Source organism: Geobacter sp. PheSNFMC, from assembly GCF_059620965.1.
Genome location: NZ_JCAMRN010000014.1, coordinates 1 through 46,914, shown reverse-complemented (window position 1 = coordinate 46,914; position 46,914 = coordinate 1). Strand labels below are relative to the sequence as shown.

The 46,914-nt window shown below is 60.2% G+C and carries 48 protein-coding genes and 1 other RNA gene; 41 read left to right on the top strand and 8 right to left on the bottom strand.

The window, feature by feature from the left end; all coding sequences use genetic code 11:
• Positions 1 to 145, top strand: a transfer-messenger RNA (tmRNA) gene (ssrA, locus tag AC6CDK_RS04845); the annotation flags it as partial.
• Positions 146 to 563: 418 nt separating this feature from the next.
• On the opposite strand, the gene AC6CDK_RS04840 is transcribed toward ssrA, so the two are convergent.
• The 4 genes from AC6CDK_RS04840 to AC6CDK_RS04825 are packed head-to-tail and all read right to left on the bottom strand — an operon-like array spanning position 564 to position 3,363.
• On the bottom strand, positions 564 to 986 hold the full coding sequence (locus tag AC6CDK_RS04840; protein WP_192905227.1) for a hypothetical protein: 423 nt from the start codon (positions 984 to 986) through the stop codon (positions 564 to 566).
• On the bottom strand, positions 983 to 2,569 hold the full coding sequence (locus AC6CDK_RS04835; protein ID WP_192905226.1) for a recombinase family protein: 1,587 nt from the start codon (positions 2,567 to 2,569) through the stop codon (positions 983 to 985). Before AC6CDK_RS04835 ends, AC6CDK_RS04840 begins: the two co-directional genes overlap by 4 nt.
• Entirely contained in the window at positions 2,562 to 3,086 is a 525-nt protein-coding gene (locus tag AC6CDK_RS04830; RefSeq protein ID WP_192623653.1) for a DUF2924 domain-containing protein, read from the bottom strand. The genes AC6CDK_RS04835 and AC6CDK_RS04830 overlap by 8 nt, the downstream gene beginning before the upstream one ends.
• A gap of 34 nt (positions 3,087 to 3,120) precedes the next feature.
• Entirely contained in the window at positions 3,121 to 3,363 is a 243-nt protein-coding gene (locus tag AC6CDK_RS04825) for a hypothetical protein (protein WP_192623654.1), read from the bottom strand.
• 301 nt (positions 3,364 to 3,664) lie between these two features.
• Between AC6CDK_RS04825 and lexA the strand changes: the two genes are divergently transcribed.
• The 15 genes from lexA (at position 3,665) to AC6CDK_RS04750 (ending at position 18,625) form a co-directional block, all read left to right on the top strand.
• Positions 3,665 to 4,297 (top strand): transcriptional repressor LexA, encoded by a 633-nt coding sequence (lexA, locus tag AC6CDK_RS04820; protein ID WP_192905225.1) that lies wholly within the window; start codon positions 3,665 to 3,667, stop codon positions 4,295 to 4,297.
• A 5-nt stretch (positions 4,298 to 4,302) separates the two neighbouring features.
• Entirely contained in the window at positions 4,303 to 5,430 is a 1,128-nt protein-coding gene (locus AC6CDK_RS04815; protein ID WP_192623656.1) for a hypothetical protein, read from the top strand.
• A complete protein-coding gene (locus AC6CDK_RS04810; protein ID WP_192623657.1) occupies positions 5,423 to 6,490 on the top strand; it encodes a hypothetical protein in 1,068 nt (355 codons plus the stop codon). The genes AC6CDK_RS04815 and AC6CDK_RS04810 overlap by 8 nt, the downstream gene beginning before the upstream one ends.
• Positions 6,491 to 6,682: 192 nt before the next feature.
• Positions 6,683 to 7,000 carry a hypothetical protein gene (locus AC6CDK_RS04805; protein ID WP_192623658.1) on the top strand — a complete coding sequence of 106 codons (318 nt, stop codon included), beginning with the start codon at positions 6,683 to 6,685 and terminating at the stop codon, positions 6,998 to 7,000.
• 195 nt (positions 7,001 to 7,195) lie between these two features.
• On the top strand, positions 7,196 to 7,780 hold the full coding sequence (locus AC6CDK_RS04800; RefSeq protein WP_192623659.1) for a sigma-70 family RNA polymerase sigma factor: 585 nt from the start codon (positions 7,196 to 7,198) through the stop codon (positions 7,778 to 7,780).
• 104 nt (positions 7,781 to 7,884) lie between these two features.
• Positions 7,885 to 8,223 carry a hypothetical protein gene (locus AC6CDK_RS04795; RefSeq protein ID WP_029895089.1) on the top strand — a complete coding sequence of 113 codons (339 nt, stop codon included), beginning with the start codon at positions 7,885 to 7,887 and terminating at the stop codon, positions 8,221 to 8,223.
• Positions 8,220 to 9,236 (top strand): PD-(D/E)XK nuclease family protein, encoded by a 1,017-nt coding sequence (locus AC6CDK_RS04790; protein WP_144234526.1) that lies wholly within the window; start codon positions 8,220 to 8,222, stop codon positions 9,234 to 9,236. Before AC6CDK_RS04795 ends, AC6CDK_RS04790 begins: the two co-directional genes overlap by 4 nt.
• A 26-nt stretch (positions 9,237 to 9,262) precedes the next feature.
• On the top strand, positions 9,263 to 10,033 hold the full coding sequence (locus tag AC6CDK_RS04785; RefSeq protein ID WP_192905224.1) for an ATP-binding protein: 771 nt from the start codon (positions 9,263 to 9,265) through the stop codon (positions 10,031 to 10,033).
• Positions 10,034 to 10,045: 12 nt separating this feature from the next.
• Complete coding sequence (locus tag AC6CDK_RS04780; RefSeq protein WP_192905223.1) at positions 10,046 to 10,519, top strand: DUF669 domain-containing protein; 474 nt, start codon at positions 10,046 to 10,048, stop codon at positions 10,517 to 10,519.
• The gene (locus tag AC6CDK_RS04775) at positions 10,519 to 11,001 is read left to right on the top strand and encodes an ERCC4 domain-containing protein (RefSeq protein WP_013258639.1); all 483 of its coding nucleotides are present in this window, start codon (positions 10,519 to 10,521) and stop codon (positions 10,999 to 11,001) included. Before AC6CDK_RS04780 ends, AC6CDK_RS04775 begins: the two co-directional genes overlap by 1 nt.
• Positions 10,953 to 13,181 (top strand): SF1B family DNA helicase RecD2, encoded by a 2,229-nt coding sequence (gene recD2 / locus AC6CDK_RS04770; RefSeq protein ID WP_192905222.1) that lies wholly within the window; start codon positions 10,953 to 10,955, stop codon positions 13,179 to 13,181. Before AC6CDK_RS04775 ends, recD2 begins: the two co-directional genes overlap by 49 nt.
• Before the next feature lie 2 nt (positions 13,182 to 13,183).
• Entirely contained in the window at positions 13,184 to 16,492 is a 3,309-nt protein-coding gene (locus AC6CDK_RS04765) for a CHC2 zinc finger domain-containing protein (RefSeq protein WP_226048251.1), read from the top strand.
• A 488-nt stretch (positions 16,493 to 16,980) separates the two neighbouring features.
• Positions 16,981 to 17,751, top strand: coding sequence for a hypothetical protein (locus AC6CDK_RS04760; RefSeq protein ID WP_192905220.1), 771 nt, complete (start codon positions 16,981 to 16,983; stop codon positions 17,749 to 17,751).
• 3 nt (positions 17,752 to 17,754) lie between these two features.
• Positions 17,755 to 18,033 (top strand): hypothetical protein, encoded by a 279-nt coding sequence (locus AC6CDK_RS04755; RefSeq protein WP_155314816.1) that lies wholly within the window; start codon positions 17,755 to 17,757, stop codon positions 18,031 to 18,033.
• Positions 18,034 to 18,124: 91 nt separating this feature from the next.
• The gene (locus AC6CDK_RS04750; protein ID WP_013258634.1) at positions 18,125 to 18,625 is read left to right on the top strand and encodes a hypothetical protein; all 501 of its coding nucleotides are present in this window, start codon (positions 18,125 to 18,127) and stop codon (positions 18,623 to 18,625) included.
• A gap of 600 nt (positions 18,626 to 19,225) precedes the next feature.
• On the opposite strand, the gene AC6CDK_RS04745 is transcribed toward AC6CDK_RS04750, so the two are convergent.
• The 3 genes from AC6CDK_RS04745 to AC6CDK_RS04735 are packed head-to-tail and all read right to left on the bottom strand — an operon-like array spanning position 19,226 to position 20,723.
• A complete protein-coding gene (locus AC6CDK_RS04745) occupies positions 19,226 to 20,140 on the bottom strand; it encodes a tyrosine-type recombinase/integrase (protein WP_011367835.1) in 915 nt (304 codons plus the stop codon).
• Positions 20,121 to 20,495, bottom strand: a complete 375-nt coding sequence (locus AC6CDK_RS04740; RefSeq protein ID WP_011367834.1) for a hypothetical protein — start codon at positions 20,493 to 20,495, stop codon at positions 20,121 to 20,123. Before AC6CDK_RS04740 ends, AC6CDK_RS04745 begins: the two co-directional genes overlap by 20 nt.
• Positions 20,496 to 20,528: 33 nt before the next feature.
• On the bottom strand, positions 20,529 to 20,723 hold the full coding sequence (locus tag AC6CDK_RS04735; protein WP_011367833.1) for a hypothetical protein: 195 nt from the start codon (positions 20,721 to 20,723) through the stop codon (positions 20,529 to 20,531).
• 139 nt (positions 20,724 to 20,862) lie between these two features.
• Here AC6CDK_RS04735 and AC6CDK_RS04730 point away from each other — a divergent pair, with 139 nt between their 5' ends.
• From AC6CDK_RS04730 to AC6CDK_RS04620, 23 genes are all read left to right on the top strand, one after another.
• Positions 20,863 to 21,135: a hypothetical protein gene (locus AC6CDK_RS04730; protein ID WP_011367832.1), complete on the top strand. Its 273-nt coding sequence runs from the start codon at positions 20,863 to 20,865 to the stop codon at positions 21,133 to 21,135.
• A complete protein-coding gene (locus tag AC6CDK_RS04725) occupies positions 21,132 to 21,410 on the top strand; it encodes a hypothetical protein (protein WP_192905219.1) in 279 nt (92 codons plus the stop codon). Before AC6CDK_RS04730 ends, AC6CDK_RS04725 begins: the two co-directional genes overlap by 4 nt.
• Positions 21,410 to 22,933: a terminase large subunit domain-containing protein gene (locus AC6CDK_RS04720; protein ID WP_192905218.1), complete on the top strand. Its 1,524-nt coding sequence runs from the start codon at positions 21,410 to 21,412 to the stop codon at positions 22,931 to 22,933. The genes AC6CDK_RS04725 and AC6CDK_RS04720 overlap by 1 nt, the downstream gene beginning before the upstream one ends.
• 114 nt (positions 22,934 to 23,047) lie before the next feature.
• Positions 23,048 to 24,556 (top strand): phage portal protein family protein, encoded by a 1,509-nt coding sequence (locus tag AC6CDK_RS04715; protein WP_013514539.1) that lies wholly within the window; start codon positions 23,048 to 23,050, stop codon positions 24,554 to 24,556.
• Positions 24,556 to 29,145, top strand: coding sequence for a minor capsid protein (locus AC6CDK_RS04710; protein ID WP_192905217.1), 4,590 nt, complete (start codon positions 24,556 to 24,558; stop codon positions 29,143 to 29,145). Before AC6CDK_RS04715 ends, AC6CDK_RS04710 begins: the two co-directional genes overlap by 1 nt.
• Positions 29,142 to 29,654: a hypothetical protein gene (locus AC6CDK_RS04705; protein ID WP_155314808.1), complete on the top strand. Its 513-nt coding sequence runs from the start codon at positions 29,142 to 29,144 to the stop codon at positions 29,652 to 29,654. The genes AC6CDK_RS04710 and AC6CDK_RS04705 overlap by 4 nt, the downstream gene beginning before the upstream one ends.
• Positions 29,651 to 30,004, top strand: coding sequence for a hypothetical protein (locus AC6CDK_RS04700; RefSeq protein ID WP_192905216.1), 354 nt, complete (start codon positions 29,651 to 29,653; stop codon positions 30,002 to 30,004). The genes AC6CDK_RS04705 and AC6CDK_RS04700 overlap by 4 nt, the downstream gene beginning before the upstream one ends.
• 103 nt (positions 30,005 to 30,107) lie before the next feature.
• Positions 30,108 to 32,504 carry a DNA adenine methylase gene (locus AC6CDK_RS04695; RefSeq protein WP_192905215.1) on the top strand — a complete coding sequence of 799 codons (2,397 nt, stop codon included), beginning with the start codon at positions 30,108 to 30,110 and terminating at the stop codon, positions 32,502 to 32,504.
• A gap of 12 nt (positions 32,505 to 32,516) precedes the next feature.
• Positions 32,517 to 32,879, top strand: coding sequence for a hypothetical protein (locus AC6CDK_RS04690; RefSeq protein ID WP_192905214.1), 363 nt, complete (start codon positions 32,517 to 32,519; stop codon positions 32,877 to 32,879).
• 18 nt (positions 32,880 to 32,897) lie between these two features.
• Complete coding sequence (locus AC6CDK_RS04685; protein WP_011366969.1) at positions 32,898 to 33,761, top strand: HK97-fold major capsid protein; 864 nt, start codon at positions 32,898 to 32,900, stop codon at positions 33,759 to 33,761.
• A 19-nt stretch (positions 33,762 to 33,780) separates the two neighbouring features.
• Positions 33,781 to 34,140, top strand: coding sequence for a hypothetical protein (locus AC6CDK_RS04680; RefSeq protein WP_192905213.1), 360 nt, complete (start codon positions 33,781 to 33,783; stop codon positions 34,138 to 34,140).
• A complete protein-coding gene (locus tag AC6CDK_RS04675; protein WP_192905212.1) occupies positions 34,127 to 34,591 on the top strand; it encodes a hypothetical protein in 465 nt (154 codons plus the stop codon). Before AC6CDK_RS04680 ends, AC6CDK_RS04675 begins: the two co-directional genes overlap by 14 nt.
• Entirely contained in the window at positions 34,578 to 34,937 is a 360-nt protein-coding gene (locus AC6CDK_RS04670) for a hypothetical protein (protein WP_192905211.1), read from the top strand. Before AC6CDK_RS04675 ends, AC6CDK_RS04670 begins: the two co-directional genes overlap by 14 nt.
• On the top strand, positions 34,927 to 35,412 hold the full coding sequence (locus tag AC6CDK_RS04665; protein WP_192905210.1) for a phage virion morphogenesis protein: 486 nt from the start codon (positions 34,927 to 34,929) through the stop codon (positions 35,410 to 35,412). Before AC6CDK_RS04670 ends, AC6CDK_RS04665 begins: the two co-directional genes overlap by 11 nt.
• 59 nt (positions 35,413 to 35,471) lie before the next feature.
• Positions 35,472 to 36,020, top strand: a complete 549-nt coding sequence (locus AC6CDK_RS04660; RefSeq protein WP_192905209.1) for a hypothetical protein — start codon at positions 35,472 to 35,474, stop codon at positions 36,018 to 36,020.
• Positions 36,021 to 36,032: 12 nt separating this feature from the next.
• The gene (locus tag AC6CDK_RS04655) at positions 36,033 to 36,290 is read left to right on the top strand and encodes a hypothetical protein (RefSeq protein ID WP_028577512.1); all 258 of its coding nucleotides are present in this window, start codon (positions 36,033 to 36,035) and stop codon (positions 36,288 to 36,290) included.
• A 2-nt stretch (positions 36,291 to 36,292) separates the two neighbouring features.
• Positions 36,293 to 37,822 carry a phage tail sheath C-terminal domain-containing protein gene (locus AC6CDK_RS04650; protein ID WP_028577511.1) on the top strand — a complete coding sequence of 510 codons (1,530 nt, stop codon included), beginning with the start codon at positions 36,293 to 36,295 and terminating at the stop codon, positions 37,820 to 37,822.
• A 15-nt stretch (positions 37,823 to 37,837) separates the two neighbouring features.
• Positions 37,838 to 38,299, top strand: a complete 462-nt coding sequence (locus AC6CDK_RS04645; protein WP_011366977.1) for a phage tail protein — start codon at positions 37,838 to 37,840, stop codon at positions 38,297 to 38,299.
• A 15-nt stretch (positions 38,300 to 38,314) separates the two neighbouring features.
• Positions 38,315 to 38,992: a T4 family baseplate hub assembly chaperone gene (locus tag AC6CDK_RS04640; RefSeq protein WP_192905208.1), complete on the top strand. Its 678-nt coding sequence runs from the start codon at positions 38,315 to 38,317 to the stop codon at positions 38,990 to 38,992.
• Between the two features lie 143 nt (positions 38,993 to 39,135).
• Positions 39,136 to 42,771 carry a phage tail tape measure protein gene (locus AC6CDK_RS04635; RefSeq protein ID WP_192905207.1) on the top strand — a complete coding sequence of 1,212 codons (3,636 nt, stop codon included), beginning with the start codon at positions 39,136 to 39,138 and terminating at the stop codon, positions 42,769 to 42,771.
• Positions 42,772 to 42,779: 8 nt separating this feature from the next.
• Complete coding sequence (locus AC6CDK_RS04630; RefSeq protein WP_192905206.1) at positions 42,780 to 43,091, top strand: DUF7768 domain-containing protein; 312 nt, start codon at positions 42,780 to 42,782, stop codon at positions 43,089 to 43,091.
• Between the two features lie 3 nt (positions 43,092 to 43,094).
• On the top strand, positions 43,095 to 43,565 hold the full coding sequence (locus AC6CDK_RS04625) for a CIS tube protein (protein WP_011366981.1): 471 nt from the start codon (positions 43,095 to 43,097) through the stop codon (positions 43,563 to 43,565).
• Positions 43,562 to 43,852: a LysM peptidoglycan-binding domain-containing protein gene (locus AC6CDK_RS04620; protein ID WP_022661714.1), complete on the top strand. Its 291-nt coding sequence runs from the start codon at positions 43,562 to 43,564 to the stop codon at positions 43,850 to 43,852. Before AC6CDK_RS04625 ends, AC6CDK_RS04620 begins: the two co-directional genes overlap by 4 nt.
• Positions 43,853 to 43,857: 5 nt before the next feature.
• On the opposite strand, the gene AC6CDK_RS04615 is transcribed toward AC6CDK_RS04620, so the two are convergent.
• Positions 43,858 to 45,162 carry an integron integrase gene (locus AC6CDK_RS04615; protein WP_192905205.1) on the bottom strand — a complete coding sequence of 435 codons (1,305 nt, stop codon included), beginning with the start codon at positions 45,160 to 45,162 and terminating at the stop codon, positions 43,858 to 43,860.
• Positions 45,163 to 45,386: 224 nt separating this feature from the next.
• Between AC6CDK_RS04615 and blaOXA the strand changes: the two genes are divergently transcribed.
• Both blaOXA and AC6CDK_RS04605 read left to right on the top strand, forming a co-directional pair.
• Positions 45,387 to 46,205: a class D beta-lactamase gene (gene blaOXA, locus AC6CDK_RS04610; protein ID WP_413229611.1), complete on the top strand. Its 819-nt coding sequence runs from the start codon at positions 45,387 to 45,389 to the stop codon at positions 46,203 to 46,205.
• Between the two features lie 13 nt (positions 46,206 to 46,218).
• Positions 46,219 to 46,914: AadA family aminoglycoside 3''-O-nucleotidyltransferase (locus AC6CDK_RS04605; protein ID WP_024434961.1), on the top strand; the 696-nt coding region annotated here is incomplete at its 3' end.

Here is a 46,914-nt window from a genome sequence, read left to right as displayed (position 1 = left end):
CCCAAGGCGAAACCTTAGTGGAATCGCTTCCCGGAAATCCCTGCCAGGGGAGAGTCGGGCGGCTAAATTAAATCCTGGCATAAGCATGTAGACGCCTTCAGTGTATGATCTTCGGACGCGGGTTCGATTCCCGCCACCTCCACCATTTAGAAAAGACAAACCCGTCTCTCTGGGGTCATTCTCCGGGGTGACGGGTTTTCTTTTTCCCCTTGTTTCTAAAGGGTTTGCGCCTGTTTCACATCTTTCCGAAGCACCTCTCCGCACCATCGATTCTCCCCATCCTCGAGCCTTTCTTTCTCTGTTTGGCCCCTGATTCTCTGTTTTCTCCGGACCAAGTCCGAAGCTCGTCCGGAATGCTACATCCTTGATTGATATGGGTTTGCGGATGGTTGCCGTTTTTGGCGGTTGTCTTAGGTCATCGTTCGACGCCGCAACCGGACGTTTTTTTCGAAATCACCTGCATCGGCCGTGAAAAGAAGTGTGGTCAACTCCGGTTTCCTGACCCCAAAGTAGAAAAGCCGACGCTGATGGTCGGCTCTCTGGGGTGGTCTCCGGTCCGGTCGTCAGTCGGTGGTGAAGCCGAACTGGCGGCGCTGCTCGGCCCAGTCCTCGGGAAAGGTCTGGGTCAGCTTGGCCAGCGAGAGCCCGTTGGGTTCCTCACCGTTGATCAGGGCTTCGACGATGTCGGGGGCCAGAGTCGTCAGCTTGAGGATGCGGGCCACATACGAGCCATCGACGTCGAGGGTACGGGCAAGCTCGCTGATGGACTTGATCTGGCCGGATTCGAGGATGTCGGCCCAGGAAAAGGCCCTTGCCAGAGCCTGGAGGACGGCGGACTGTACCGGCTCCTGCGCCCCGGGGATATCTCCATCCAGGGCCTGGGGAGCGATGACCGTCTTGCGGCCGCGCATGCGCCGGATCAGCATCGGGATGTGGATCTGCAGGTTGCCGTTGTCGGCTACGATAATGGTCGGCTTCATTTTCATCGGCTTACCCTCCGTTCGGTGACTTCGCATGCCAGACCAGCCAGCTCGGCGATGAGTGTTGTCAGCCCGTTGGTGCGCAGCTCCATGTCGATTCCGGTCTCGCGGATCTCGACCTTATCCACCAGGAGGCGGATGAGCCGGTTTCGTTCCACCGGGAAAAGGTCCTCCCAGAAGCCCTCGACATTCTGGAAGGCCTCCGAAACGTCCTGTTCCGTGATGCTGTTCCCCTGGTAGGCTTTGCAGCGCTCGCTCACATGGGTCAGTTGTTTCGAGAGCTCGACCGCCTGGCGATTGACCGTCGTCAGCATCTCGGTCTTGCCCGGCTGATCGTTGCCGGGTTTCATCAATTCGAGTGCCTGCTCCCGCGCCTGCGACAGTTCCATCTCGAGTTGGGCTTTCTGCTTGAACAACCGCTCCCGCTCTGCCTGCTCGATGTCCCGGGCCGCGAAGTAGGTCTTGGCCACCAGCGTCGGTGTGCGGAACACGGCGCTCAACTGTTCGATTACCGCCTGCTCGATGTCCCCGGCGGGAATCCGTTTGAGCGGGCACCGGCTCACGGTCCGCTTGCTGTCCTTCTGACAGATGTAATAGGTGTAATGGCGGCCGTTTTTGCGGGCGTAGGTCGGCCCCATCGAGCAGCCGCAGTGGCCGCAGCGGATGACGCCTTTCAGCGGGGCGACCATTTTGGTTCTGGCCATGGAAACCTTGACCGGTTTGTTGTCCTCCAGAATGGCCTGCACCTTGTCCCAAGTCGCCCGGTCGATGATCCCTTCGTGCTCGCCGGGGTAACTGCGATCCTTGTGGGCGATCTCGCCGATATAGATCCGGTTGTTGAGCAGCCGGTAGATGTGGGCGGTGTTCCATTCGGAGCCCTCGCGCACCTTTCCTTTCTTGGTGGTCCAGGCCTTGGTACGGTATCCCTGTTCGTTCAATTCCTGGCCCAGCTTCTTGGCCGAGCCGATCTGGATGAACCGGCGGAAGATGTATTGCACCGTCCTGGCTTCATCTGGGTTGACCAGCAGCTTCTTGTTGTCCCTGTCGACGTCGTATCCGAGGATGGGTACGCCGCCGCAGTATTTCCCCCGGCGCTTGGCAGCCGCCACCTTGTCCCGGATACGTTCGGCGATGACCTCCCGCTCGTACTGGGCGAAGGTGATCAGGATGCCGAGAAACATCCGGCCGGTGGGATCGGTGGTGCTGAAGTGCTGGGTGACCGAGACGAAGCTGACACCCTTCTCGTTGAAGAGGTCGATCATCTTCATGAAGTCCAGCAGCGAGCGGGACAGCCGGTCGACCTTGTAGACGACGATCACATCGATCTTCCCGGCGTCGATGTCCGCCAGCAGGCGGCGCAGCCCCGGACGCTCCATGTTCCCGCCCGAGAAACCACCATCGTCATAGCGATCCGGCAGAGCCGTCCAGCCCCGCATCCTCTGAGCTTCGATATAGTGTTCCGCCGATTCCCGTTGCGCATCCAGCGAGTTGAACTCCTGTTCGAGCCCTTCCTCATGACTCTTGCGTGTGTAAATGGCGCAGCGCAGGGTCTTGTTTTTGCCCGGCGCGACATTGCTGTTATCAAGCATCCGAACCTCCCTCGACTTTTCTGCCGTAAACCTTCTTCAGTCCGAAAAAGACCTTGCCGTTCCACCTGGTCCCGGTGATCTCCCTGGCCACCGCGCTGAGCGACCGGAAGGTGCGGCCTTCGAACTCGTAGCCATCGGCAAGGACGATCACCTCATAGCGCCGGTCGTTCCATACCCGCACCAGCCTGGTCCCGGGCAGGATCGCCTCGTTTGATTTCCGCTCCTCTGGGATGCGTCGATTGACAGTGGCGACCGGGTCCTCCTTGGCGGCCTGCTGAAGATGGACCTTGGCCTGCTCCGACAACCCACCGTAAAAAAGCTCCTGGATGCGATAGGCCAGCCGCTTGATGAGGAATTGCTTCTTGTACTGGGGCGGCTCTTCGCCGTAGAGGTCGAGCCATTTTTCCCGGAGCTGCTCCAGGGACATGGATTGCAGCAGGGCCATCTGCCGAAGGACCGAGTTTCGGGTTCGGTCCTGATTCTTGCCGCCTGTGGCGGCGTTCTGTAACTCATTCATTTTCCACTCCTTATCTTGGTTTCCGGACGAGTTGTCATGAATGAATGCTCTGTTCCGGCAATGAATCAAGTCCTTCTCCGAGCACAGGGGAAGAATCTTCGAAAAACTCTAACTCACTGCCTACACATACTTTTTTGGCCTTTCGGCGCAGGATCGCAGTGGCAAGAATGGAAGCGGCTGACTGGAGCCTCGCCTCACCCGAAAGGCGGCCGGGTTTGCCGTTTTCGCCAAGGTCATCCAACCCCGGCACATCATTCATTTCCTGTACATCCAACATCGAACACCTCCGGTGGGACCGGGGGGCTGGATAGTGTGGATGCCAGAAAACGGCGGCGGTCGGGATGCACGTTCGATGGCACCCACAACCGCCTCAGCTCCGCCTCTGGTCGGTTATCTGGTTTCTAACTGCTCGTCCGGTTTCAAACCGGCATTCTTCAGGCCTTACCTACCGAGGGGCTCGTGGAAGTGTCGGAAATCAGGTGTGAGATTATTTCTTGACCTGATATGCATCAGGTTTATATTATTAGGATTTGCTGGCGCATTGCGCCTTTTTGTCTTTCAACAGAAATGGAGACGCCATGGGCAAAGCGAAGACGGATGAGATAACGCCGTTGCAGCGGAAAACGCTTGAAGCGATATGTCGTTTTGTCGATGCCAAGGGCTTCCCTCCAACGGTGAAGGAACTGAGCGAGATCTTTGAAATCAGCCCGGCGAGTGCCCACGACCGGATCAACCAACTGGTGCGCAAGGGATACCTGAAGCGAGAGGACGGGAAGTCTCGCGGCATTGCCGTCGCCCGCCGTCCCAGCGAGATGGCTGCCTCCCTGGTTTCAGTACCTGTAGTGGGTATGGTGGCGGCTGGCTGCCCCATCCTGGCTGAGGAGAACATCATCGGCCAAGTACTGGTCGAATCGAACGTCGTTCGTTCCGGTCAGCACTTCGCACTCCGTGCGGTGGGTGACAGCATGGTCGGTGCCGGTATCAACGATGGTGATTTGATCATCGTGCGGCAGCAGCCCATCGCCGAGGACGGAGACATCGTTGTCGCGCTGCTCAACAACGAGGCGACTGTCAAGCGCCTGAAAATCAAAGACGAGCTCATCGAATTGGTGCCCGAGAACCCGGAGGTAAGAAAGATCCAGATCAGGCCGGAGGATGATCTTCGCGTGTTGGGTAAGGTCGTTGCCGTTAGGCATAAACAAGGGAGGTAAGAAAAATGGGGAAACCGAAACATCGAACCTTTAACGCAGAGCGGTTTTTGGATAAATTCCAAGGCTATGAGCCCATTCTCCGCAGTTTCGTTGAACTTTGGAATGGCCATCTTGAGCTTGATTCCGCATCGCTTGATGTTCCCCTCTTCAAAGAATTCCTCGTTAATGGCGATGGCTATAGCAAGGATGATCTGCTTGAGAGTCTCTATATGGCTTATGACCTCTGTACAGAGCGAGGTCATGAAGACCTCTTGGCAGCTTGTCAGGAATGCAATTATTCGCCGGAAGGAAACGGGGAGTTGCCGGTCGAGTGCCTGAGCCTTAAGGTCAGAACTGAAAATGAGGAGGCTTTTAATCTCGCATATGATCGGTATACCCTTTGGCGTGCAGAACGATTCACCATATTTCGCGGGAAGACTGCAGCAGCCATTGCAGACGTAGATACAGCTTCCGGAGTCTTTCAATCAAAACTTGCCGAGATTTTCAAAAATCATAAAAACAGTGACCGTGTTCTCGTCCGCTACTATCAAGAAGGAGCATACACTAATTTCATCATTTACCACGAGAAGCGGGTCAAAGCGGAACTGATATTCAAAGGAACCACTGCAAGTCCGAAAGTCTCCCCGACCATCCTACGTCCGGCCCAGCAAGATTTCATCAGCTATAACAACGAGACCGGCCAGATTGAAATTGAGGCTGCTGTTGAAAAAGAAGAGACGGCTCTCCGCAAGGCTTTTGCTGAGTGCTGCCTCAAAGACGAAGACTTTTTCGACTCGCCCGGATCAGCAGATAGACTAAACCTCGCCAGGATCGCGGAGGAGGACTTTGACATGCCGGTTGACGAAGATCATTCAGTCATCCTCGCCGAGATCCATTTCAACCTTCCGCAAGCGCCGTTCCCATCATTTATAGTGCGGTCCAAGAATGTGATGGAGACGCTTGAAAAGACTTACCTGCGTAAGCGTTTGGGGGGTGGCACGATCCGACGGGCCGTATTTAAAATCATGTTCCCCGATGACCGACGGGGAAAACGCATCGAATTGTCCGGCACCAACAAAATCAAGTTCAAACGGGCCACACATGCCGAAGACGTATTCCGATATCTGAAGAATTGGGGGATCGTCGTTGACTGAGGGGCTCCTCAACTTCATCTTTCAGCGTCTCGACCAAGTCGAGAGTCCTGTCTTTCTGCACGGGGAACTGGAGTGTTACCCAGAAGATGAGTTCCGTGTCCTTCGAGAGAAAGGAATCCTGAGGGAAACATCAAGAGCAACGGAGATTCCTCGACCGAAACGTTTCCCCCTAGGTGGCGATCTGATTGTCCGCCAGACCTCGAAGGGCATATTTGGGGTTGCTGATGAGGACAATTATTTCGATCCGATCCCGCTCACCGAGGACGACGTCCGGCAGTATGAACTCTCCCTTCCAAAACTCACGACAGTGATCCGCCAAGCGAATGGCATTGAAGGCAGCGGGTTTGCCAATCATCACGGCCTGATTCCTATGGGGCTTAAGACACTTGATAGCCTCGGGACGTTGGAAATTTTTCTTTCGATTCCAAACCTGGATGAAGATGATGTTATTGCTCGATGCAGGAGACTTGACCGAGAGCTTGATACCGTGGGGATTGTCATTTTAACCCCAGGCGGCATCGCACTTTCCCCAGAAATCCGCCAACAGATGAAACGACTTGGAATTATTATGGTCGCCATCACAACAAACTCTTCTTGTGCTTTCTTGCTGGATTGGCATGCCATTGCCAAGAAAGCGGATTTGCATGTTGCACATTCCATTGATCACGCCGGAGAGGCACTGCGGGAAGACGAATCGAGAGACGATTCTGTAAATACAATAACCGAAGAGGATAAGATCGTTCTCGAACGAAAAGAAATCGGCGAGAGAGTCCACTGGTTCGTGAACGGGGTGGATAAAGGACACATTTTTGTCCGCAATGAGTCCATCGTCGCCAAGATCATGGAAATTCTTTATGATCAGATCGGCCACGGATGGGTGCAGCATAAGACTTTTATGAATGCGTGTGCGTGGAAGAAAGATGAGTATTTTCCCGCTTCGGCAGACCCAGGCCGTATGCAACGACAACTGACTAATATCCGGAAAAAACTAGGTGTTGGTATAGACTTTCGCAAGGGGAAAGGCGTGCGTTTTCCCGAAAACATAGTCAAGTCCAAATAACAGTCCAAAGAAACTTTTCTTAAAAAATATTTCCGCGCAACCGAGGCCGCAGGTGAAAAACCTAGCGGCCTTTTGTTTTTTTGGGCCGCTCATTTTGGACAGTCCAAAGACAAGTCCAGAAAACAGGGCTTCATGAAAACCGGATTTATTCTGCCCTCCAGAAACATCAAACCATGCTTAGGAGGCAGAACGATGAACAAAAAAAATCTCACCCCATCGAAGCGGCGACTCATCGAGCTGATGCAGGACATCAACTTCGGCCGCATCACCAACATTCCGGTCCGCGACGGCGAGCCGGAACTCACCCCTGACACGGTCATCGAGCGCGAAATCAAGCTGGGCGGACAGAGCGGTCCCCGGCCCGAGCGCGACCAGGATGACTTCATCCTCAAGCAAGAGGTCGTGGCGCTGCTGGAGCACCTCGCGCAGATGGGCAGCGGAAAAGTCTGCCTGCTCGAGATCAAGCACGGTCTCCCGTTCCTGATGCGCATCGAGGAACGGGCAGCCTGAACACATAACGACCTGAACCCTTAGACACTGGACAACAAGCTGGACGCATGGCGGAGGCTGTTGTGGGTGTCGCCGAGCCGAATACGGCAATTGGCGGCGTACCTGCGACCCCTTCGCCCACGCGACAGCTTTGTCCTGTGATCTGGCCCGTGCCGACACCCACGCGGACCTCCTCCTCGCTCCGAGGAGGCCCCGATGGTTTCTCAGAATTCTTACGACGGCATCGACAAGTATGCCGCCGACCTCATTCGGCACAAAGCACGTCAACTCGTAGGCAAGGCCGGATTCACCGAGGACGACAGACCCGACCTCGAACAGGAACTGATGATCGATCTGCTGCAGCGGATGCGGCATTTCAATCCCGCCAAGGCCAAGAAGACCACCTTCATGGCCCGGATCGTCGAACGTCACATCTCCACCATCCTGGAGGCCCGGTTCGCCCAATGCCGGGACTGGCGGCTCTGCCAAACCTCACTCAACGAACCCCTCGACAACGGCGAAGGCAACACCACCGAGCGGATCGACTTCCTGGACAGCGAGGGCTCCCTGGGAGGCGGCACCCGCGAGACAAGGGAGCGTCTCGCCCATGAGATCCGCATGGACCTCGACCGGGCCATCGCCTCGCTGCCGGAAGAGCTCCGGGATCTGTGCGTGCGCCTGCACGACAGCACCATGGCCGAAATCGCCCGGGAGATGGGCATTCCCAGAACCACCCTCTACGACCGACTGAGCAAGCTGCGGGAGGCTTTCAGCGAGGCTGGCCTGACCGACTACCTGTGATCTCCGACGCATCGGCTCCGGCTCCGGTAAGTAAGCACCGTGCCGCATGGTGCGGCTATCCGGGGCCTCGGAAATCAGAACCTGAACAAAAGAGGAGTTCAACCATGACTCACGACACCTACAAGTACCGTTTTGACGAGTCGGTCCCGGCCCAGGAACTGGAAGACACTTTCATGCTGGCAATGCTGGCCGTCGAAAGCCTGCATGGCCGTTCCCGTGTGCGGATGGAGAGCCGGTTCAATCTGGACAAGGCCCGACGCACCTGCGTGATCGACGCCTCCACCGATGTCGGCAGCGACCTCGCCCGCATCTTCACCGGCTTCGCCACCAAGGAATACGGCGAACGCTCGGTCCTGATCGAACGATCCCAGCCGTCGGGTTGCGCCTGTGCCTCCAAGCATCGGGCAGCGCCCGCCGCCGCGACAGCGGGGGTGGCGGTATGAGCGAGCTGATGACCACCACCTATTCCATGTGGCGGCTGTTCCGCAACTGCCGCATGGCCTGCAAGTGGCGCTATATCGACGAGCTGGTGCCACTCGAGCGCGACCCCAATCTGGCCTTCGGCTCGGTCATTCACGACTGCCTGGAGTGCTGGCACGGCGAGCGGGATCTGGCCAAGGTCCTCGACCACATCGACCGGACCTATCCGAACAGGGCGCAGGACGACCATCAACAGGCCGACTGGCATCTCGCCCGGGCCATGATGAGCGCCTATGCGAAACACTACCCGGCCGAAGAGTTCGAGGTCGTCGCGCTCGAGAAGACCTTCGAAGGTCCCATCGTCAACCCGGCGACCGGGGCGACCTCGCGCAGTTTCATTCTCGCCGGGAAGGTGGACGGCATCGTCCGTCAGGATGGCCAGTATTTTCTGCTGGAACACAAAACCGCCGCGCAGATCGACGCCAGCTATCTGGAGCGGCTGTGGACTGATTTCCAGATCATCCTCTACGCCTGGTACCTGGAGCAGACCCTCGGCATCACGGTCAGCGGCATCATCTATAACGTCCTGGTCAAAGCCCGGCTGCGCCAGGGCAAGGGTGAAACCGAAGCTGAATACGAAGCCCGCCGAGACGAACTGATCGCCAAGTCGAAAACCGGCAAGAGCAGCGCCAAGCGCAAGCTGCCGGAGGACGACGAAACCTTCCAGCAACGACTCCAGGAGAAGTACCTCGAGCCGGGCATGTTTCATCGCGAGGTGCTCTACATCTCCCGAGACCAGTTCGAGGAACTGCGGGCGGAGCTGTGGGAACTCTCCAAGGCCATGCTCGACGCCCGTCGGCGCGACACCTTCTACCGCAACACCAGCTACTGCTTCCAGTACGGAAGACCCTGCGCCTACTTCCAGCTCTGCCGCTCGGGCGGCAACCCCAACGTCATCGAAAACCATTTCCAACGGATCGCCCCGCACGAAGAGCTGCGGGACGGAGCCGGTGAAGACGCCGCTCCGGTGTTTTGAAATCCCAACCATAAGGAGACGAAGCCATGCTTCCCAAGACCAAAAGCAAACCCAAACACACGCTCTCGGACCTCACCGCCCTGGTGTACGGCCCGAGCAAGATCGGCAAGAGCACCTGGTGCTCCAAGGCCAATGACGCACTGTTCCTGGCGACCGAGCCGGGTCTGAACGCCCTGGAGGTGTTCCAGACCCCGATCACCTGCTGGGACGACCTTCTGCAGGCCTGCGCCGAAATCGCCGAGGGCAAGCACGATTTCAAGACCATCGTCGTCGACACGGTGGATAACGCCTACAAGATGTGCTCGGACTACGTCTGCAAGAAATTCAAGATCGAGCACGAATCCGACCTGGGCTACGGCAAGGGCTACGCGCTGATCAACAACGAGTTCCATCGTGTCATCAACAAGCTCGCCTTCCTGCCCTATGGGCTGATCCTGATCTCCCACTCCCAGGAGCGGGACATCGAGACCCGGACCGGCAAACACACCCGCATCGTGCCGACGTTACCGGAAAAGGCGCGGAAACTGGTCACCGGCCTGGTGGACCTGATCCTGTTCTGCGACCTGGACATGAAAACCGGCGAGGACGGCAAGCCTGTCTGGCAGCGCGTGATGCGCACCAAGCCCAGTCCCAACTACGACGCCGGTGACCGCACCGGCCGACTCCCCGAAGTCATCCCCCTCGATTTTCCGAGCTTCATGAAAGCGTTCAACAACACGGCAGCCGGAGCTGCGGCGAGTGCCGCCCGGCCGAAGCCGGAGCCGACCGCGAGTGCGGTGGCGAAACCACAACAGTAAGGAGATCCAACCATGGAAAACTACGAAAACCAATCCAACAGCAACCTGGACCTGGCGCAGTTCGACGACGCCTTCGAAACCGCCGAAGTCGAGGAACGTGAGTTCGAGGCCGTCCCCGACGGCAAGTACCAGGTCAACGTCGACCGGGTCGAACTGACCCGCGCCCAGACTTCGGGCAATCCCATGCTCAAGTGGACCCTGCGCATTCTCGCGCCGACCCACAAGGGGCGTCTGCTCTGGCGCAACAACGTCATGGCCAGCAACGAGAACATCAAGTGGCTCAAGCAGGACCTCTACACCTGCGGGCTGCAGCTCCAGAAGCTCTCAGACCTGCCGGGCCACCTCGAGCAGCTTCTCAACATCAAGCTGGAGGTGACCAAGCGCACTCGCGGTGAAAACGAGAACATCTACTTCAACCGTCGCATTGTCATGGCCGACGATGCCGGGGCTCCCGGCGCGGCGATGGACGACATGATCCCGTTCTGATGATGGACCGGATCACCGTTGTCGTCGACACCCGCGAACAGGAGCCCTACAGCTTCGATAGTGACAAGGTTTCGGCGGTTCGCAAGGCGCTGCCCGCCGGTGATTACTCGCTGGTCGGCCTTGAGGAACGGGTGGCGGTGGAGCGCAAATCCCTGACGGATTTCGTCTCCACCGTCATCCGGGGGCGCAAGCGGTTTCACCGCGAGCTGGAAAAGCTCTCCGCCTACGAATCCGCCTGCGTGGTTGTCGAGTGCAACTTTCGCGATCTGGTCGATGGCCGCTACCGCAGCGATGCCCACCCGCATGCGCTGATCGGAACGGTCGCCTCCATCGTCGTCGACTTCGGTGTCCCCGTCTACTTCTGCTCGGACCGGCAGGCCGCCTGCCGTTTTGTCGAGGAGTACCTGACACGTTTTCACCGGAGGATCGCGAGATGCCAAAAAGAAATGAGAGTAACCCGGCGCGACTCCGGGGAAGAATAGAGCGCGTTTACTATGCCGGACCCAAGTTTTCCGCAGGCCGACTGCTCACCCCGACCGGTGAGGAAGTCCAGTTCGCGGGCAATTTGTTCGCCCGGGAAAATCAGCCTGTGGTCCTGCTCGGGTCGTGGTCCACCCATCCCAAATACGGCCGTCAGTTCAAGGTCGACGGGATGGAGCACGACCTCGAACTCGATCCGGAGGGGCTGATCCACTATCTGGCCAACCATCCGGAGATCAAGGGCATTGGTCCGGCCAAGGCCAGATTGATCGTCGAGAGTTTCGGCGACGCCTTTGAAGAAACCCTTCTGAATGACCCCGAACGCATCGCGCTCAAGGCTCGACTGCCTCTGGACGCGGCCCGGCGGCTGCGTGACGAATGGTTGAAGAACCGCAGCGTCAACACCGTCATGGCCTGGCTGTCGGCATTCGGTCTGACCCATCATCAGGTCACCACCCTGGTCGAAAGACTCGGCGGCAACTGCCTCGATATCCTGAAGGAAGACCCGTATATCCTCATTCGGGAGATCCGGGGATTCGGCTTCAAGAAGGTCGACAAGATTGCCCGCAAGCTGGGCACCCCCAAGGACCACACCCCTCGTATCCGGGCCGGGTTAAATTTCTGTGTCCGTGAAGCCCTGGACAATGGCCACTGCTGGATCGAATACGAGGATCTGGTCGACCAGGCCAATCTTCTGCTGGTCATGGATGCCCTGGACAGCCGGGTCCGCATCGAGAGCGCCCTCGACGCGCTCATTGAAGAACAAGCGCTTGCCTGCGATTCCCACGGCGGACGTTTCGTGGTCGCTCTGCCGGAGATCGTCCGCATGGAACGGGAGCTGGCCTCGCTGTTCGGCCAGGCCGAAACACCCAATCCTCATTTCCAGTCCGTCAAGAAACTCGATGCCCTGATTCGGCGCTGCGCGGCGATGCTGAACGAGAAGCAGCTCGACGCGGTCCGCTCGGCCCTCAAGCACAGCATCAGCCTGATTTCGGGTGGAGCCGGTTCGGGCAAGAGCTACACCATTTCGGTCATCAACACGATCTGCGAGGAGAGCGATCTGGAGGTCGTGCTCGCCGCGCCGACCGGCAAGGCCGCCAAACGCCTGGAGGAAGTCAGCGGTCGCAGCGGCACCACCATCCACCGTCTGCTCGGCTATGACGGCAAGGGGTTCTCGCGCAGCAAGGAGAATCCCATCGATGCCGACGTCTTGGTGGTCGACGAGTTTTCGATGGTGGACGTGCCGTTGGCTTGGCACCTGTTCGAGGCGGTCGATCTGTCGCGGACCACGGTGCTGCTGGTCGGGGACCACAACCAGCTTCCGCCGGTGGGACCAGGGAACATCCTGCGCGATCTGATCCAGACACGCGCCATCCCCACGGTCATCCTCGACAAGGTCGTGCGTCAGGCTGGCGTCCTCAAGGAGAACTGCACTGCCGTTCTGAAGGGCGAGGTGCGCAAGACCAGCGAGGCGTCGGTGGGCGGATGCCGGGATTGGTATCTGGTGGATCAGTTCACCGACCCGATGGCGGCACGCTCGTTCCTGCTGGAGCTGTTTCAGGAGCGGCTCGATGCCCTGGGTTTCGACATCATCAAGGACGTGCAGGTGCTGACGCCGACCCACAAGGGGCCGCTCGGCACCAAGGAATTGAACGAGGAACTGCAGCGGCTCATCCAGCGCAAGCTCTGGGACACCGAAGTGCCGCCGGTCGCCATGGGCCGCCGCGCCCCGTTTCTCAAGCACGACAAGGTTATCCAGACCCGGAACAACTACGACCTGAACGTGATGAATGGTGCCATCGGCTATGTGGTCGATGTTCTCACGAACGGCACCCTGGTCATCGATTTCGACGGCATGCCGGTGGAACTGGAAAAGGGTTCGCCCGACCTGCAGGATCTGCAGCTCGCCTATGCGCTCACCATCCACAAAACCCAGGGGTCCGAATTCCCCTGCGCCGTGGTGGTGGTCCACAAGGCGCATTCCTTCATGCACCACCGCAATCTGCTCTACACCGGGGTGACCCGCGCCCGGCGCACCGCCATTGTCCTGGGCGACCATTGGGGCATCCAGAATTGCGCCAAGCGTTGCCAGGTGGATGACCGTCGGACCTTTCTGCCCCTGTTTCTGGACGCCGCCCAGCACGCGGAGGCCGATTTCGCCCGTGTCGCGGAGGTCGAATGAGTATGGGCGGAACGGATAACGTCAGGGAGTATTACCGGCTCGTCACCGAGATGGACATCGGTGACGTGGCCCGGGAACTCCTGCCGGGACGGATCACCCAAGAGACCGGCCAGCGCTTGATGTGCGACTGCCCCAACCATCAGAGCCAGTCGCGTCTGTCGCTGCACGTGATGCTCGACAAGCAGGGCTGGTACTGCTTCGGCTGCGGAGTCGGCGGTGATGTGCTGCAGCTCGTTGAGTTCATTCAGACAGGCTCGGTCACCGCCGGGCAATCTGGTCCGATGCCGGACAGCCACCGTCATGCCCGGGACTATCTCGCCAAGAAGGCGGGCTTGCCTCCGCTGTCGCGCTATGGCCTCAGCCAGGAGCGTCTGGCCCAGACGGAGGCCGACCGCGCCTTCGAACTGCGGGTCAAGGACGCGCTGACCTCGCTGGCCAGGCTTTACCACGCCAGGCTCAAGGAGTCGCCGGAGGTCCTCGACTGGCTGAAATCCAAATACGCCCTGAGCGAGGAGACCATCGACGATCTCCTGATCGGCTACGCGGACAACGCGTCCGGCGCGGTCGCCCAACTGACCGGGGGTGAGGACGGTTTTTCCAAGCGGGAGCTCGCCGCCACCGGCGCTTTCCGTCCCACCAGCCAGGACGGCCTGACGCCATTTTTCGAGCGCCGCATCGTCTTTCCCTACTGGAGCCGTGGCCGGGTAGTGTTCATGATCGGCCGCAAGACGCCGTGGACCCCGGACGTGGGCTGGGAGCAAGGGAAATACAAGAAACTGCCGGTTCACGACGAACACCAACGGCCTTACGTCGCCGACTTCATCAACAACGCGCTGCTGTTCAACGAGGACTGCCTGCTGGCGAGGCCCGGCAAGGTGATCATCACCGAGGGGGTGACCGATTGCCTGGCGCTGATGCAACTGGGCCTGCCCACCGTATCTCCGGTCACCGTCCGCATCCGGGCCGCCGATTGGGAGCGCCTGATCCCCAAGCTGCGCGGCGTCGAAACCGTCTACATCTGTCAGGACAACGAACTCTCCCAAGCCGGTCTCAAGGGGGCGCTGCAAACCGCCCGTACCCTGGCCGAACACAAGATCGACACCCGGCTGGTGACGCTGCCCTTGTCGGAGACACAGAACTCGGCCCGGCAGGAGCTGACCGAACGCTTCGGCCTGACGGCGAGCGTGGGGGCGAAGGAGCTGGCCAAGCTGCTGGCGGGACGTCCCGCCGAGGAAGTCCAGGCGGTCGAGGCGCTTCTCGCCACTGCCAAGATCGACGTCAACGATTACATTGCCGCCGGGCATACCCGGGAGGATTTCGAACGTCTGCTCGCCGAGGCCAGCACGCCCATCGAGTTCGGCGTGCGCTCGCTGCCCGAGGGCGCTGAAGAGGAGGAACGCAACCGCCTGCTCGAGCCGATCCTGGGGGAGATCTCCGAGCAGTCTCCGCTGGAACAGGCCCGTCTGCTGAAGCTGGTGCAGGAGCGCATCGGTGGTGGCGTCTCCATGGCCACCCTGAAGGAACAAATCCGCGCCATCCAGAAGGACCGAAAGGTCGAGTTCCGCAACGAAAAGAAAAAGGCCAAGCGGATGTCCGGCGCGATGCCCGGATCATGCCGCGCCCGGGTTGACGAGGTGCTGATCGACACGGAACTGGAGAACGGCGCTCCCGACTACACCCTGGCCGCCGAGGCCGCCTACGACTGGTTCACCTCCAACGGTGCCCAGTTCTTTCACACCCTGCCGGGCGAGCCGTTCATGTATTTCGACAACGCCATCTATTGGATGGATTCACCGGACCGGGGCCGCAAGCGCCATTACGCGGCCATGCTCTATAAGCATACGGGCATGGTGCCGACCTCCAACGGCGGACGGACATTTTTCGAGGTACTACCCAGCCTGGCGATGATCCGTGGCCAGGTGCGCGACCATTTTTCCTGGCTGCACACCGATGTGGCCTCCTACACCGTCTATTTCAACCTGAACAATCCGGAGCACGAGATCGCCAAGATCACCCCGGACGAGATTCAGATCATGAAGAACGGCGGCAACGAGGACGGCATCATCCTGGACGGCTCGCGCAAGATGAAGCCGCTGAAATTCCTGCCCGACGCCGACCTCGAAGAGGCGGACCGGCTCCTGGTCGATCTGCTCGTGAGCAACATGACCTGCCCGCAGGGGGATCGCTTTCTCATCCTTTCCTGGCTCTCCTGTTTCCTGCTGATCGACTTCGCCGGGACACGGCCCATGACCCGATTCGAGGGCTCGGCCGGATCGGGAAAGACCACCGCCAGCAAGATCACTTCAACGCTGCTTTACGGCGAGCCCCAGCACAAGAAGGCCACCGACGCGGCGAACTACACCGATGGCTCGCAGAACCCGCTCATCGTCCTCGACAACATCGAGGTCAAGCAGATGACCGAGGATCTGACCACCTTCATGCTGACCAGCATCACCGGCATCGCCAAAGAGAAGCGCAAGAGCGGCACCGACAGCGAGACCATCACCGAGCGGACCAAATGCCTGCTGAACACCACCGGCATCGAGCCGCTGTGCGGGGAGCTTTCGGAGATACTGTCGAGGTCCTTCGTCATCAACTTCGACCTCGCCAACCAGGCAAGCGACTGCTTTCTGGAATCGGAGGTCATTTCCGCCATCCAGCAGAACCGGGACCTGATCATCTCGGCCATTATGAAGCGAACCAGTCATGTTCTGGCGATGATCCGGGACGGAGCCCAGAAACAGGTCATGCGTCTGCTGCACCGAACCATGCCGACCCATGGCAAGCGCCGTTGCAACGATTATCTGAGCCTGATGTACCTGATGATGCTGGCCGGGTCCGAGGAACACGAGGTGACCACCGGACTCGAGGATCTAAGCCCGCTGTTCATCGAGCAGATTCATTCCATCAACGACACCAGCCAGGAGATGGCGCGGGAGTCGAACCCCATTGCCACGGCGCTGGCGTCGCTCTTCCATGCCTACCGGAACGCGGTGGAACTGGACGAGAAGGCCCGCTACGGCGAGGACGACCGGGCAAACCACGTGGTGGGGTTCATCGAACGCTATCAGGTGAGGTTCGAGAACGAGAACACTATGGAACCGGTGTCGGCGGGACGGCTGCTCGCGGCGCTACGCAGGGTCGGCCGGGAATTCAACCTCGAGTTCGAATACAAGAAGCCCGCCCAGCTCGGTCGGCGCATCAGCAACGACCTGGACGTCATACGGGACGCCGGGTTTGACATCGACCGGCAGCGCAACGCCCACACCAAGAACTTCGAATACCGGATCGTCAAGAACGCCAACCTCTGATTCCACGCCATACTGACCCAATCATCCAGGACGCTCTCGGGCGTCCTTTTCTTTTGCGGTGGTGCGGTGAACACCGCTGTCCCTTGCGGTGGATGACCACCGCACGCCAAACCCTTACCAGACAAAGCTTTCATGGCCTTTGCGGTGGTTGCGGTGGTCAATCCAGAGGTCTCACCCCCTATGGGCTGAAATTTTTTTTCTTCCTACCAACCCGGCGTCCCCCGCTAGAGAAATTCCGACCCAGCGAGAGAGACATTCCCCAAATACCACCGCAACCACCGCACTCTATCTTCTCTTTCTTCATAACTATCTAAAAACAAATAACAAACAAAGAACCATCCCCTGCGGTGGGACGAGAAAACCTTCCACCGCACGACCACCGCAGCCACCGCACGTATCCACCGCAGCAGATGGTCACCGACGGTTTCAGGGCTGCTCCGGTAAGTAACAGAAAAAGCGATTAACCCGTATTTCTGGAGCCTGAAGCCATGAGCCTTCTGAAAACCATGATCAAGCACACCGCCGGAGGGCAGGACGCCTCGGCTGGATGTGAAACCCCATCATTACCACCGCAACCACCGCAGCCCGCCATCTATGTCTCCACCGGGCTCGACGTTCACAAGATCGAGGACGCCCACGACTGGCCTGAAGACAGGGAGATCAACGGCACGCTGTGTCGCCGTCTGTCGCCTGAATACTTTGCCTGGCTACGTTCCCGCATGGTCACCGCCCAAGCCGCGCACAAGGCCGGAAAGCTCCCCGAGGATGCCTGGAATACGCTGCGGCAGCGATTCAACGCCCTGCAGGAGCTGGCCATCCGGGAGTTCGGCAAGGAAAACCTGCAGGGGGTACTGCATTCCTTTTCCACGAAGAACTATCGGCCACCCGCGCTTCGTCCCGAGGCCCAGGAGAAACCTGTCGTAGTTGCCACAAAGGACTGGATTTATCCCGGGAACCAAGCTTGGAAATGTAAGCAGCCGGTGACTTCCCAGGCAGTCGCCAAGGTCGATGCCATCCGTGAGGAGGCCCTGCCCAAGGGCTGGTCCGAGGCACGCCTCTATCAGAACCAGGGCCGGTTTCGGTTTCCCTGCGGCGAGGACTACGGCCTGGTCTGTTTCGTCGATGGCGATCAGGAGATTGGCGAGGTCACCGAGCGTTTTATTGAAATTATCCACGGGCCGAAGTCCGGGCGTCCCAGCACGCTGCGATTCTACAACCCGGAGGTGCCGCAGCCGTGGATGAAGAAAATGGAGGATTGAGACGTGAAAAAAAAGAAACGCTACGCCAACGCCAAGGATGTCCTGCCCGAGGAACTCTTCGATCAGATCCAGAAGCATTACACCGGAATTCTCTGGGTCCCGGCACCGAGCCGCTTCTACCAGGAACGCCGCGACCTGGTGCTTGCCCTTCATCTGCAGGGGATCAGCAGCCAGGAGATCTCCAACCTCGCCGGAGTGACTACCCGCCGCGTCAACCAGATCATCGCCGCCGAACGAAAGCAGGACCGGGACCGACAGTTGGCCGCCGCTTCCGGTAAGTAACCCCTGAACCAGCGGGAGCGCGTTTGGAGGCTAAATCGGCCTCCCGCCCCGCATCCCGGCTTGGGAAAACAATATTCGGCAGGATTTCCACGTGGCACTGAACAAACCGGACAAAGAGACGCTGGACCGCTGGCATCGCAACGAGGGCAAGACCGAACCGCCCCGGCGCGGGCCTGGTGCGCCCGAGGGCAACCAGAACCGGCTGCGTCACGGCATCTTCGCCGACCGCTGCCTGACGCCGGAAGAGAAGGTCATGTTCGACGCGATCATCGACCGCCTCAACCAGGACTTCGAGTTCAACAAGTCCAGCGACTTCCTGCAGGTGGAGCTGGTGGGCGTCTATTCGGTGAAGCTGGTCCGCGCCCAGATCGAGGGGAACACGGACGCCGCCGAGAAGCTCGACCGGATGATCCGCTGCCACATGAAGGATCTCAAGACCACCAAGATTGCCCGCGAGGGTGAGGAGCCGAAAGGCCCGCAGACCTCTCCGGCGGAATGGGCGGCGGCGCTGCTCGAGAAGGTGGCCGAGGCCGCCAATGCTCCGGCCACGAAAACCTCCGGCCGCAAGAAACGCGGAAAGAATTGCGGATAACACCATGGAGGGCTTTTCCGATGACCCCGGCACACGGCGACTTGCGGCAGACAGCTTCACCAGGAATTGCGGATAAGACGTGTTCCTTGCACTTTCGGAATCGGCACTCATCGGCCACCGATCATCATTTTCACTCCTCGATTTCCTCCTGCAGTTCTCGATATCCACTTGGCATGTGTGCGCATAAGCCGAGCCGCATAAGCCAAGCAGATATTGGCATGTTCACGCCGGAGCTCTCTCACATAACCCAAGTAGATATTGGCATGTCGAGACCCAGGCCGAACCGGACAAGCCCCGCAAACAGCCATTCCTTCGGCAACGGCCCTCGCATATGCCAAGCAGATATTGCCATGTGTGTTCCGCGCCAGGAGCGCACAAGCCAAGCAGTTATAGCGATGTGCGGCCGACAGACAGCGAAGGAGAAATTCCGGTCAATCGATATTTCCCGCTCCACCCGGGAGGTAGAGACCCTCCGTCATGATCATTCATCATCGGCGGATGTGTTCTTCTGCGGGCACTGTCATTCACTGTCTTCGACACTGTCTCGCCCAACGAAAACAGGAGCAGCCGAGGCCGCTCCCATCGTCGGGTCCGGAAGGATCAAAGGCGTTCGAGGGCTTCCTCGAGCTGACCGTCCACGAGGTGGGTGTAGATCTGGGTGGTGGACACGTCCCGGTGCCCCAAGGCCCGCTGCACCACGAGCAGGTCATTTGTCGCGCCGTAGAGGTGGGTGGCGAAGGTATGCCGCAGCCCGTGCGGCGTCAGTTCCTTTTCGATCCCGGCCTTCCGCAGCCAGTGAGCGAGCCGGTTGGCTATCTGCCGCTGGCAGAGTCTGCCGTCCCGGTTCGACAGGAACAGGGCTTCCATTTCCGGGCGGCCGTGTCGACGACGCTCGGCCAGGTAACGGCGCAGCAATGTGCGGAGGTCGGTCTTGATGAACTTGACCTGCGGCACATTCCCCTTGGCCCGCACCCGCAGATGCTTGGCGTCGAGGTCGATGTCATCCATGTCGAGCGCGGTCAGCTCGCCAAGCCTGATCCCCGTGCCCAGCAACACCTCGATCATGGCGCGGTCGCGCAGCGTGGAGAAATCGGTCCGCCCCTTGAGCTCCTTGAGCAGACGTTTCTTTTCGGCGGTAGTCAGGAAGACCGGCAGCTTTCTCGGCAGCCGATGCATGCGGATGGACCGGGCCGGGTTGTCACCGACCACGCCCGTCTCGGCGGCCCAGGCGAAAAAGGCCCGCACCGCCGCCTTCATCCGATGGAGCGAGGCCGCCGAGCGTGGGCCTCGCTCACTCTCGGTGACCGCCCCGGCGGAAAACACCTCGTCGAGGAGCCCGACCGTGACCTCCCTGCAGACGATCCCCGGGGCCAGCTCCCCGGCCACGCGGGCCACCAGGGCGAGGTCTCGGCGGTATGCGGCTATGGTTGCAGGGGAGCGTCCTTCGGCCGACAGGCGGGCACAGAACGCCTCTGTCGCGCCCGTCAGGTCGAGGTCAGCCGTTCGGTTGCTCATCGCTGGACTCCTTCACCCGGCTGTGACCCATGGGCGTGCTCTTGGGCAAAGGCAGCTCCTCGATGCGCCCCGACTCTCTGGCCCAGACCATCATCATGCGGAACACCCGGACGGTCTTGGCGACGGTGCGTTCGGCCCGCTCCTTGCCGTCAGGGAGCTTGAGCAGCAGGTCGGACTTGTAGAACTTTCCGACCTGGGGGAGCCGGATCTCGGCGAGCTGGCGATCCGCGCCGAAGAAGGCCTCCACCGCGTCGAGGTCCTTCCGGTAGGTGTAGAGGGTCCGCTCCTTCTTTCCGGATTCTCGCAGGTGGCCGATGAAAGCCTCGGCGGCTTGATGCACGGTGCATTCGGTCATGTCGATGTCTCCTTTGTCGGTGGCCCGGTGTGTTCAGGACAGGAACTCGTCCAGCTCCCGCAGCAGTTCCTCGACGTGACCGAGGGAGCCGACGCTCGCCCAGGTGATGTCCGGCTGCTTCGCGTCCGCTTCGAGCTTGCCGCGAATGCCCTCGATCAGCCGGGTGATGTTCTCCTGCTTTTCTCGGTACGCCTTGAGTGCCTGCTGGCGGTTTCTGTCGTAGGTCATGGCCTGTCTCCGGTTCCGTTTTCGTGGATGCGGGACCATCCCGCGTCACATCCAATGACGCTTCTATTTCGTTGGAAATCAAGTGTTTGCAGAGATCTTTCTGTATGTGCCCCAAACCCATAACCCAAAGGAGATCAACATGTTGAAGAAGACCCTCGAATGGACCATCCCACTGGCCCTGGCCGGAATCATGACCGGCTGCGCCACCTACCGGCCACCGGCCCAGATCCAGTCGGCGGTGGCCACCGTCAACCGCCACACACCCGAGTACGTGACCGAGGCCAACAAGGCGCTGCGCGAAGTCGGCCACCCGGACGCCGAGCGCCTGACCGGAGTCGGTCTGCGCCTGCAGACCGCCGTGGACGCCCTTGACCAGTGGGCCAACGGCGCGAACCAGGAGGCAGGCCAATGAAAGAGATTCTTCAGGAGAACAGCGATGCCGTTCGCCAGGCCGGTGAGGCCCTGGTCGAAATCGGCACCGAGCTGGCGGCGGGACGGATAGAGAACGCCCTCGGCCGTCTGGAAGCGGCCCAGCAGCAGTACCTGGCCTGGGCGGAGTTGGACCAGGCCATCATCGATATTCAGGAAGCTGTCTACGACCGGAAGAACACCCTGGCCGTGCAGCAGATCCTGACGGAACTGGTGGGCACCATCCTCGGCAACGCCTTGAGGACAGGAATGCACTGATGGCGGTAACCGACAAGGAGCGCAAACTCGCGGCGACCCTGAGCGATCCCGTGTTGTGGGGGCAAGCCTACCTCTACAACCGGGATGGCTCAGGCCGCGACTACTGGCCGCACCAGGTGGAGGACCTGCGTTGCCCTGCCAAGAACATCATCCACCTCGACGGCCGGGACGTGGGCAAGTCCATCGTGCTCTCGACCGACGCGCTCCATTACGCCTTCACCACCCGAGGCGGCCAGGGCCTCATCGCGGCTCCGCACCAGGGGCACCTCGATACCATCATCGAGGAGATCGAGTTCCAGCTCGACACCAACCCGGATCTGATGAACAGCATCGCCCTGACCAAGTACGGCAAACCCAAGATCCACCGCAAACCCTACTTCCGGCTGGAGTTCACCAACGGTTCGGTGCTCTATTTCCGCCCGGCCGGGGCCTATGGCGACGCCTTCCGGTCCCTGCACGTGGGCCGCGTCTGGGTCGATGAAGGAGCCTGGCTGACCGAGCGGGCCTGGAAGGCGCTGCGTCAGTGCCTCAAGGCCGGGGGGACGCTACGCATCTACTCCACGCCCAACGGCCTGCGCGACACCACCTATTACCGGCTCACCTCGTCGGAGCAGTTCCATGTGTTCCGCTGGCCGTCCTGGCTCAACCCCCTGTGGACCGAGGATCGCGAGGCCGAACTGCTGGAGTTCTACGGCGGCCGCGACAGTTCCGGCTGGCAGCACGAGGTGGCCGGTGAACACGGCAAGCCCTCCTATGGGGCCTTCAATGTCGAACAGTTCAACCTCTGTCGGCAGGATCTGCTGGAGTATCAGAAGATCGTCATCACCGATTCCGAGCTGCGCGATTGCGACACTGAGGAAGCGGCCCACGACCGGCTGGAGATGCTGCTCAACCTCACGCCCCGCAGCGGGCAGTTCTGGGTTGGCGGCGACCTGGGCTACACCAACGACCCCACCGAGATCGTCGTATTCCAGGAGACGGAGATCGGCGAGCGGACGCTGCTGAAGATGATCCTGCGCGTGCATCTTGAACACGTTTCCTATCCGCACATCGCCCAGATCATCGCGCTGCTGGAGCGTTACTACACCCCGGCGGGCATTGGCGTGGACAACGGCGGAAACGGTCTGGCCGTGGTTCAGGAGCTGCTCACCCTGGACAAGTACAAAGGGCTGGAGCTGGAAGGCAGGCTCAAGGGATACGACTTCGGCGGCATGACCCGGCTGGCGGTGCGGGACGGCAGGGAAATCAAGAAGCGAACCAAGGAGCTGATGACCAGCCTCATCAACGGAGCCCTACAGCGTAAGCAGGTCATTTTCCCCTCGGACGACCTGGAGGTGGAAGACCAGTTCACCACCCACACCTACACCCTGCGGGACGGAAAGATCATCTATTCCAAGGGCAACGACCACATCATCGACGCGGTGCGCTGCGCCATGCTGATCCGGGAAGAAGGCAACCTCGACCCGGTCGGCGAAGAGGTGGTTTCGCTCAAACCCGTGCTCACCAATCCGGTCTTCATCTGATCGCATCCTCCGACGCTTTCCACCCCGCTCCGGTAAGTAACCGGCATCGAGCCGGGTTCGGCCCACACGGGCCGGATGTGCGGTTGTCATGGCCGAAACTACCGAGAGGATCACGTGGAAAGCACCGCCCATCAGGACGAACAACCCGAAAGCCTGGACACCACCGGCTTTGTCATCGCACCGCTGGCCGCAGCGGCCGCGCTCGACTCGGCGGCCTTCAGCAAGGTCAACGCCGCCGAGGCTATTCCGGCCACCTGGGAAGAACGCGCCCGTAAGGCCTGGGAATACTACGTCGAGGAGCCGCTGGTGAAGAACTGCGTCAACTCCTGGCGCACCTTCGCCGTGGGCGACGAGATCAAAATCACCAGCGATGACGAAACCCTCAAGGAGCAGGCACTGGAGGCCGCCTGGCGGTTGAACATCACGCAATTCATCAAGGACATGGTTCTTCAGCTCCTGGTGAAAGGCGACGCCATCGGCTTCAAGCGCTTCACCAAGTCCGGCCAGGACATCGAGGAACTGGTCTGCGTCAACCCGGTTTCGGTCAAAGTCAAATACGCCCAGGGCGAGCTGATCGAGGCCCGGCAATTTCCCGAAGACACCCCCGGCGGCGGGGAATCCATCCCGCTACCCGTCGAACAGGTGGTCCACCTCAAATGGGACGCACCGGCCTTCTCGCCCCGGGGCAACTCCCTCGTGCTTCCCGCCTTTCAAGCCATCGAACTGCTGCGCGATTACCGCCGGGCCGAACAGGCCATCGCCAAGCGCTGGGCCACGCCCTTTCGCCTGCTCAAGGTGGGCGGCGCGTTCGGCCAGAAGATGGTGATGCCGGACCAGCGGATGCTCGAACAGGTTCGCGACATGGTCAACAAGATGGACATGAAAAGCGGCCTGGTGGTCCCGTTCTACGTCAACGTCGAAACCCACGGCACCGATGGCCAGGTCCTCAACGTCGAGGACAAGGTCAAAGAGGTGAAGGAAGACATCGTGGTGGCCCTGGGGCTGTCACGCTCGCTGGTGACCGGAGACGGCCCGAATTTCGCCACCGCCTCGGTGAGCATGCAGAAGATGATGGTCATGATCCGCGAGATCAAACAGGCCGCACGCAAGCTCCTCGACTGGGTGTTCGACGACTGGATGGAGCTGAACGGCCACGGCGACAAAAGCATCCAGTTCATCTTCAACGACCTCGACCCCAGCGACGCGGTCGATTTCAAGAAGCTCCTCATCGAACTCTACGACCGCAAGCTCATCAGCCGCTCCAGCCTTCAGCTCAAGATGGACCTGGACCCGGACATCGAGGCCGCCAACCGCGAGACCGAACGTAAGCAGATCGACCTGATGGACGAGAAGCAGGTGAAGCCGGTGGTGGATATGGTCGTCTCCGGCATTCTCAGCGTGCCTCGCGCCCGGAAGATGCTCGGGATTCCGGCCGAGGACGATGAACCCACGGCGGAGGCGGCATTGGTCTGGTCGGGCGACCTGGAGTCCACAGGTGACGCGGCCGTGTGCGACGAGTGTAGCCACTTCATTGCTGACACCAACCACTGCCGGGTCCACAACAGCGAGCGCACCTTCGACGCCCCGGCCTGTCGCTTCATCGACCGCCGGGAGCCCCGCTGATGCCATCGGACCAGAAGCAGCGCATCCAGGACGCCACCCTGAAAAGCCTGACGGCCCGCAACCGCTACAACGACCAGGTCACGGCCCAGCTCACCCAGGCGCTAAAACAGGCCGAAGACGAGGTCGCCCGCGCCATTCTCCAGTACCGCTCCCTCGGTTCCCTGCCGGACAACAAGCTCGCCGCGCTCAAGGGGCTGGAAAAGCTCCAGCTCGAACTCGACGACACCATGAAGCGGCTCAAGCGGGAGCAGACCCTGGTCTTTCGCAAGACGACCAAGGACTCCTTCAAGCTCGGTATCCAGCAGGGAATCGGAGAGCTCGCCGACGCGGCGCTGCCGTTCTACGCCGATCTGAAGCCCGAAGGCATCGACAAGCTGGCCACCAAGGTGTTCACCATCGTCGACACCAATGCCCTCGACTTCATGGCGCAGTACAACCTCACGCTCGCCGGTGACGTTCACCGCGAACTCGCAGGCGGGATCAAGCGCACCATCCTGAATGGCATCGCCACGGGCAAGGGAGCCGACGACATCGTCCGGGACATGGGCAAGGTGATCGTCGACAAGGGTTCCTTTCGCCAGGCCGGAAGCCGGGTGTTCAGCAAGGCCCAGTACCGCATGGAGATGATCGCCCGCACCGAGGTCCTCCGCGCCCACAACATGGGCAGGCTCAAGTTCCACGAGCGGGTCGGCATCCAGAAACTGGAATGGCTGGCCATGGAGGACGAGCGCATGTGCCCGGTCTGCGGCGGCCTGGACGGCAAGACCTTTCCCATCGACAAGTTCCCCCAGCAACCCGCGCATCCGCACTGCCGCTGCACAAATATCGTGGCCTGGCCGATGACCGTCTGCGGCAGCGAGATGGCCGCCAAGGCAGCCGCCCAGGCATCGCAGGGGGACGCCTGCATTCTCCCGCCCCATGTGCTGGAAGGCATGGCCGACGCCCAGGCCAAGGAGAACGCCAAGCTCAAGAGCGCCTTTGAAAACGGCGACATCGCCGACCTCGGTTCGCTGACGGTCAAACAGCTCCAGACCCTGGCGAAACAAAACGGCGTGGCCATTGCCCGGACCAAGGCCGATTTCATCAAGCTGCTCGATCTGGCCGAACCGGGGATCGATCACGGCGACCTGGCCGGAGCGGCACTCAGCGCCAAGCTCAAGGAACACAAGATCGGCCTGCTGCGGACCAAGGAAGAACTGGTCGATTTGCTCGGGCTGAAGCAGACGGAACTCAAACAGGCCAAGCTGCTCGCCGCCCAGATGGCAAAGATCCCTCCCGCCGAGGGGCTGGAGGGCATGACCGCCCAGCAGCTCAAGGAGATGGCGAAGGAGAACGGCATCTCCCTCAATATGACCAAACAGGAGACCATCGAGCTGCTCGACAAGCTGGAGCCCGGCGTGGATCACAGCGGCCTGATGGGCAAGGAACTCGCGGCGGCCAAACAGAAGCACGGCATCGGCATCCTCAAGAACAAACAGCAGCTCGTCGAGGCGCTACAGAAGAAGGCCGGTGCCGACATGGCCGAGTCGGTCAAGAAAAAGGCGGTCGACGAGGCCAAGCAGAAGTTGATCCTGAAACAGAAAACGGCCCTCGAAGACGCCGCCAAGGCCGTGGTCGTTCCCGACACGCCGACCGGCTACAAGGATTTCCTCGACGCGATTGCCAAGGCGGAACAGGCGGTTTCCGGCGGCACCGATCTGCCCCAGGAACTGCTTGCGGCCCACAGCAAGGAAATCGCCCTCAAAAAACAGCTCTTCCAGGATCAGGTCGGCAAACTGAAATCGGCGGAGCTCAAGACGCTCGCCAAGGAGACCAAGGTCCAGTATTGGCAGTGGGCCAACAAAGACGAGCTAACCACGCTCTTCACCGAGACCGATCCCGCGAAAATCAAAGCGGTTCAGGCCAGCATCGACACCAAGCACGCAGCCTGGGCCGAAAAACATGGCGGCAAGAAGAAAACCGCACCGGCCAAGCCCGCCACGCCGAAGAAAGAGCCACCGAAACCGGCTCCACAACCGAGCCCAGTCAAGCCACCCGAGCCCAAGATCGGCAAGAAAGGCGCAGAGTTCGCCACCGTCGATACCGCGTGGCAGCAGAAGGGTCTGCCTTCGAAGTTCAAGAAAACCGGCAAGGCCGTTGTCGGCGGGGCACACGAAAAGGAGTTCTGGACCGACGAGCACGGCGACAAATGGCTGTTCAAGCCCATTGGCCGCAAGGATGACGAGTTCATCGCCTTCGGAGAGGAAGCCGCCTACAAGATCGGTCGCCTGATCGACCCTCATTCCATCGAGGTGCGCACCATCCAATTGAACGGTCGCACCGGCTCCATCCAGAAATGGCGCACCGATCTGCGGGACGACTTCGATTTTCGCAACATCCTGCCCCAGGATCTGACCACCATCGAACTGGAGCAGATCCAGCGCGAGCATGTGGTCGACTGGCTGATCGCCAATCACGACGGACATTCCAAGCAGTTCATCCGTTCCCGGGACGGTCGCGTCTACGGCATCGACAAAGGCCAGGCATTCAAGTTTCTGGGCCAGGACAAGCTCTCGCTCGACTATCACCCCAACGGCGTCTGCGGCGAGGAAGAGCCGTTTTACAACAAGGTCTTCCGGGCGGCCAAGGAAGGGAAGGTGCGGGTCGATCCGAACGCGACCCTTCGCTACATCCAGGAGGTCGAAAAGATCGCCGACGAGGATTACCTCGATCTGTTGCGACCCTACGCCGAGGGACGGTTCGCCAAGGACCCGGCCGGGCTGCGGCATTTTTACGACCTGGCCCTGGAGCGGAAACACAATCTCCGGAGGGACTTCGAGGGCTATTACGCCGATGTGCTGGGGGATCGGGGCTTCCGTTTCGACAAGCTGAGCGCCGCTACCGGCAAGAACAAGCTGCTCTCCTCCGCCGAGGAAGCCTTGGTCGAGGAGGCCCGCAAACTCGGCTGGCAGGGCAAGACGCTGCCCTTCGACAGCGGCGACGTGGAGGACCAGAACGCGCTGATCTTCACCGAGAGCTTCAAGGGGAAGAAGCGCACTGTGGTCAAGATGAAGATCCGGCCGGACACGGACCGCCGCATCGACGAGGTGCTACGCAGGTATGTGCAGACGGCGGCCGGGGAAAAGGGACAACCACTGGTCGAAGACAGCTTCTTTCCGACGATTCTGGACGCCGTCAAAAACGTCAATTTCCACGTGGGCGACGGCAAGTACAACCGGACCAAGATCGACAAGGCCCTGCGCCTGCGCAAGAAACTGGAGACCCTGCAAAAGAGCGCCGACCCCAAGGTCAAGGAGATGGCGGACCATTATCTGAAATGGGTCAAGGAGATCGAAGAGTCCGTCGACTGGGACCGGGCCACCAACGGCGTATTCGAGCAGTACCTGCCCAAGCTCGACGCGCAGAAACCCAAAGAGAAACCGCCGTTCAAGGTGGAACGCGGCAAGGTGACCCACACCAAGCGCAGGATCGGTTCCGGCACCATTACCGTCGAGGCCGACGACATCGACAACCGGACGCTGTTCAATCAAAACTCCCGCATGCAGGACGGGCACCAGTACACCGTCACCTTCGAGGACGGCACCCGGGTCCGCTATCGCCCCTGGTCGGACACCAACCTCTATGCCCAGCGCGGCGAGATGGAAATGATCCTGGACGGCGACGCTACCCCCGGACGGGTCGAGGCGATGCTGGAAAAGCTCGAACAGCTTGGGATCGATACCCGGGTGGCCACGGCGGAAAACGCGGAGCAGATGTACCTCGAAAAGCTCGCCTACATCCGCAAGACCGACAAGAGCGCCGACTACAAACGACTGCAGAAATCCCTCGACGACCGCAATGCCACCACCACCGAGCGGGTCCAGGCCCTGCGCGGCTATTGGCAAAAGGAGCTGGGCGTCCAGGACATCACCCAGCTTTCCGGATACAACCCGCTGGGCGAATATCAGGCGGGTTTCCTAGACCGCGACGCCAAGGGCGGATACCGGCACCAGTTCCGGTTCGATATCACCGAGGAGGACCTGGAAAAACAGATGAAGGGCTATTCGCTGGTCCACGATCTGACCAACGGCGAGAGCATGTCCGGCTTCATCGACTTGATCATGGAGAACAACGGAGCCATGGTCAGCACAGTCGAGAAAATGCGCATGGGCGTGGCTCCGGGCGGAATGTCTCCGGTGGCCGATATGCAGACCGGCGGCGCGAGCTATTTCTTCACCCGGATCAAGAAGCAACCGGCCAGCGACGCCTCACCGGCCCTCTACTTCAAGAAACAGATGCTGCGGCGCATGGACGCCATCAGCTATGACCATGACGCCTACGGCAAGGTGATTGACGACTACGTGCAGCGCAACCGGGGAGCCAGCATCGATGATTGGAAGCGGTTCTCGCAGCGCCATGGCAACGAAACCATCTTCAAATATTCGGTGACGCTGCTGGACAACATCGAGTTCATCGTGGCCAGAAGCGACAACGAACGGCGGGAGATCATCCAGAGTTTCACCCGGCGTGGCATCAAGAAACTGCCCGACGGGCGCAAGGTGGAGGATATCGTCCATACCTCGCAAAGCTGGAGCAAACGCAAACAATGACCATGAAGGACTTTATCGAACAGGAGAAACGGCGGCTGCAGGAATCGCTGCACTGGTTCAACAGCCGGGGCAGCCGCATGACGGTCAGAGAATCCGGGGATCTCTTTCTGGACACCCTGGTGGACAGCTTCACCGTTACCCGGATCGCACCCCATTTCGACGCTGCTGGCAACCATCTGCGCACCGATTTCTGGCTGTTGTGGAAGGCACTCGGTTACGACGAGGGTTTTCAGCACGCCCACACCATCAAAGTGGTCGATGTCCGGGTCGAAGACACCCTGATGGCCGAACATGACGGCAAGGAGGCCGAAGGCTGGCTGATTGTCGAGCTGACCGACGATCTGGGCCGGATTCACCATGTCGAAATGATGGAGCCGGTCTCGGAGCCCGAACTCGCGGCGGACTGGCAACGCTGGATCGCCTACCGTCAGAAAAACGCCGAAAGATTCCACCGGATCGACGCCCAGCTTCTAGCCGAGCATCTCCGGATCGCGGAGGACTGGTCATGAAACTGCGCTATATGATTGACTCGATAATGGCTGACCGGCAAGCCACCGCCCCGGAATACGTGCCCGTGGGCGTCTGGGTTCAGGGGCCGGGTCCCGGTCTGGATGTGGAGATGTACTACCTCGACCGGGGGCCGAACGGGCTTGCCGACCGCAAGGACGAGGCCGCCTGGGTGGTCAACCGTCTGGTCGAGGCCGAGGCCACCTCGCTTCCGGCGAATTTTCTCGAATATCACCGGCTGTCCCGCTCCCCCTATGACGGGGTCTTTTCCGAGATCACCGAGAGCGACGAATACCCCTCCCTCGACGCCTGCGGCAAGGCCGTTCTGGCCCGGCTGAACCCCACCCGCTGAATTTCTCCGTCACCCTCCGACACATCGCCGACGCTTCCGGTAAGTAACCGCTGAACGCTCCCCGCAGGTCGCGGAGAGCACAGAAAACTGACCGGAGACGTTGATGGAACTGTTCGCCACAGACCTGGAAAGGCTGGCGTTTCTACTGGAGGCCGATGCGGCGCTGACTCTCGATCCCGATGCGCTTGGGACCGAGGCCGCCGAACAGTCCGCTCCTGAAGAGCTCCCTCCCGAGAAACGCCCCAAGTACATCACCAACTACATCGGCAGTAAGCAGAAGCTCGTCGACTGGATCTGGAAGCATACCCCGGAAGGCGTTGGCACCGTGCTCGACGCCTTTTCGGGGTCTGCGGTCGTGGCCTACATGTACAAGACCAAGGGCCTCCAGGTCATCGCCAACGACCGGCTCCGCTACTGCCACCACGCCGCCAAGGCGATCATCGAGAACAACTCGGTTCGCCTGAGCGAGGACGAGATCGAAGCGCTTCTGGCCGACAACGCCAAGGCGGGCAGCTTCGTCCAGGACAACTTCAAGGGCATCTTCTTCGCCAAGGGCGTCCATGCGCTGATCGACACCATCCGCGCCAACTGCGACAAGCTCTCCGGCTTCAAGAAAGACATCGCCCTGTTCGGCCTCGGCAAAACCTGCATGAGCGGCAAGGGCGGTTTCGGCCACTTCTCGTCGTCCACCGACTATGGCCGCCGCCAGGACACCCCCGACGAGTTCAAGGATCGTCTGCGCAAGAATCTGCAGCGTATCAACGCCCTGGTCTTCGACAACGACAAGGAGAACAAGGCATACCGGCATGACATCAACGACCTGCTGCCGAAAGCCAAGGCGGATCTGGCCTACTTCGATCCGCCCTACGCCACCGAGTTTTCGACCACCAACTACGAGCGGGCCTACCACTTTGTGGAGGGGCTCATGACCTATTGGGAAGGGCTCGAAATCAAGGCCGACACCAAGGTCAAGTATTACGAGACCGACCACAAGACCGTCACCAAGGCCAACGCCAGCGAATTCTTCCAGACCTTTCTCGGCAATGCCAAACACATTCCGCACTGGCTGATTTCCTACCGCGATCACGCCTATCCCAACGAGCAGGAGATGAAGCGGATCATCGGCTCCTTCGGCAAACAGAGCCGGATGAAGTCCAAGGATCACCACTACGCCATCACCTCCAAGCACGGCGAGGCTTCCAACGCCAAAGAACGTCTGTTCGTCTGCGCTCCCGGGGCCAAGGCCAGCGCCGAACGGGAGGAGAAACCCGTTCCGATGGCCGCCGCAGCGAACTTCCACACCAGCATTCCCGTGGACATCCGGCTGGGTGAAGGCGAACGCCTCGCGACCGAGGCCATGGATGTCGGTTCGGCGGGCGACCCCCAGTTCAGCTTCGTGCTCTGCCGAACCGGGACCAACAAGAACGGCGACCACTTCACCGCCGAGGAGTTGTCCGGTCGGCATATGACGGCCGTGAACAAGAAGGTCGATCTGCAGCATTCGCAGGAGTTCAACGACATCGTCGGCGGCATCGTCGCCGCCGACTACCTGGAGGACGACAACGGGGGCCGCGTGGAATGCGTGGGCGAGCTGTACGTCCACGACACCCCGGCCGCCCGGCTGGCCTACAAGCTGATGAAGCGCGGGATCATCTCCCAGGTCTCCATGGAGTGCGACTATCAGGAAGGCGAATGTTCGGTCTGCCATAAGCGCTTCCAGAACAAGGCCGACTACTGCACCCACCTGCGCAAGTTCAAGGGCCGTGATTTCAATGGCCAACCCGTTTTCGAGATTCTGCACGGCGTCACTTTCACCGGACTGGGGCTGCTCGACCGCAAGGGCGCGGACGAGAACGCCAGGATTCTGCAGGTGGCGTCCCTTCAGAGCCAGCCCGACCAATCCCAACCCGAAGGAGATTCCATGATGGAAGACAAAACCAAACCCACCGATGACCAGGCCGTCGAAGCGGCCAAGAAGAAACCGGCCCAGCAGGAAGGCGATCCTGCCCGCGTTACCGACCTGGAAAAGGAAAACCGGCAGCTCAAGGCCGAGGTCGCCGAGCTGCAGAAACGCGTCCAGGAACTGGAAGCCGAACAAAAGGCGGCCGCCTGCCGCTCCCGGGCCAAAAAGCTGCTCACCCGTCTGGAGAAACAAGGGCTCTCCTTTGCTTCCGAGGAGGACCGGGAAGCCGAACTTAAACGCCTGGCCGAACTGTCCGACGAAGCCTTCGCCGCCACCGAGGCTGCTTACGAGCGCCTGCCTAAATCGGCAAAAGCGGACAAGGACAAGGAGGAGAAACCCGCCGACAGCGACCAGGGCGGCAAGCCCGCCGCCAAAGCATCGACGGAAACCCCGCTACGCAGCGACGCCGGTGTCCGGCCCCACGATGTGGACGACCGCAAGGTATCGCTCGAGGACCGCCTGCGCGACGGGTTCATGGCCGCTTACCGCAACCGTGTCGGCGAGGACTCTCCCGAACACTCGGAAATCAACGCATAAGGAGGAAACACCATGTCATTCATCAATCCGTGTCACCGCAGCCTCGCCTATGGCGACGGCCACATCCAGGGCGACGGCCAGCTCGGCCAGGTGGTCCGCGTGGTCGGCGACGACCTGTTCGCCGTCAACACCGATCCCACCAAGCGCTCCTTCGGCATCCTGATCAAGGACTACGCCGGTAGCGAAATGCCCGGCATCTACTGTGACGGCGGCGTCTACGAGACCGACGCCTTCGAAGGAACCGTCGTCGCCGGAGACGACCTGAAAGTTTCAGCGGGCGGTCGTCTGACCAACGGCGTCGCGGCCGGAGAGCACGTCGTCGCCCACGCCATTTCCGTACAGAGCGGCGTCCTCAAATTTCGCCTGCTCGTCTAACCCAAGGAGCCAACGCACATGAAAACCAATCAGTTGAAGATCCACTCCCAGGAGTACATGGAAACCATGGCGCGGCTCATGAGCGAGGCTCTCGAGTCGCCCGAAGGCATGCGGGCGCTTGCCGCCGCCATCGCCGCGCCCATCGAACAGGAGATCAAACGCAAGGAGATCTCCTCGCTGCTGCTCACCAAGCACACGCTGCCCAAGGGCGAACGTCCGGTCTACCAGAAGAAACCGACCGTCAAGGCCCACTGGATCAGCAAGGACGGCGACGCCCAGGAGCAGGAGGTGGGCAAGGACGAGGTCGAGTTCCCCACCAACCGCATCCACTCCAACCCGATGGTGGACGTTTCCGTTCTCAAGAACGGCAACATTGGCACGCTGATGGACATCCAGACCAGCGCCGCCGACGCCATCCGCAAGGAGATGGATCGCCGCACCATCTCGGTACTCTCCTCGGCCATCCCGGCGACCAACACCATCGAGGTCACCGGCGATTTGCTCACCGAGGAGGCACTGAACGAGGCCATCTCGATCATCGAGGACCTGGAGCTGTCGGTGAAGTACATCGTCATGCGCGGCCGCCGGTTCAACGACATGCGCGGCTGGAACCTCGATCCCCAGACCAAGCTCGAGCTGCGCCAGAAGGGGGTCATCAAGAACTACGGCACCGGCGGCATTCTGTTGACCGCCTCCATGCCGCTGGACGAGATCATCATCGTCCCGGATGAAGAGGTCGGAAAGATGCCGGTGCGCGAAAACCTGAAGACGGAGTCCATCGATCAGAAGACCCGCTTCAAGACCGGCTGGCTGGTGTGGTCCGAAATCGGCCAGGGCATTACCCGCCCTGACATCATGGCCAAGGTCAAACTGGTTCCGTAATCTTAGGAGGTGACGTGAGATGAATCGAATCAAGAACATCCGTCCCGGCGTTCTGGTGATCCCCGACGCCGGGCTGAAACTCAAGCCCGGCCAGGTGGTCGAGGTGGAACGCCTCACCAAGCAGATCCAGGCGGCGCTCAAGAACGGCCGCCTGGCCATGGCCGACAAACCGAAGCAGGAACCGCTCGCCCCTCCAGAGCCAGACCAGGACGCGGAACCGGTGGACCTGAGCAAGCTCTCCGCCACCGACGCCATCTCCAGGGTCAACGAGGAAGCCAATCCGGAGACCCTCAAGGGCTACATGGAAACCGAAAAACGCCGCACGGTGATCGACGCGCTCAAGAGCCGTCTGGAGGGTCTGCAAGGTGCTGCTGAGTGACCTGATCGCCGACCTGCGGCTCGACCTGTCCGATCCGGGCGCATCTCTCTTCGAAGGCCCGACTCTGGAGAGATGCGTCCGGAAGGCCGTTTTCCGGGTCGGCCGTGACCTCGACCAATCGCTGACGGTCACGGCCGGAGAGATCACCCCCGATCCCACCGGCGAGGTCCGCGAGCTTCTGGTGATCATGGCGCAGATCCACGCCTGCCAGGTCATGCGTTCGGCCACCGCCAACGCCTTCTCCTTTTCCAGCGGCGACAAGCGGGTGGACAAAACCGGCCAGCCCGGCCACTGGGCCAAGCTTGAGGCCGATCTGCTCGCCGACTACCGGCAGCGGCTCACCGAGCTGCGTCCGGCCACCCAGCTCGACCAGGAAGCCTACATCCTGACCCCGAGCGGCCTTACGCCGGTCATCTACGAACAAGGGATCGATCTCGATGTTGTTGAATGACCGGGAGCGCGCCGAAGCCGTGGCCGACGTTGCCCGGCTGATCCTCTCCTCGGGCCAGACTGCACGCGTCCTGCGCGTGGTTCCCGGCGAGCGGCTCTACGGCACCGACGATGCCGAATACACGGAAATCTCCGTCATCCCCCTCGAACTGAACGAAACCCCGCCGGAGGAGCTGAGCGGCAAGATCGACGCGCTCGCCAGCGTCCTTCCGGATGCCGATGTGCGGGGTGAAGACCGTTTGGCCGCAGACCGGGAAACCTATCGCATACAGAGTGTGGAAGAAGAACACTTCTTCGGCACAGTCACCCACAAGAACCTGCAACTGGTGAAGCTCAATGGGCGTTAGGCGAACCGGTGACTGGGACAAGGCCCGCGCCAAGCTGACCACCGGCATGGGGCCGCGCCTGGCCACGGCCCTGCGTCAGGCCACGATCCGCAACGCCCTTTTTCTGGTGCGCGAGATCCAGCGGGGGATTCGCTCCCAGGCCCCGGGCGGACAGGCCTTCGTGAAACTCGCCGAAAGCACCATCGAGCGCAAAGGCTCCAGCAAGGCGCTCATCGACACTGGCTTTCTCGTCAACGCCATCACCCAGAAGATCATGGCCGACAAGGCGTTCGTCGGCCTGCTGCGTGGCACCGTCAACAAGGACGGGGAAGACATGGTGAACATCGGTGCCGTCATGGAGTACGGGGCCACCATCAAACATCCGAACGGCGCGACCATCATCATCCCCGCTAGACCCTTTCTGCATCCGGTGATGGAGAAGTACCGCGAACAGATCCTCCAGAACTATCGCGAGGCGATCCGCTCCACGCTTTGAGCCTCCGACACATCGCCAGTGCTTCCGGTAAGTAACCAAGCAGAAAACGGAGGCGTCCCTTGAGCACGATACAGACCGTCACAGAAACCCTGATCCGCCTGGCCAAACAGGCCATCCACCCGGACACCGTGCTGGTGTTCCCGGATGACCTGTTCGAGGTCCAGCGTACCCCCAGCGTCATCCTCCAGGGGCCGAAGCTGGCGGAAGACCGTTTCCGCCGCAGCCAGAGCCGCCTGTTCGAGAAGAATGTCGCGGAGCTGAGTTTCGAGGAGTGCCGGTTTCCCCGTCTCTATCACCTCGATTTCGACCTGGTGGTGACCGTGGACCGGGAGGCCGAACTGCTTGGTTTTCACGAATCGGTGTCGCGGTTCCTCCAGCTTTACCCGGAGATCGCCATCGCCGACCAGGGCAGCCTGAACCTTACCGAACTGGTTCCTCTGGGCGGCCTGGCCCGGGTGAACCTCTCCAACCTCCGGCAAAGCTCCGGACGCATCCGCATCGAATCCTGCCCGGTGTACGACGGCGACCTGCACGACGGTCGGCTGATCCGGGACCGGACCTTCCAGTTTCACGGCGACGTGACAGAGCAACGAACCATTCAACCGTAAAGGAGAACAACCGTGATCGAGATCAGAAACCTGCAGTTCCAACCCCTGACGTTCAACCTCTCCGGCCAGGGAACCCTTCACCTCGGGCCGCGAGAACGCAAGAGCATCGCCCGCAAGGACCTCTCCGCCGAGATCAAGACCGCCGGAAAACGCGGCCTGGTGCGCATCACCGACCTGACCGGCGGCGCGGAACCGGAACCGGAAAAGCCCACGGCAACCGATGACGCCGCAGCCGATGAGGCCAAGACCACCAGCAAGCGGAGGAAATAACCATGCCGACCTATCTATCGCCCGGGATTTACACCCGGGAAACGGACTTCAGTTTCTATGTGAAGCAGATCTCGACCTCGTCGGCTGCCATGGTCGGAGTGGCCGAGAAAGGCCCGATCAACAAGCCCGTGCTGGTGACGAGCTGGGAACAGTTTATCAACCGTTTCGGCTCCTATATCAACGAAAGCTATCTGGCCTACGCCGCACGGGCGTTTTTCGACAACGGCGGGTCGGTCCTCTACGTCACCCGCATCGCCCATCTCACCGACTCCACCGACCGGGACACCCTGACGGCGCTCAAATCTTCCATCGTGCTGCAGAACCGGGAGGCGACGCCCGCCGACGCCCTGCGGATCGAGGCCGTGAACGAAGGCGTCTGGGGCGACCGACTCTCCATCTCCATCGAGGACGGTTCTCTCGATCCGGCCAACCATTTCAACCTGGTGGTCCGGCACAAAGGCGATGTGGTCGAGGTGTTCAAGGATCTGAGCATGGACGAGACGCTGCCGAACCATGTGGAGCTGGCGATCAACGACCGCTCGGATTTCATCCTGGTCCAGGATCTGGCCGCAGCAATGGGAACGCCCAGCGACCGTCCGGCATTGGGCGTGTTCACGCTCAGCGGCGGCGACAATGGTCTGACCGATCTGGCCGATGCGGACTTCATCGGCGATCCCTCGCAGCATACCGGCCTCTATGGCTTTGACGAGATCGACGCCCTGAACCTGCTGATGGTCCCCGGCGTCACGACGGTGCCGGTGATCAACGCCGGAATCGCCTATGCCGAGGGGCGCAAGGATCTGCTGTTCATCGCCGACACGCCCATGCACCTGGAGCCGCTCGAAGCGGTAGATTTCCGCAAGGGACAAGGGATGTACAGCCACGCGGCCTTCAACTCCTCCTACGCGGCGCTCTACTACCCCTGGCTGGAGATCAGCGATCCGGTCAACTCGCGCAAGAAGCTGGTGCCGCCCTGCGGCGCGGTGGCGGGATGCATCGCCCGCAGCGACCAGAAGACCAACGTCTGGAACGCGCCCGCCGGTATCGACCGTGGCCGCATCTTCAACACGCTCTCCCTGGCCTACAAGACCAGCCGTGGCGAGCGCGATGTGCTCTATCCGGAAGGGGTCAACGTCATCGCCGTGTTCCCCGACACCGGCATCAACATCTGGGGCCAGAAGACGCTGCAAAGCCAGCCCTCGGCCGTGGACCGCATCAACGTGCGCCGTCTGATGATGTTCATGGAGGAAGCCATCTCGGAATCCTCCCGCTTCGTGGTGTTCGAGCCGAATCATCCCCAGACCTGGCGTGCCCTCGGCCGCCTGATCAACCCCTTCCTGCAGGACATCAAGGACAAGGGTGGCCTCTACGACTTCGCATTCCAGTGCGACGAGGAGACCAATACCCCGGCGGTCATCGACCGCAACGAAATGGTGGCCCGCGTGTTCGTCAAGCCGACCAAGACGGCGGAGTTCATCGAGCTGAACTTCATCCTGACCAGCACCGGCGCGGACTTCAAAGAAATCATCTAACGGGAGAACACGGCTATGAGAAGCGGAAACATGCCCAAGAGCCTTTACCAGAACTGGCAATTCGCCATCGAGGTAAATGGCTTCGACGTGGCCCTGTTCCACAAGGGACAGGAGCCAAAAACAGAATTCGAGGAAGTGGCCTTTGCCCCGGCCGGTTCGATGTTCGACCAAAAGGTGGCAGGGCGGGTCAAGTTCGAGGACATCACCCTCGAGAAAGGCAACCTGCAGGACGGCTCCGACGAGGCGGCCCGCGAATGGATCAAGAAACAGGTGGACGTGAACGCCGTCACCGGCGGTCTTCCGGCCGACTACATGCGCGACATCGACGTTGTCCGCTACGACCGCACCGGCAACGAGACCCGCCGCTGGACCCTGCACGGTGCCTGGGTGAAGGCGCTCGAATACGACGAGCTCGAAGGCGGCAACACCGAGAACACCATCGAGAAGCTCACCATCTGCTTCCAATACTGGACCTAAACCGGAGGATCGACCATGTACAGCTTTGAACTGCCAAGCGGCACTGAACTCGAGCTTCGGGAAATGACCGGGGCCGAGGAAGAACTGCTCACCAACCAGCGCCTGATCCGTTCCGGAGAGGCGATCAACCAGGTGCTCCGCAACTGTTTCGTCCGGCTGGGCGAGAAGACCGATCCCGATCTCGCCGAGGTGATGAACCTGCTCTCGGGTGACCGGCTGTTCGCCCTGGTCCGCCTGCGCCAGATTTCCCTCGGCGACGAGGTGGAGCTGGAGCTGAGCTGCCCGAACAGCGCCTGCCGCATGAGCAACTTTGTGACCATCAATCTCGAGGATCTCAAGGTCACCCCCTACGGCGAGGAGCGGGAGTTCGCCTTCAAGCTGCCCGGCTCGAAGAAAACCGTGCGCTTCGGATATCTCGACGGCCACAAGGAAAAGCGTCTGGCCAGCCTGCGCGAGCCCAACATCAGCTCGGCCATGCTCATCCGCGTCCTCGACATCGACGGCAAGGCTCCCTCCAAGAAGAGCCTGGCGGAAATGTCGATGCGCGACCGCAACGTGCTGCGGCAGGAGATGTCGCGGGTCGACGCGGGAATCGACACCTCGGTCGAGACCGAATGCGATGGCTGCGGCACCAAGATCCGTACCCGCCTGGAGGCCGAACCGGCTTTTTTGTTCCCCGGAGTTCGCTTGTAAGCGACGCATTCTTTCTCGCTTACGGCGGACTGCACTGGGGCTGGTCGGAAACCCGCTCGCTGCCGCTCAGGGTCCGGCGTCAGTTCGTCGAGGCCCTCGAGCGGCAGCTTGATTTTGAACGTGAGCAAACGGAACGGCGATAGATGAACGGCGATCTCGGACTGGGCATAGTGGTATCGATGAAGGATGCGTTCTCGCAGAACGCGCAGCGCATCCGTGGTTCCATGATGGACCTCGATTCCACCGTGGCGGATGCCAGCGAGCGGATGACCCGCAACCTGGACCGCATCCAGCAAGGATCCATGATGCTGGGGGCGGGACTGGCCCTGATGGCGGTGCCCGCCGCCCTGGTCGCCTCCACCGCCGCGACCCAGAAGGCCCTGGGCGAGCTGGCGTCCCTTGGCGTGCAGGACCTCCGGGCCATCGAGGACGCCGCAGAATCCTTCGCCAACCAGTGGTCCGGTGCCGACAAGGCCGCGTTCATCACCGCCACCTACGACGTGAAATCGGCCCTGTCCAACCTCAGCGACGAGGCGGTGGGCGTCTTCACCTCCATGGCCGCCATGACCGCTAAGGCGACCAAGGCCACCACCCAGGAGATGGTCGGCACCTTCACCACGGCCTACGGGATCTTCAAGCCCATCATGGCCGACATGAACGACATGGAATGGGCGACCGCCTTTTCCGGAGCCATGGCGCAGACCGTGGCCTCGTTCAAGACCAACGGCACCCAGATGGCCGACGCCATCAAGAACATCGGCGCGGTGGCGGCCGCGAGCAACATTCCCCTGAACGAGCAGCTCGCCGTGCTCGGCCAGCTCCAGACCACCATGCCCGGCTCCGAGGCGGGCACGCTGTACAAGGCGTTCATCATGAAGGCGGCCGAGGCCGGTGACGAGCTTGGCCTGTCCTTCACCGACACCAGTGGCCGTCTCAAGGGCGTGGTTCCCATCCTGCAGGAGATCAAGCGCCAGTTCCCCGATCTCTCCAACGCCGCCGCCCAGGTGAAGCTGAAGAAGGCCTTCGGTTCCGACGAGGCGGTCAAGTTCCTGCTGCAGATGTCGGCGGGCATGGAGAGCCTCGAAGGCAATATCCAGTCGGTGGGCCGAGCCATGAAGACCGGCACGGCGGTCACCGAACAGATGGCCGACGCCATGAACCAGGACATCGGAGCCCGGTTTCTGCTCCTGCGCCAGCAGGTGGCCAACCTCAGCGAAATCCTGGGTCGCACTCTGCTACCGGTGGTCACCCCGATGATCAACGGTGTCTCCCGTTTCATTCTGTTCCTGCAACGCATGGCCAAATCGATGCCGGGCGTGACCCGGGTAGTCCTTGGATTATCCATGGCCCTCGGCACCATTCTGGTCGTGGCTGGAGCCGTCACCGCCGCCGTGGGCATGGTGGGACTCATGCTTCCAGCCATCAAGGCCGGGTTCGTGGCTATCAGCGCCGCGCTGGCCGGGGTGGGTTCGGCGGTTGCGACCTATTTCTTGCCCGTCACCGCGATCATCGCGGGTGTGATCTTGTCGGTGTATCTGCTCAAACGCGCCTGGGAAACCAACTTCGGCGGCATTCAGGAGATCATCACCGGGGCCTGGAACAAGGTCTCGCTGGTCTTCCAGGGGATCAGAGAGCTGGTGGGCTCTCTCAGCGGCGGCGTCGGGCAGATGTCGGCCGAACTGGCACAGAAGCTCGAATCCGCCGGGCTGTTGGGCTTCGTGGTCACCGTCTTCAAGGCCTATTACCGCGTTCGCGAGGCCCTGGCCGGATTGTGGGGCGCGTTCTCCCATGCCTTTGGCCGCATCCGCGCCATCCTCGAACCAACCGTCCGCACACTGATGAGCGCCTATGCGGCACTGGCCAGCGCGGTCTTTTCAGTGGTGGAGATCTTCGGCGTGGCCGCCAGCGCCACCGACGGGTCGTCCTGGCGCACCTTCGGCACGGTTATCGGCACCGTCGCCGGTGTGCTTCTGCAGGGGCTGGCATTCGCGCTGAAGATCGTGGCCTGGAACCTGTCGCTCATCGTCCGAGCCCTGGCGGTGGTGGTGCGCAGCGTGGTCTGGGTCGGCAAGATCATCGTCGGGTCCCTGATCGGAGCGACCAAGTTCATCTACAAGTTCCTGCTGCCCGTGCGCATGATCGGCGAGGCCTTCGTGGCCGCCGGGAAGATCGTCTATGCGGTCTGGCAGGTACTGACCGGCGACATCTCCCTGCTGGACGGTCTCAAGGCCGTTGGCGGAGCGGTCTACGATTTTCTTGCCACCCCGTTCCGCTGGGCGCGGGATGTGGTGGTCGGTGTCTGGAATTTCATTTCCGGGATATTCACCTCCATCGGACGCCTGGTGGCCGACGCCTCTGGACAGATCGGCCAGGCGATTCTGAATCTGCCGATCATCAGCACCCTGCGGGAGCTGTTTGCCACCGTGCGCTCCTTCTTCGCCGGGGACACCACCTTCTTCGAGGCGGGCAAAAAGCTGCTGATCACCCTGGGCGAAGGGATCTGGTCGGCGGTGACCTATCCCTTCACCATGCTCAAGAACGTCCTGGGCAAGCTGCGCAATCTGCTGCCATTCTCCGATGCCCGCGAGGGACCACTCGCCAGCCTGACCGTCTCCGGTTCCGCGCTGCTCAAGACCCTCGCCGACGGCATGAGCCTTACCCAGTCGCTGCCTGCAAAAGTGTTCGGCTTCGCCGCTCGCGGGATTCTCTCGGCCGCTGCGGGAGCCTGGCAGCAGATCAAGACGGCAGGCGGAAACCTCATGGACGCCGCCTCGGCTCCCTTCCGGATGGCTGGAAAACTCTGGGATGGGTTGACCTCCGGGGCTCAAACCGTCGCGGCCAAGGCCAGTGCCATCTTCGGCGGTCTCAAACAATCCCTGTTTGGCGACACGCCCGTACTGGCGCTCAAACCGCCCCAGGTCAATGCCTGGGACGCGCTGGCCACGGGAGCCGTCACTGTCCGCGACCGGATCGTTGCCACACTGTCGGCCGTCCCCGGGGCTGTCGGTCGAATCTTTACCAACGCCGGTGCCGAGGGGCAAACCCTCTGGCAGAGGCTATCCAGCGGCGCGAGCGCGGGCATTCAGGCGATCAAGGATAGAAGCGCTGGGATCGCCAACGGTTTGCTCTCCTCCGCTCGCGCCATGCTGGGAGTCCAGACCCCGATTCCGCAGGTGGCCGAGCAGAAGCAACCGCTCAAGACCGCGCAGCCCGCCGAATCGATTGGGCAACGCATCATCGAAAGTGTACTCAGTCTCGTGCCGCGTCTGGACGAGCGCCTGGTGCCCAAGGCCCTGAGCGCCATGCTGATGCTCCAGCCGGTCATGGCCACTGCCGCGCCGCCTCCGCAACCGATGAACGGCATCGTGCAGACCGTCGCAGCGGCCGTCGAGCCGGTAAGTAAGAGCTACATCCAGCCGTTTGCGGTGGAACCGGCACCGGAAATCGGAAGTGCTTCTCTGGCTCCGGCCGGGATTGAACGGCCCAAGACGGCCGCGCCGACTCCGATAGCGAAGCCCCTGCAATCGGGACTCACCGAGACGGTGCCTTCCGAACGGTTGATCGCTCCGGCTCGCACCGCTCCCGCGACACCCATGCGCGGAGAGGAAGCCGGTCCGGGACTGCGCGAACTGCTGGAATCGCTACTCTCTCGCCTCGATGGCCTGGCCGACCGCCCGGTGGAACTGAGCGTGACCACCAACATCGATGGCCGAAAGGTGGCCGAGGCAGTCTACAAGGACCTTCGCGAGCGGAAGATCAGAAATTACGAAACACTTTGAGAGGACCGATGAAACGCATCTTTGTCTGCAGCCCGTTTGCGGGCGACATAACCCGAAACGTGAAGGTCGCTGAGGCACTTTGCCGCCACGTCATGAGAAGCGGTCACGCGCCGTTCGCGCCGCACCTGCTGTATCCAACCTTTACCGATGACAGCATTTCCGAGCAGCGGGAGACGGGCATAGCCTGCGGCCTGGCCTACATGGAATGCTGCGACGAGGTGTGGGCGTTCACCGGCAACGGCATTTCCAGCGGCATGCGGCTGGAACTCGACCGGGCCGGACAACTGGGCAAGCCGATCCTCGAGATCGCCGAGGTGTAAGCAATGGCCTGGGATCAACAGCCCATCAAGGGATATCTGGTGGACGCCGACACGGGGGAGCGGCTCGAATTCCAGTACAACCCCAACTCCATCAGCGATGAGAAGTCGACCGACTACGCGACGATCAAGATCCCCGGCATGAGCCATCCGCGCTACCAGTACGTCGCCGGGGAACCGCGCCGGATCGCCTTCAAGGTCGAGCTGTTCAAGGGGCCGGTCAAACAGAAGGTCGACTGGCTCCGCTCGCTGCAATATCCGGAACACGCCGGAACCATGCTCAAGAACGCGCCGCACCGCGTACTGCTCATCTTCGGCGATCTCTACCCGGGAGTGACCTGCATCGTCCGGCAGGTGAAGGCGCGTTTCTTCGGCCTGTTCGACCGGGACAACCTGCTGCCGCAACGGGCCGAGGTGGACATCGTCCTCGAAGAATATGTGGACCGTTCCATCAACTGGTCGGAGGTACGTTCATGATCGGCCGCGATTCCCGCTACGCCCGCTGCGTTCTCTACCGGGACAGCGACGGCACCTCCCTCGGCATGCGCCAGCGCATCGACACCACTCCCAGACACGACGACCGCCTGCACACCGTGGTCGAGGGCGACCGTCTGGATCTGCTCGCGCACCGCTATCTGGGTGACGCCCGGCTCTGGTGGATCATCTGCGACTACAACGACCTCTTTTTTCCATTGGCGCTCGAGCCCGGCCTGGCCCTGCGCATTCCCTCTCGCGAACACGTCCAAATGCGCCTGCTCGACTGAAGCGTTCAAAAATCCAACGGACTGCGAGGCTCTTTCTTTGTCGAACTTTTGACCGTATGCGTATAGATCATTGTTGTCTGCACATCACTATGCCCCAGTAATTCCTGTATCGTCCGGATATCGTAATTTGCCTGAAGAAGATGACTGGCGAAGCTGTGGCGGAAAGTGTGCGCCGTCACGCGCTTTGTCAGCGTTGTGGAATCGGATGCCGCTTTGATGGCCTTGTTCACATGCGACACATGCAAATGATAGCGTCTGAACTCATTTGCGCCTGAAACTTTTGTCAGCAATATGGCCGGGAAAAACCACTGCCAGATAAATTCTGTCGGAGCTTTTGGATATTTGCGTTCCAGTGCGTGTGGCAGAAACGTCCCGGCGAAGCTTTCCGTAGACAAATCCTGATCAAGAATGGAGCGAACCACCTCCAGTTGAGAACGAATAGCCGGAACCAAGGTTTCGGGCAAAGGCACCGTTCTGTCCTTTCCGCCTTTGCCGTCATGAATTGTCAGCACACCCATCTCAAGGTTGAATGCGTTCACTCGAAGATCCAGACACTCCGATATCCGGAGCCCACAGCCATAAAGCAGTTTTACAACAAGGTCAAAAGGAGGCTCAAGTTTACTTAGAACTATGTCGATCTCCTCCCGGGACAGGACCACCGGCACGTATTTACGCCGCTTGGCGCGTACAACGCCATCAACTTTTCCGAATTCTTTGCCCAGAACGTGTCGATAAAAAAACAACAGCGCATTGAATGACTGATTCTGTGTTGAGGCCGCAACATCCCTTTCCACCGCCAGCCACGTCAAATACCGTTTGACATCGTCGGCATCAAGCAATGTGGGGGACTTGCTCCGGACAAAAGCCTGGAACTTTCTGGCCCAGCCATAATAACTCGATAGCGTTTTGGCAGAATAATGACGAATCCGGATTTCTTCCCTGAGCCTTGTCAGTTCACCCACCCAGGACGCACCTTCAGATTTCATGGTGGCCGGAGGCAGTTTTGAGATTCTTTCAGGTTCGCAGGCAGGTGTCGGCAGGGCATCTTTCGTTTCCCCGGCCATTCGGTAATACAAACGAACGGCACGTGACGCTTCCTCGATCTGGAAAGGGTGCTGACCTTTGTCTTGCAGCTTTTCGGCGAATAGACCAAGGCTCAGTTCGTCAAGGTATCCATTCCCGTATTTGTGGCAGAAATCCAGATAATAGCGTAGCCATTTCCGGTGCTCGCCATGACGGTTGGCATCAACCGCCTCCCGTTCCAGCCAATCGTCATATTTGTCCAAAAGCGCCTTCGGCAACGTGATCATATGGGATATCCTCTTCACATTTATTATGAAAATAATATGATATCCATAAGGAAAAATTTCAAGTATTTTCTTGAAATTGCCAATTGTTAAGTGTAATCTAGCATTTTTTGAGTGGAGTTGTCTGATCGGGCACTCATGATCGGCACCACCTAAGACGAGATATAAAGAAACGAATTAATAATTTGTTAGGCGTCCAAGGAGGCAAGGTGCATACTAGATACTTCATTTTCTTTTTGCTTTCCATATTTTTTATTCCTGAAATTTTCGCTCAGGATAAAATACTCGATAGGCCTGAATGGAAGGAATTCTTTGACAAACATGAAGCGACAGGAACGATTCTAATCGTTGATAGTCGCGCTTCAGCCGAAAAGGTTAGTGTTTATGACAGAACGCGCGCTGGGAAGCGCTATTCTCCAGCTTCCACGTTCAAAGTTCCGCATACTCTTTTTGCTTTAGATGCAGGAGTAGTTAAAGACGAGTTTCAGGTATTTCCTTGGGACGGAGTGAAAAGAGGTTATGCGCCGCACAATCAAGATCAGAACTTGCGCTCGGCTATGCGACATTCTGCACTCTGGGTGTATGAAAAATTTGCTAAGGCGATCGGTGAGGAGAAAGCACGGTCCTACCTAAGTAGAATCAGCTACGGAAATATGGACCCTAGTACCAAGGGCGGTGCTTATTGGGTCGATGGAAAGCTTGCTATCTCTGCTGAAGAGCAGGTGGTTTTTTTAAAAAAGCTATATCAAAATGATCTTCCGTTTGAGCTAGAGCATCAACGTCTTTTGAAGGATGTTATGATAGTTGAAGCTGAGAAAGACTGGATATTACGTGCGAAAACTGGATGGGAAGGCCGTCACGGCTGGTGGGTCGGTTGGGTCGAGTGGTCCGCTGGCCCTGTTTTCTTTGCATTGAATATAGACACTCCCAATAGATGGGAGGATCTGTATAAAAGAGAGGCTATAGCGCGGGACATTCTTATATCCATTCGAGCACTACCGCCTAACAAATCAATGCAGCCGACCGCTAAAGCGTCGGCTGATTGAAGCGTTAAACATCATGAGGGAAGCGGTGATCGCCGAAGTATCGACTCAACTATCAGAGGTAGTTGGCGTCATCGAGCGCCATCTCGAACCGACGTTGCTGGCCGTACATTTGTACGGCTCCGCAGTGGATGGCGGCCTGAAGCCACACAGTGATATTGATTTGCTGGTTACGGTGACCGTAAGGCTTGATGAAACAACGCGGCGAGCTTTGATCAACGACCTTTTGGAAACTTCGGCTTCCCCTGGAGAGAGCGAGATTCTCCGCGCTGTAGAAGTCACCATTGTTGTGCACGACGACATCATTCCGTGGCGTTATCCAGCTAAGCGCGAACTGCAATTTGGAGAATGGCAGCGCAATGACATTCTTGCAGGTATCTTCGAGCCAGCCACGATCGACATTGATCTGGCTATCTTGCTGACAAAAGCAAGAGAACATAGCGTTGCCTTGGTAGGTCCAGCGGCGGAGGAACTCTTTGATCCGGTTCCTGAACAGGATCTATTTGAGGCGCTAAATGAAACCTTAACGCTATGGAACTCGCCGCCCGACTGGGCTGGCGATGAGCGAAATGTAGTGCTTACGTTGTCCCGCATTTGGTACAGCGCAGTAACCGGCAAAATCGCGCCGAAGGATGTCGCTGCCGACTGGGCAATGGAGCGCCTGCCGGCCCAGTATCAGCCCGTCATACTTGAAGCTAGACAGGCTTATCTT

Bases quoted from the DNA above. Each gene is read 5' to 3' on its own strand.
- AC6CDK_RS04830 (WP_192623653.1), bottom strand. From the start codon at position 3,086: ATGAATGAGTTACAGAACGCCGCCACAGGCGGCAAGAATCAGGACCGA.
- AC6CDK_RS04740 (WP_011367834.1), bottom strand. From the start codon at position 20,495: ATGACCGAATGCACCGTGCATCAAGCCGCCGAGGCTTTCATCGGCCAC.
- AC6CDK_RS04795 (WP_029895089.1), top strand. From the start codon at position 7,885: ATGACTCACGACACCTACAAGTACCGTTTTGACGAGTCGGTCCCGGCC.
- AC6CDK_RS04705 (WP_155314808.1), top strand. From the start codon at position 29,142: ATGACCATGAAGGACTTTATCGAACAGGAGAAACGGCGGCTGCAGGAA.
- AC6CDK_RS04780 (WP_192905223.1), top strand. From the start codon at position 10,046: ATGGAAAACTACGAAAACCAATCCAACAGCAACCTGGACCTGGCGCAG.
- AC6CDK_RS04815 (WP_192623656.1), top strand. From the start codon at position 4,303: ATGGGGAAACCGAAACATCGAACCTTTAACGCAGAGCGGTTTTTGGAT.
- AC6CDK_RS04645 (WP_011366977.1), top strand. From the start codon at position 37,838: ATGAGAAGCGGAAACATGCCCAAGAGCCTTTACCAGAACTGGCAATTC.
- AC6CDK_RS04745 (WP_011367835.1), bottom strand. From the start codon at position 20,140: ATGAGCAACCGAACGGCTGACCTCGACCTGACGGGCGCGACAGAGGCG.
- lexA (WP_192905225.1), top strand. From the start codon at position 3,665: ATGGGCAAAGCGAAGACGGATGAGATAACGCCGTTGCAGCGGAAAACG.
- AC6CDK_RS04735 (WP_011367833.1), bottom strand. From the start codon at position 20,723: ATGACCTACGACAGAAACCGCCAGCAGGCACTCAAGGCGTACCGAGAA.
- AC6CDK_RS04640 (WP_192905208.1), top strand. From the start codon at position 38,315: ATGTACAGCTTTGAACTGCCAAGCGGCACTGAACTCGAGCTTCGGGAA.
- AC6CDK_RS04725 (WP_192905219.1), top strand. From the start codon at position 21,132: ATGAAAGAGATTCTTCAGGAGAACAGCGATGCCGTTCGCCAGGCCGGT.
- recD2 (WP_192905222.1), top strand. From the start codon at position 10,953: ATGCCAAAAAGAAATGAGAGTAACCCGGCGCGACTCCGGGGAAGAATA.
- AC6CDK_RS04685 (WP_011366969.1), top strand. From the start codon at position 32,898: ATGAAAACCAATCAGTTGAAGATCCACTCCCAGGAGTACATGGAAACC.
- AC6CDK_RS04825 (WP_192623654.1), bottom strand. From the start codon at position 3,363: ATGTTGGATGTACAGGAAATGAATGATGTGCCGGGGTTGGATGACCTT.
- AC6CDK_RS04620 (WP_022661714.1), top strand. From the start codon at position 43,562: ATGATCGGCCGCGATTCCCGCTACGCCCGCTGCGTTCTCTACCGGGAC.
- AC6CDK_RS04730 (WP_011367832.1), top strand. From the start codon at position 20,863: ATGTTGAAGAAGACCCTCGAATGGACCATCCCACTGGCCCTGGCCGGA.
- AC6CDK_RS04700 (WP_192905216.1), top strand. From the start codon at position 29,651: ATGAAACTGCGCTATATGATTGACTCGATAATGGCTGACCGGCAAGCC.
- AC6CDK_RS04720 (WP_192905218.1), top strand. From the start codon at position 21,410: ATGGCGGTAACCGACAAGGAGCGCAAACTCGCGGCGACCCTGAGCGAT.
- AC6CDK_RS04670 (WP_192905211.1), top strand. From the start codon at position 34,578: ATGTTGTTGAATGACCGGGAGCGCGCCGAAGCCGTGGCCGACGTTGCC.
- AC6CDK_RS04650 (WP_028577511.1), top strand. From the start codon at position 36,293: ATGCCGACCTATCTATCGCCCGGGATTTACACCCGGGAAACGGACTTC.
- AC6CDK_RS04760 (WP_192905220.1), top strand. From the start codon at position 16,981: ATGAGCCTTCTGAAAACCATGATCAAGCACACCGCCGGAGGGCAGGAC.
- AC6CDK_RS04630 (WP_192905206.1), top strand. From the start codon at position 42,780: ATGAAACGCATCTTTGTCTGCAGCCCGTTTGCGGGCGACATAACCCGA.
- AC6CDK_RS04690 (WP_192905214.1), top strand. From the start codon at position 32,517: ATGTCATTCATCAATCCGTGTCACCGCAGCCTCGCCTATGGCGACGGC.
- AC6CDK_RS04840 (WP_192905227.1), bottom strand. From the start codon at position 986: ATGAAAATGAAGCCGACCATTATCGTAGCCGACAACGGCAACCTGCAG.
- AC6CDK_RS04665 (WP_192905210.1), top strand. From the start codon at position 34,927: ATGGGCGTTAGGCGAACCGGTGACTGGGACAAGGCCCGCGCCAAGCTG.
- AC6CDK_RS04835 (WP_192905226.1), bottom strand. From the start codon at position 2,569: ATGCTTGATAACAGCAATGTCGCGCCGGGCAAAAACAAGACCCTGCGC.
- AC6CDK_RS04625 (WP_011366981.1), top strand. From the start codon at position 43,095: ATGGCCTGGGATCAACAGCCCATCAAGGGATATCTGGTGGACGCCGAC.
- AC6CDK_RS04635 (WP_192905207.1), top strand. From the start codon at position 39,136: ATGAACGGCGATCTCGGACTGGGCATAGTGGTATCGATGAAGGATGCG.
- AC6CDK_RS04710 (WP_192905217.1), top strand. From the start codon at position 24,556: ATGCCATCGGACCAGAAGCAGCGCATCCAGGACGCCACCCTGAAAAGC.
- AC6CDK_RS04800 (WP_192623659.1), top strand. From the start codon at position 7,196: ATGGTTTCTCAGAATTCTTACGACGGCATCGACAAGTATGCCGCCGAC.
- AC6CDK_RS04775 (WP_013258639.1), top strand. From the start codon at position 10,519: ATGATGGACCGGATCACCGTTGTCGTCGACACCCGCGAACAGGAGCCC.
- AC6CDK_RS04805 (WP_192623658.1), top strand. From the start codon at position 6,683: ATGAACAAAAAAAATCTCACCCCATCGAAGCGGCGACTCATCGAGCTG.
- AC6CDK_RS04615 (WP_192905205.1), bottom strand. From the start codon at position 45,162: ATGATCACGTTGCCGAAGGCGCTTTTGGACAAATATGACGATTGGCTG.
- AC6CDK_RS04695 (WP_192905215.1), top strand. From the start codon at position 30,108: ATGGAACTGTTCGCCACAGACCTGGAAAGGCTGGCGTTTCTACTGGAG.
- AC6CDK_RS04765 (WP_226048251.1), top strand. From the start codon at position 13,184: ATGGGCGGAACGGATAACGTCAGGGAGTATTACCGGCTCGTCACCGAG.
- AC6CDK_RS04680 (WP_192905213.1), top strand. From the start codon at position 33,781: ATGAATCGAATCAAGAACATCCGTCCCGGCGTTCTGGTGATCCCCGAC.
- AC6CDK_RS04790 (WP_144234526.1), top strand. From the start codon at position 8,220: ATGAGCGAGCTGATGACCACCACCTATTCCATGTGGCGGCTGTTCCGC.
- AC6CDK_RS04785 (WP_192905224.1), top strand. From the start codon at position 9,263: ATGCTTCCCAAGACCAAAAGCAAACCCAAACACACGCTCTCGGACCTC.